Raw genomic sequence first — 56,511 nt, forward strand, 5'->3', positions numbered from 1 at the left:
TATTAGAGAAGAGAGAGTAACGGATGGGTAGGTTGTTGTGTCTGTTTGTTTTTTTTTTTTAAAAGAAAAAGACGACATACGTTTTTTGTCCTGTGGTCTCGGGGGCTGGGAGTGGTGAAAAAAAAAAAAATAATATTCGTAACCAGCCCCTGCCCCTTCCCTCCGCCTTGCCCCGCCACAACAACCCAACAAGCGCGCCGAGAGACAGCAAGATAAGCACCGCACCGTAGCCGTCCGTGGTCGCGATCAGCCCAAAGACGCGGCTCAGGTTACCCGCCAACAACGCCGGCACGCAGAACGCCAGGTAGCTCAATACATAGAACGCCGACATCAGGCCCGCCCGCTCATGGGGCAACGCCAGGCCCACGATGCTGCGCACACTGCCCATGAAGCCGCCGCCGAAGCCCAGGCCTGCGATCACACTGGCGACAAAGAACAGCCACAGGCTGGCGATGTTTACGGCAACCAGCAGCAACCCCACGCCCACGGCCAGCAGTGCAGCCGACACGCGCATGACCCTGTCAGCCGCGTGGTTGCGCAGGCTGTAGATCATCACCGCGCCGCTCAAGGTCACCACCGCCACCAGCCCGCCGCCGATCAAGTGCGAGGTCGACCCGGTGGCGACACCCACCAACGACGGTGCCAACGAGGAAAAGAACCCACCCAGCGCCCACACGGCCACATTCAATGGCATCGCCAGCCACAACGCGCGGCGCGCCTGCGGCGGCACATGCAGGGTTGGCGCCAGGGACTTCAAGGCGCCGGGTATGCGACTGACCGTTTCAGGCAGGCGCCACACATACAGAGCCTGCAACACCATCAAGCCCAGCAGGGTGTAGTAGATCAATTGGGTTGGCCACGGTGCGAACTCCACCAGCAGCCCGCTGCCCAGGCCGCCACTGGCCATGCCGAGCATCGGTGCAAGGCTGTTGAGCATCGGGCCGCGGACGCGGTCGGTATCGAGCAGCGTCGCACTCAATACCGCTGTGGCAGTGCCAGTCGCGAAGCCCTGCAGCGCGCGGGCGGCCAGCAGGCAGGCGGTGCTGTCCGCGTTGATAAACAGCAGCATCGCCACACTATTGAGCAGCAGCGCGACGAAGATCACCGGCTTGCGCCCCAGGTAATCCGAGAGCGACCCCACCGTCAGCAGGGCCGCCAGCAGGCTCACGGCATAGACACCGAAGATGGCGGTGAGCATGGCCGCCGAAAAATGCAGGTGGTCTTGATACACCTGGTACAACGGCGTCGGCGCGCTGGAGGCGGCGAGAAAGGTCAGCACCATGATCACTAGAAACGCCAGGCTGGACCGCTGAGAGATGACACTGGACATAGGCACGCTCCGCTAAAGCTAATATTTTGCTTTTATGCAGTGTGCTATTCGCTGGCGCTTAAAGCAAATTCTTTGTGTTAAGGTCTTGCCCATGGCGATCAAAGAAGGCCTCCGCCCGGGGGGCCGCAGTGCCCGGGTACAAGAATCCGTCCACAGGGCGGTGCGCGAATTGCTGGAGGCCCATGAGCGTTCCAGCGTCACCGTGCCGATGATTGCGGCATGTGCAGGCGTCACGCCGTCGACCATTTACCGGCGCTGGGGCGATCTGTCAGTACTGCTCGCCGACGTCGCCCTGGCCCGTATGCGCCCCGATACCGAACCGGCCAACACCGGCAGCCTGCGTGGCGACCTGCAAGCCTGGGCCGAGCAATACCTGGATGAGATGAGTTCGGACGTAGGCCGCAACATGATGCGCGACGTGCAAAGCAGCCCGACGCCAGGGTATTGCGTGAGCATCCTGAGTGGGCAGTTGCAGGTGATTGTTGACCGCTACCCGCAGGAACAGCCGCCGAGCGTTGACCATCTGATCAACCTGCTCGCCGCACCGACGGTGTTTCGTATTCTGTTTTCGGCAGAGCCTTTGGCGGTAGAAGAACTGCATGCCCTGATCGAGCTGGCACTAAAAAACTGAAGCGCGTGCGCCGACACAAAATGTGGGAGCTGGCTTGCCTGCGATGCAGACACCTCGGTACACCCGTCAAGCGAAGTCGATACCATCGCAGGCAAGCCAGCTCCCACATTTGTTCTGTGTGCATCCAATAAAAAACGGCCTCTGATGAGGCCGTTTTGTTATTTCCAATCCCACATCATGTACGCATCCCACGCCCACTCACCAGCAACCGCGCACAACCGATATACAGCACCACGGTCGCAACGATCATAAAGGTGATCGCCACACTGATCTTGATATCCGACACGCCCAGAATGCCGTAGCGGAAGGCGTTGACCATGTGCAGTACCGGGTTGGCCAGGGACACCGTCTGCCAGAACGGCGGCAGCAAGGTGATGGAGTAAAACACCCCGCCCAGGTAGGTCAGCGGCGTGAGCACGAAGGTCGGGATGATGGAAATATCATCGAAGTTGCGTGCGAACACGGCGTTGATAAAGCCTAGCAGCGAGAAGATCGTCGCCGTCAGCACGACCACCAGAATGGTGACCCCCAGGTGATGCACCTGCAGGTGGGTAAAGAACAGCGACAGCAGCGTCACGATCACCCCCACCATCAGGCCACGCAACACGCCGCCCAGGGTGTAGCCGATGAGGATGGTGTGCGGTGACACCGGCGAGACCATCAGCTCTTCGATGGAGCGCTGGAACTTGCTGCCAAAGAAACTCGACACCACGTTGCCGTAGGAGTTAGTGATCACCGACATCATGATCAGGCCCGGCACGATGTATTCCATGTAGGTGAAACCACCCATGTCGCCGATTTGCCGGCCGATCAGGTTACCGAAGATCACAAAGTACAGGACCATGGTGATCGCCGGCGGCAGCAGGGTCTGCGGCCAGATCCGGGTAAAGCGCTTCACTTCGCGATAGACAATGGTTTGCAGCGCGACAAGGTTGGGTTGCAGTTCGGAACTCATACCGCCACCTTCGCCAGATTTTTCTCCACCAGGGACACGAACAACTCCTCAAGGCGATTGGTTTTGTTACGCAGGCTCAACACTTCGATGTTCTGAGTCGCCAGCTGGGTGAACAGCGCGGTGATGCCCATGGCTTTGTCCACCTGCACCTCCAGGGTGTGGCTGTCCACCAGCCGGCTTGGGTAGCCGAGCAACTGCGGCGCCACCGACAGGTTGTTCTTCAGGTCGAGCAGGAAGGTTTCCACATGCAACTGGCCCAGCAGGTTGCGCATGCTGGTGTTCTCGACAATGGTGCCGTGGTCGATGATGCCGATGTTGCGGCACAACTGCTCAGCCTCTTCCAGGTAGTGGGTGGTGAGGATGATGGTGATGCCCTTCTCGTTCAGTTCGGTGAGGAAGGTCCACATCGAGCGGCGCAGCTCGATGTCCACGCCGGCGGTAGGTTCGTCGAGGATCAACAGGCGCGGCTCATGCACCAGCGCGCGGGCGATCATCAGGCGTCGCTTCATGCCACCGGACAGCGAGCGCGAAGGTACGTCACGCTTGTCCCACAGGCCCAGTTGAGTCAGGTACTGCTCGGCGCGTTCCTTGGCGACTTTCGCCGGAATGCCGTAGTAGCCGGCCTGGGTCACGACAATGTCGAAGGTCTTTTCGAACTGGTTGAAATTGAATTCCTGGGGCACCACGCCAATGGAGCGCTTGAGCGCTGCCGGGGATTTGTCCAGGTCGTGGCCGAAGATGTTCACCGTGCCGCTGGTCTTGTTGACCAGGGTGGAGAGAATGCCGATGGTGGTGGATTTGCCGGCACCGTTGGGGCCGAGCAAGGCGAAGAAGTCACCTTCGGCAACGTCCAGATCGATACCACTCAGGGCCTGGAAACCGTTGCCGTAGGTTTTGGTTAGCTGCCGGATGGACAGAGCGGAACTCATATGGAAGTACGCACCAAAGAAGGGAATAGAAAGAATAGATAAAGGCACACCGCAGGTAGTTCAACCTGCGATGCAGTGCGAGCATGGTGCGTGCCCATGCCGCACAAGTACAGTCACCCGTATTAATAGTGTGTATTAAGTCAACGCGGTCATCACCGCCTTGCGGTAGGCCGGGCGCTGTTGCAAGCGCTGGTACCAGGCCTCCAGATGGGGCATGGCAGGGCGTTCGATGGGCATCTCGAACCAGGCGTAGATGAAGCAGCCCAAGGGAATATCGCCCATGCCGAACGCCTGGCCGGACAGGTAGGGTTGCTCGGCGAGGGCTTGTTCGACGGTTTTGAGCGCGTCGATACAGGCTTGGCGCCCGGCATTGATGCTGTCCCAGTTTTGCTGGTCAGCCGGGGTGCGCACGATGCCCCAGAACACCGCTTTGAACGGATCGGCGAGCGTGGAAGTGGTCCAGTCCATCCACTTTTCGGCGTTGGCCCGGGCTTGCAGGTCGCTGGGGTAAAAGTCCGATGCCTGCTTGGCGCACAGGTAACGCACGATGGTGTTGGATTCCCATAGCACAAAGTCGCCATCTTCGATCACCGGCACCCGGCCATTGGGGTTCATGGCCCGGTATTGCGGGGTATCGACCACACCAAAAGCCCCGCCCGCATCAATTGCTTCATAGTCCAGGCCGAGTTCCTCGGCGCACCACAGTGCTTTCCTGACGTTTGATGAATTTTTACGACCCCAGATCTTCAGCATGACCGCGCCTTATCGTTGATGAACATGGCTTGATGAACGCAGCAGCATACGCCGGTTCAGCCGCGGCTTAAATCGCCCTGCATATCGCCGAGCAAGGTGGGCGCATCGTCGCCAAACAGGTGCGGGTAGCACTGGCGGATATGCCCGAAGAAAAATGCTTCGGGCACGTCAGCAAATTGCCCGTGGTCCACCACGTACTCCATAGAACGCTGGCCCTGGCGATTGAACGCGTGGAACACGCTGTCGTGCAGCCCATCGAATTCCAACGGCGGCACGTCGAACACTTCGCACAGTTGCTGGTTGAACGCCGGAGTGGCCTTGACCCAGCGGCCGTTCAGGTAAAGCTCGGTATAACCGTGCATGGCGAACACGTCACTTTTGAGCAGAGCGAGCAGTCGCGGTGTGGACAGGTGGTTGCGCACGTCCGCCAGGCCAATGCGTGCGGGAATGCCGCAGTGGCGCGCGCAAGCGGCGAGCAACGTAGCTTTGGGCACACAGTAGCTTTCGCCGGCCGCCAGGGCGAAGCTGGCGCTCAAGGTGTTGGGGTCACGGCTGAAGGTATAGGGGTTGTAGCGAATGGCCTCGCGCACGGCGTAGTAAAGACTGACTGCCTGGTCACTTAAATCCGGGCGGGTTCCGCGATGTTTCTCGGCGAACTCCACCACCACAGGGTGGTCACTATCGATGAAGCGGCTGGGACTCAAGTACGTATTCATGAGCTTGATCTCCGAGGGGAGCCTGGAGTTTAACCACCAGGCCTGCCAGAGAGATAACGACGATTCGGCCAAATGCCGGCGCCGGCTGATGGGTTGCCCAGTACACCTTGTTACACCCTGATCACCCGGCTTGTTCGGATGCCGACTAAGCTCCCTGGTGGTTTCGCCCCTGGTTCACGGAGGATTGAATATGCTGTTGTTGTGGATACTGGTGCTGGTGGTCGGCATTGCCTACCTGGCACACCGCCGTACTGCCCCCCTGCCCGCCCTGGGCGTGGTCGCCGTCTACCTGCTGGCGATGGGCGCCTGGAGCCACGCACCGGGTTGGCTGCTGCTGATCCTCTGGGTACTCCTGGCCGTGGTGGCCGCGCCTTTGTTGCTGCCTGACCTGCGCCGCCAATACTTCACCAAGCCGCTGTTGAGCTGGTTCCAGAAAGTGCTGCCGCCGATGTCCGAGACCGAGCGCGATGCGATTGATGCCGGTACCGTGTGGTGGGACGGCGAGCTGTTCAGTGGCCGCCCGGACTGGGACAAATTGCTGGCCTACCCCAAGGCGCAATTGACCGAGGAAGAGCAGGCGTTCATCGACGGCCCCACCGAAGAACTCTGCGCCATGGTCAGCGACTGGGAAATCGGCCAGGCCATGGACCTGCCGCCGCAAGCCTGGGAACACATCAAGACCCATGGCTTCTTCGCCCTGATCATTCCCAAGGAGTACGGTGGCAAGGGCTTCTCCGCCTATGCTCACTCCCAGGTCGCCATGAAGCTCGCGACCCGCAGTGGTGACCTGGCCTCCACCGTGATGGTCCCCAACTCACTCGGCCCCGCCGAACTGCTGCTGCACTACGGCACCGAGGAACAGCGCAATCATTACCTGCCGCGCCTGGCCCGTGGCGACGACATCCCGTGCTTCGCCCTCACCGGCCCGCTGGCCGGCTCCGATGCGGGCGCCATGCCCGACACCGGCGTGATCTGCAAAGGCGAATGGGAAGGCAAGGAAACCCTCGGCCTGCGCCTGAACTGGGAAAAGCGCTACATCACCCTCGGCCCCGTCGCGACCTTGCTCGGCCTGGCCTTCAAGGCTCATGACCCAGACCACCTGCTGGGTGAAGAAGAAGACCTGGGCATCAGCCTCGCGTTGATTCCTACCGACACCCCTGGCGTGGAAATCGGCCGTCGTCACCTGCCGCTTGGCGCCGCTTTCATGAACGGCCCCAACTCCGGCAAGGATGTGTTCATCCCCCTGGAATACCTGATTGGTGGCCAGGAAATGCTCGGCAAGGGCTGGATGATGCTGATGAACTGCCTGTCGGTCGGCCGTTCGATCTCGCTGCCCGCCGTCGGCACCGGCGCCGCCAAGTTCACCAGCCTGGTGACCGGGCAATACGCCCAGGTGCGCGAACAGTTCAACGTACCGCTGTCGGCCTTCGAAGGCATCCAGGAAGCCCTGGCACGCATCGGTGGCAACGCCTGGCTGATGGACAGCGCGCGCATGCTCACCGCCAACGCCGTGGACCTGGGCGAGAAGCCGTCGGTGTTGTCGGCGATCCTCAAGTATCACCTGACCGAACGCGGCCGTGAGTGCATCAGCCACGCCATGGACGTGCACGGCGGCAAGGGCATCATCATGGGCCCCAACAACTACCTGGGCCGCAACTGGCAGGGCGCACCGATCTTCATCACCGTGGAAGGCGCAAATATCCTTTCGCGTAACCTGATGATCTTCGGCCAGGGCGCGATTCGCTGCCACCCCTTCGTGCTCAAGGAAATGGCCCTGGCCGGCCGCGAAGACCATGACCAGGCGTTGAAGGAATTCGACGGCCTGCTGATGCAACACATCGGCTTCGCCGTCAGCAACGCCGCCAGCACCCTGGTGCTGAACCTGGGCTTCGGGCACTTCGAAAAAGCCCCGGGCAACCGTTTGAGCCAGGGCTACTTCCGTGCCCTGAACCGCCAGGCGGCTGCGTTTGCCCTGCTGGCCGACCTGAGCATGATGTTGCTGGGTGGCGAGCTCAAGCGCCGCGAACGCTTGTCCGCTCGCCTGGGTGATGTGCTCAGCCACATGTACCTGGCGTCGGCGGCGCTCAAGCGTTATCACGACCTGGACTCGCCGGACCATCTGGAGCCGCTGTTTGCCTGGGCCATGGAAGAAAGCCTGGGCGAATCGGAACGCGCATTGGATGAGCTGCTGAGCAACTTTCCGAACAAGGTGCTGGGCTGCCTGTTGCGGGTGATCGTGTTCCCGTTCGGGCGTCGTCATACCGGGCCGTCCGACGCTCTGGATGCCGAAGTGGCAGCCGTGATCGGCCGCGCCAAAGGCGACCCGACCCTGGAAGAATTGCTGGCCGGCTGTTATCGCCCGCAATCAGCAGAAGATCCCGTGGGCGCCCTGCAACATGCCTACGACCTGCTCGGTGCCAGTCACCCCTTGCAGAAAAAACTCCACAGCGCGCTCAAAAGCGGCCAGGTCAAGCCGGCTGCCGGCGAGCATGCCATCGACGCAGCCCTGCAGGCCGGCGTGCTGCAACCGGCCGAGGCACAAACCTTGCGCGATGCCGAGGCTGCGCGACGCAAGGTGATCGACGTGGATGATTTCAGCAAGGAAGAGCTGATGCAGGCAGAAGGTAAAGTCCGCTGAGTCGGGCGGTCATATAAAAACGGGCGCGAGAGGCTTATACTCCCGCGCCCGTTTTTGCTTTAGAGGCCTTATCTCGTGTCCAACGTCGTTGCCGATCATCTTGTCTTGCTCGACCACTTGCGCAGCATCCTGGTTGCCGTCGGCGAAGCCGAACAGGTACCCGAGGAAAGCCACTCGCTGTTCCTGGAGCGTTTCGACGAACTGCGCGCCCTGTTGCCAATCGACCCGATCGAAAGCCAGTACCTGGGCCAGGACCTGATGAGCCAGGTCATCCTGCGCTACCCGCAAATCGCCCACCTGGTGCCCCGTGACCTGCTGTGGTTCTTTGGTGGCGACTGCCTGCACTTCATGCCCGACGAAGAACTGGACCTGTACCAGGCCCTGGAAGAACGTCGCTATGAAGCCGAACAGAACGACGAACCGTTCGACTGGAACCAGGAAAAACAGCTGCTGGCGATGCCTCAGGACCAGAGCAAGCACTGACAACTATGCTCGTTCCTACGCTCTGCGTGGGAACCTATCCTGTGACGCTCTGCGTCACCCGTGCACAGGCATAAAGGCAGGACGCGGAGCGTCCAGGTGGCATTCCCACGCAGAGCGTGGGAACGAGCAACCGCGCTCCTACCGTCGGCGCAGCGTGGGCTCCCTGGCCATGCACTCCACCAGATAATCGATAAACACCCGCAACTTCGGCGGCAGGTAACGTGTGGGCGAATGCAGCAACCACGCCTCGCCATGGTACGACGCAATAAAATCCCACCCCGGCAACACCTGCACCAAATCTCCTGCTTCCAATGCGTGCCGCGCGGTGAAATACGGCAAGCTGGCAATCCCGACATGCTGCAACGCAGCCTCCAGTCGCACCCCGGTGTGGTTCGCCGCATACCGGCCGCGTACGCCGACCGTTACCGCCTTGCCAGCCTGGCGAAACTTCCAGCGTGAATCTCCCGCTGTCTCACCCAGATAGATGCAACTGTGCCCGAGCAGATCATGGGGATGGCTCGGTGTACCGTGCTCGGCCAGGTACTGCGGCGTCGCGCACAGCAAATGTTCGATGGGCAACAGTTGGCGCCCGACCAAACCTGGCGGTGGGCTGTCGGTGATGCGGATGCTCAAGTCGACGTTGTCGTCGATCAAATCCACATGCCTGTCTTCCAGGATCAATTGCACATCCACCTTGGGATAGCGCCGCAAAAATTCCGGCATATGCGGGTGCACCACGAATCGCCCCACCGCCTTGGGTACACTGACCCGCACCAGGCCCTCGGCTTCATGGGTAAATTGCCCACTGATTTCCATCACCGAGCGCGCCGCATTGACCATCTCCTGGCAACGCTTGAATACCTCCTCGCCGCCCTCGCTCAGGCGCAGCTTGCGCGTGGTGCGTTGCAGCAGGCGCGTGGCCAGGGCTTGTTCCAGGCGCGAGATGCTGCGGCTCACCGCCGAAGGTGAAACGCTGAGTTGCCGCGCCGCTTCGGAGAAGCTGCCGGTTTCCACGACCTTGACGAAAATCGCCATTTCACCCAATAGCGGCAAAGGAAGATTGATGCTCATGACGCACAGGTCCATTGATAATTGAGCGGATTATCACCCATCTGCGCACTATTTATACTGCCCACAGAACCCTGATGCGGATGTAGATGATGACCGAGCGCCTGTTTTTTACCCACGACCACCTGACGGCCGAGCTGGAAGTGCTCAGTTGCACCCCGTACGAAGAGCAATTCGCCGTGATTGTGCAGTCGACCATTTTCCATCCTCAAGGCGGAGGCCAGCCGTCCGACACCGGCTGGCTCGGCGACAGCCAGGTGCTGCGAGTCATGCAGGAAGCCGAACAGGTGGTGCACTACGTCGACCGACCTCTGGAGCCCGGCCTCGTCGTTGCACGAGTCGACGCACAGCGGCGCGCCTTGCATACGCGTCTGCATTCGGCGGGGCACTTGATCGGCAATGCCGGCGAACGCCTGGGCTGGATGCCGATCAAGGCCCACCATTGGCCCGGCGAAGGCAAGATCACTTTTATCCGTGGCGAGACCGCGCAAGACATGGATGCGCAGGCGCTCCAGCAGTGGGTCAACACATGGATCGCCGCCGACTATTCCCGCCATATGACGCTGGAAGACGGCACCCGCGAAGTCGGCTTCGGCGAATTACCGGCGTACGCCTGTGGCGGTACGCATGTTCAAGCGTTGAGCGAACTGGGCCAGGTAACGATCCTGGCGTTGTCGGAGAAAAAAGGCGCGCTCTCGGTGCGCTACAGCCTCGCTGATACCCTGACACTGTAGGAGCGAGCTTGCTCACGAAGACCGTTAACGATAACGCGGGGCACCTGATTCCCATCGGCGCCCTTTGGTTTTTCGCGAGCAAGCTCGCTCCTACAGGGCCACGCTCGGCTGGCCCGATTCATTGATGAACGACTTCAACGTCGACACCGTCGCCGCCGGGTCACGCGGGTCGCTGATCGCACGAAAATTCGTCAACATGGTGTTGGCCGCCAACTCCACCGACACATACCCACGCTGGCGACTGTCGAAAAACTTCACATGGGGGTTGAGCGGCATGATCTTCATGAACGCGTCGTAGGGAGGGCCATCTGAGGTGACCGACGAGCCGACGAACTCGGTGGCGACCACCGCCGAGTCTGGCCTGTCGGCGTCGAGATGCAGGTCGGTGGCCCAGAACGAATGTATATCCCCTCCCCAGAACACCGGGTTCTTCACGCGATTGCGCACGATCGACGCCAGCATCCGTGAGCGGTTCGCCATGTAGCCATCCCAGCCATCGGTCCAGCGGCCAAGCTTATGGTTGGTCAAGTCACGCTGCATCAGCGGCGCCACCAGCAAATCCTGGGCGATGACATTCCACTGCGCACTGGACTGGGCAAACCCCTGGTCCAGCCAAGACTCTTGTTGCCAGCCGAGCAACGTGCGGCCAGGGTCACGCAGGTCGCTGCAAGGGGTGGTGACAATATGCCCTTGGTGGCTGCCATTGGCCGCGATGCAGGGTTGCTCGGAACGGTACTGGCGACCGTCGAGCACATGAAAACGCGCGAGCCGCCCATAGTCCAGGCGCCGGTAGATGCGCATGTCCGGCCCCTTCGGCACGCTGCTGGCACGCAGGGGCATGTGTTCATAAAACGCCTGGTACGCCGCGGCCCGTTGCTTGAGAAACTGCGCCACCGCCACCTTCGGGTCCTGGGACCAGCGGTTGGCGTAGTCATTCTGTACTTCGTGGTCGTCCCAGGTTACGACGCCGGGAGCCGCGGCGTGCAGGGCCTGCAGGTCTGGATCAGTCTTGTACAGTGCGTAGCGGTTGCGGTAATCACTCAGGCTTTGCGCATTGCCGCTGCCGTGCGAACGAAACACCTTGCCCGACTCCGCAGCATAGGAACTGTCGTAGATGTAATCACCGAGGAAAAACACCAGGTCCGGCTGCTCGGCGGCAAGGTGTCGGTAGGCGCTGAAATAGCCACGTTCCCAGTGCGAGCAGGACACAAACCCCAGCCGGGCCGAGGCCATGGCCTGCAGCGGCGGCATCGTGCGCGACTGGCCCACCGGGCTCTGCGCACCGAGCCCTTCAAACTGGTACCAATACGGCCGATCCGCCGCCAGCCCCGCCACTTCGACATGCACTGCGTGAGCGAAACGCGGCGTCGCCAGTACTTCGCCCTGCTTCACAATGCGCGTCATCGCCGCATCGCTGGCCACCCGCCAACGCAGCGGCACCGAGCGACTCAGGCCGCCACGGCCATCCGCGGCGTTGAACAACGGCGCCAGGCGCGTCCAGATCACAAAGCCATCTGGCAACGGGTCACCGGAAGCCACGCCAAGGGTGAACGGATAATCCACCCCGGCACTGCGCGCAAACGGGCTGAGAATCGAAAACGCGGTAGCGACCGCCAGCCCGCCAAGGACCCGGCGCCGGCCGTGGTCCACTTCGCCGCTCACAGGCAGCGCTCCCAGTCGTCGCGCACGGTGGCAAACCCGAGCAAGTCCTCATACACGCCGTTCTTTAAAAACGCCTGGCGCATGCAGCCTTCATAACGCAGGCCGATCTTTTCCATGACCCGCGCCGATTCCTTGTTGCGCGCGAAACACTGGCTGCCCACGCGCTGCAACCCTAGCGCCTCGAACCCGAAGTCCATCACCGCGCTCGCCGCTTCAGCCGCATATCCCTGGTTACGGCAGTGCGCCGCCACCCAGCCACCCAAGTGCCCATAGTGATGGCGAGCGTTGATGCGCAGGCTGACCATGCCGACCAATTCGTCAGTGCTGCGCACATGCATCCCCAGGTTCAGCAGTTCACCGGTGCGGTACTTGTCGGCGGCCCCGGCAATAAAATCCTGGGCGGTTTCCAAGGTGTAGGGCGATGGAATGTTCGCCGTGTTGTCGGCAATTTTCGGCCCGTTGGCAAGCGTGAAAAGCACCTGCGCCTGATGCATTTGCAGGGCGCGCAACAGCAGTCGCGGGGTCGTCAATTGAGGCAGTGCAGTGGGCATGGGAGCCGGCTCTCAAGATAAATTTCTCAAGCATGGATGCCCCGAGTGTCAGTTTCATTACGCCCGAAAACTGACCGGTAAGTTTTCTGAAAGACGCGTCCTAGAGCCTCTAAACGGTCAATTAAAGTTAACCAATCGGTCATTTTTGGCTGTTAGCGTTTTGCCCCTAATTCAATGACGGGGTAACGGAATGAGAACCTGGGACGAACCCAAGAAACGCAAGGCGCACATCGAGCTGATCCCGATGATCGACGTGATGATGTTCCTGCTGGTGTTTTTCGTACTGGTGAGCCTGAACGTGATTCCCGCGCTCGGCATGAAGACCCAATTGCCCAGCGCCAGCAGTTCGCAGCAGCTCAAGCCGCAAAACAAATTCATCCTCACCCTGGGCCTGGAAGGCCAGTTGCAACTGGACGGCAAGGACCTGACGGTGGAGGCCCTGGTGCCGGCGCTGAAGGCGGCCGAAAAGCCCGATACCAAGTCGACGATCATCGTCAACAGCGACAAAGGCGTGGAGGTTTCGCGCCTGGTGGAAGTGATGGACACCCTGCGCCTGGGTGGCTTCACCTCCGTGTCCATCGCCACGCGTAAGTCCTGATCATGTACGTTCTGTTTCGTGCGCGTCAGCTGCTGGGCAGTGTTCCGGCCCTGATCGCCCTGGTGCTGATTGCACTGGGTATCCAGTCCCAGACGTTGAAGGTCGAGCCGGTGTATGACGAGTCGGCGGTCGAATTGGCCTTGGTTGAGCCGGAACCGGAAGTCATACCGGAACCGGTGGTGGAGCAAGAACCGCCACCGCCGGTGATTGAAGAGGAAGAGGCCGAGCCGGCGCCCCCGCCGCCACCGCCCAAGCCGCTGCCAAAACCCGAACCCAAGCCAAAGCCAAAACCTGTGCCCAAGCCTGCGCCCGTGGTCGCCAAGCCCGTGCCGACGCCGCCACCGGTGGCCGCCAAGCCAGCCCCGGCCGCCGTCACCCAAGCGGCACCGACGCCTGCCCCACCGGCGCCACCGAAGGTCGATGGCCAGGCCCTGGAAAGCGGTTATCTCAAAGGCTTGCGCAACGAACTGGACACCTACAAGCAGTACCCCACCGGGCGCCAGGCGTCCCTCGAACGCCCGAGCGGCGAGGTGGTGGTGTGGCTGTTGGTAGACCGTCAGGGCCGCGTCCTCGACTCAGGTTTACAAACCCAGGCCTCGAGCATGTTGCTCAACCGGGCAGCCACCAACAGCTTGCGTCGCATCAAGCAAGTCAAACCGTTCCCCGAGCAGGCCTTCGGGGGGCGAAATGAGCAGCGCTTCACCGCCACCTTCAACTACAGCGTGCAATAAGCACCCGACACCAGGACGACAGTGATGAAGTTCACCCGTATTCATCTGGCACTTGTGGCCGCGACAAGCATGAGCCAGGGACTGGTCATGGCAGAGACCAGCGACAGTGATGTCGGCACCATTGGGGTACAAGGCAAGGCGACCGCCGGGGGCGGTTACATGGTGCCGGAGGAAAGCATCAAGGGCCGCTCCACGGTGACCAAGGAAGCACTGGATAAACAGGCGGCCACCGGCAATGCCATCGACAAACTCAAGTACACCCCAGGCTTGAACATCTCCAGTGAAGACAACACCGGCCTGTCGGGCTTTCGCTTCACCATGCGCGGCATGAACTCCGACCAGGTGGGCATGTCGGTGGACGGCATGCCGATCAACGACTCCGGCAACTACGCGCTGTATTCCAACCTGCTGGGCGACCCGGAAAACATCGACCAGATCTTCGTCACCCAGGGCGCTTCGGAATCCGACGGCCCGCACATTGGTTCCAGCGGGGGCAACATTGGCATCGTGACCATTCGCCCGACCAAGGAAACCGGCGCCTTCGTCAAACAGGTCGTCGGCAGCAATGCCACGCGCAAGACTTTTGCCCGCCTCAATACCGGCGAAATCAACGGCCTGAGCAACTGGCTGTCGGTGTCCCATACCGAAGGTGAGATGTGGCGCGGTTCGGGCGCGGTACGCGCGGACAAGGTGGAGTGGAACAGCTTTTTCGACGCTGGCAATGGCAACACCGCCAACCTGATCCTCAAGTACCACGAGCAGGACAACAACAGTTACAGCCAGTTGACCAAGGCGCAGTTCCAGCAATATGGCCGCAAGTACGACCCTTATCCGGCAACACCCAGCGTGGGGAGCAACGGCAAGTACAACAGCTATTACGCCCTGGCGCAGAACCCGTTCCAGACGTTTACCGCCGTGCTCAACACCCAGTTCAAACTGGCCGATAACCTCGCACTGTCGGTGATCCCGTATTACTACTGGGGCAATGGCAGCGGCGTCGGTTCATCCAGCTATGCCCTCAACCGTGGCTCCAACCAGGGCGGTGTGTTCGACCTCGGCAACCTGCCCACGGCCGCCCAATACAACGCCGACGGAACACCCAACAGCGGCGTGTACTACCGCCCTTCACGCACGCAAACCTGGCGTCCGGGTATCACCACCAAGCTGACCTGGGACCTTGGCGACCACAGCCTGCAATTCGGTTACTGGTACGAGCGCGCACGCCAGAGCCAGACCCAGCCGTTCATTCCGCTCAAGAGCAACGGCAAGCCAGTGGATACCTGGCCAGATTCCAACAGCGCCATCGTCGATGCCAACGGCAACACCGTGCAGGGTCGCGACCGTTTCACCGTGACGCCAGCGCAAAAGGTCTGGGCCCAGGACACCTGGTACATCAACCCGGACTGGACCCTCATCGCAGGCCTGGCCTACATGAACGTCGAGCGTGAAGGCACCAACCACGGCAGCCTCAACGAACGCCCGGAAAAACGTAACCAGACCTACAACAAACTGCTGCCCAACGCCGGCCTGAAATACCAGCTGGACGAGCGTGACCAGTTGTTCTACAGCCTGTCGCGCAACATGCGGGTACCGCAGAACTACGTGCTCTACGACAAAGGCGCCGGCTCGATCGACGCCGAACCGGAAACCAGCTGGAACCATGAACTGGGCTGGCGCTACAGCGGCGACGACATGAACCTGGCCGCCACCCTGTTCTACATGGACTTCAAGAACCGCCAGGTTTCGTCCCGGGACATCAACGGTGACTTTGCCGACATCAACGCCGGCTCCGTGGTCAACAAAGGCCTGGAGCTGGAGTGGAGCGGCCAGTTGCCCCACCACTTCAATTACTACACCTCCTACACCTACACCAAGGCCGAGCAGCAGGATGACCTGACCGTCTACAACGCCGGCAAACCCATCGTGCTGCCCACCAGTGGCAAGCAGTTCGCCAACGTGCCCAAGAACATGCTGGCGGCCAACATCGGGTATGACGATGGGCGCTTCTACGGCACCTTCGGTGGCAAGTACACCAGCAAGCTCTACGGCGACCTGACCAACGACGAGGCGATTTCCGGTCGCACCGTGTTCAACCTCGGCGCCGGTATTTACCTGCCGGTGGACAAGAAAGTGGTCAAGGACGCGACCCTGCGCCTGAACGTCGACAACCTGTTCGACAAGAAATACCTGGACGGCGTGTACACCACCAAGACCAACGCGGCCAGCTACAGCGGTTTCCGCGATGGCGACCCCGCGTACATCGTCGGCCTGGACCGTACCGTCACGGTTTCGCTGGAAGCGAATTTCTAAGACTCACCCCAAGAGGAACACCATCATGGATATGAACCTGCTCCACGACGTCACTTTCTATGTGATGTACGCGGCGATGGCCATTGCGATCTTCATCGCCATCGAACGCGGTATCTACTTCGCCTACGTACGCCGCCAGGCACGCGCATTGATCGACGCCCTGGGCGCCAATGTGCACAGCGAGCGTGACCTGCCGGACAACCTGAGCCGTCGCGACAGCCTGCCGCTGAACATGATCTTGCCGGTGCTGGCCCAGAAGGCGACCCACGGTTCGCGCAAGGACCTGGACGACGAAATCGATACCCAATACCTGAAGACCCGCGCCCCACTGGCCCGCAGCCTGTGGATCATCGAGACCATCACCACCGCCGCCCCACTGCTGGGCCTGCTGGGCACCATTCTCGGCATCATCGACACCTTCAAGGCGCTGGCCACCGCGGGCGTATCGGACCCAGGGCAGATTTCCGGTGGTATCGGGACGGCCTTGTTTGCCACGGGATTAGGTATCGCCATCGCGCTTTTTTGCGTGGTGTTCCACAACTTCTTCCAGGACAGCCTGGAGCGCATCAACGACCAGTTGAAGATCCTGTTGATCCGCGCCGCCACCGGCGCCCGCGCACAGGATGAAGTGACTCATCGCGTGCCCACCCCGCTGCACAGCCGCACAGCCTGACCTGCAGGGCGGGCGCCTTGGGCGCTCGCCTTTACCTTTGGTGCGATGAGACGCTTATGTCCCTTTCGATAAAGTTGCGTATTGCCGGCCTGACCGGCTTGCTCCTCAGTCCGCTGGCCCAGGCGGACTTTTCCATTCCAGGTTTTGAATTGGTGCATACCGTGCCTGTGGACACCGCCCTGGGCACCGACGATTTGCGCCAGCCCGGCCCGGTATGGATCGAGCTGTTCGACGGCGCCAAAAGCCACATTGATATCGGCCAGTTCTACGCCGCGGACCACCCTGGCTCGGTGATGAACAGCGTGCTTGAACACCTGGAAGCCGCCGGCAAACGCGGCGTGAAGATTCGTTTCCTGCTCGAAGAAAAAGGCATCAAGCTGTCGGATGCCGCCACCCTGGAACGCTTGCGCGCCATTCCCAACCTGACCTTGCGCGTGCTGCCCTACGGGCAACTGAGCGGCGGCATCATCCACGCCAAGTACCTGCTGGTGGATGGCAAGCAGGCGTTTGTCGGCAGTCAGAATTTCGACTGGCGCGCCTTGGAACATATCCACGAAACCGGGCTGCGGATCACTGACGAAACGGTGGTGGGCCAGGTGCAGGCGATCTTCGAGCAAGACTGGCAAGCCCAGGCAGCGCTGGAGGGTAAACAACCGGTGCCGCTACCCGCCAGCGGCCCGGCACCCGCACGTACCGGCAACTACCTGGTGGCCAGCCCGCAACGCTACAACCCGCCCGGCGTGGGCGACTCACAGCTGGAACTGCCGCGCCTGCTGGGCGAAGCCCAAAAAGAGGTGCGCGTGCAATTGCTCGACTACGCGCCGCTGTCCTACGGACCGGATCGAACCCGGCCGTACTACGCGGTGATCGACAACGCCGTGCGCGCCGCCGCAGCCCGTGGCGTGTCGATCAAACTGATGGTGTCCAACTGGAATACCGACCCGCTGGAACTGCCCTATCTCAAGAGCCTGGTGGTGCTGCCCAATATTGAGATCAAGATCGTCACCCTGCCCGAAGCCAAGCAAGGCTTTATCCCTTATGCGCGGGTGATACACAGCAAAACCATGGAGATCGACGGGCAAGTGGCGTGGGTCGGCACCAGCAATTGGTTGGGCGGCTACCTGGATAATTCGCGCAATCTGGAGGTGGTGATGCGCAGTGAGGCGATGGCCAGGCGTGTAGGCCAGTTGCATGAACAACTGTGGGATGGGCCTTACGCTAGAGCCTTGAGCGTGACGCAAGAGTATCCCGCGCCCCACCCTGGCCAGCATTGACCTTGGGCACCTGAGTAATGGTAGTGTGTGGAAATGTTTCTGTCTCTTCCGTCAGAAATCTCCTACTCACTACCTGCAAAGGAATGCCTTCAACCATGCACTTTCCACTTAAGCAATTGGCGGTTGCCACCCTGTTCGCCGCCAGCCTTTCGGCCGTCGCCACGCCCGCATTCGCCAACATCAGCGCGGACCAGAGCACGGCAATCCTGAAGCAGTTCAACGAGACCTCGGTTACCGATTTCCGCGGTTTCCTCGGCACTCTGGCCCAGGGCGAGCTGGGCAAAGCGGCCGACACCGGCCCGGCTATCAGCGCGTTTGTGGGCAACAAACCCCTGAGCGCCGAGCAACAGAACGAGATCAATCGCCTGCTGGGCATTTACACCCGCGTTAAATATGGCAAAGCCGCGCTCGAAACCCTGCGTGAACTGGTGGAAGTCCCGACGTTCAACGTAGACGGTCTGCCACAGTACAAAAACCCGGAATTCCTCAAGATTGCCGCAAAGATCGAGGCCCTGGCCAAGTCCTTCAACCTGAACTTCCGTAACGTCGACAACCGCGTGTACGAAATTTCCCTGGAAGGCAGCGGTGATGAAGTCGTGGGTGTGCACGCCCATGCCGATGTGGTGCCCGTTACCCCGGAAAACTGGGTGCTGCAAGACGGTACCAAACTCGACCCGTTCAAGGTCACGCTGATTGGCGACCGCATGTATGGCCGCGGTACCGAGGATGACAAGAACGGCATCGTGGTGGCGATGTACGCCATGAAAGTGATCAAGGAAGAAAAACTGCCACTGGCGCGCACGTTCAAACTGCTGGTAGACACCACTGAAGAAACCGCCGGTGATGCCATTCCTTACTACTTCGAACGCAACCCCGTGCCGCAATACAACCTGGCGCTGGATGGCGGTTACCCGGTGGTGATAGCCGAAAAAGGCTCGGGTACCGTGATGGCCACCTTCCCGGTGCGCAAGGGCGAAGGCAAAGGCGCAGAAATCATCGCGATGACCGGCGGCAAGGCGAACAACCAGATTCCATCGGCCTCGGTGGCCACGCTGGTCAGCGACACCCCCGCCGAACTGGCCGCCAGCCTGCAACAGGCCGGTGCCGACTATGCCAAGCGCAACGGTGGCGACTTCCAAGTGACGGCCAAGGTCGATGGCAAGGATGTCAAACTCACGGTTACCGGCGTATCCGCTCACTCTTCCGAGCCTGAAACCGGGGTCAACCCGGTGGCGCGCATGCTGGACCTGATCCACAGCCTCGACGGCAAGGTCGCCCTCCAGCACAACCACATCACCGATGCCGCGCGCTATGCCGCCGACAACTGGGGCCTGGATTACCTGGGCGGCAAATTGGGTGTGGGCTACGCGGATGATTTCATGGGGCCGTTGACCACCTCGCTGACGTTTGTGGGGCAGGATGACAAAGCCTTCAAACTGGCCGTGAACCTGCGCGCACCGAAAGGTAAAACCCCGGAGGCGCTCAAGGCGCAAATCGAACAGAAGCTGAACGCCTGGGACAAGAACGCCAAGGTCAACGTGAGCTTCACTTACTCGTTGGACACGCCGATGTACCGCAACCCTGAAGGCGAATGGGTAAAAGCCTTGCTGGCAGTGGCCACTGAAAACCTGGGCATGGCGCACAAATTCGGCACCTCGGCCGGCGCAACCTCGGTGCACGACCTGCCCAACGGCGTGCAATTCGGCCTGGCCCGCCCGGAAGAGAAGTACACCGGGCACACCGACAGCGAATTCAAAACCGTCGACCAGTTCCTGCTGGACCTGCAGATCGTCACCGAAATGATGGGCCGCGTCGGGCAATTGCCGAAGCTCTGACCCATCTGGTACCCAAGCGAGGCTGCGAAGGCAGCGGCACAGGCACCCTCTTCAGCGCCTGAACCACCGCTTTCGCAGCCTCGCTGAAGCTCGACAGCTCCCACAGGGGATCGGCGGTGTGGGTGAGATCTCGCTTTGCAGGGCCATCGCGTCAAACACGACTCGGCAACAATGACAGCTCTTCAGCCTTGCAACATCAGCATGTCCTCAAAGAACCCCCCCACCGGCTCAGTGGGATGGCACAGCTGGATCTCCAATACCCAGGCCATTTCACTCGGTGGGATCTCCAGGTCAGCCAACTCCTTGCTTTCGAACAATGCATGGGGAAAATGCGCAAGGCGGTGCCCCGCCAGGTTGCGCGCCAGCCTCCAGCCCTTTGACGCAGCGCTCTGCTCGGCGAAGTCGTAGAGCTCACGCCCGGTCAGACCACGCAGCCACGCCTGGCGTGTTTCATCGAAGACTTCATGCAAGGCCGTCGTACAGGCCTGGTGCAACGGCCCATCGCCAAACACAAACGTATCGCCATAGTCGCCTTCGTAGCCATCCCACACCGGGCCAAGATCGACCACGGCAATGTCATTAGCGCGCAGCCTGCGCTGACGATCAATACCCTCGCGCGGTGGGCGCACAGTGTCGGCGCCAAAACGAATGTAGGTCGGATGCCAAGTGTGCGAAGCGCCCATGGCCTGCAGTTGCCTCGCGGCCATCTCAAGGGCCTCGCCGGTGGTCATGCCGACTTTCAACTGGCTGGCAATCACCGCCAGGGCACGTATGGATTTTTCCCGCGCCGCCAGCATGCCGTCCAAGGAATAACGCGGGCCGACTTTCTCCCACACCGGGTCAAACGATAGGGAGACTGCTCCAGCACTTGACCGACCACTGGCGACAAACGCCTCCGCGATAAACCGGTGGCTGGGCAACCCCGCTTCAAGGCAGTGGATGCGTACCTGGCCGAGCATTGCACCGTTGCCGCACGCATAGACCTGGGCCTGTTCCCACTGATGCCCATGACTCATTGCAACCTCCTGAACCCTGCCCTCGGAGGACCGCACGGGATGCCAGCGAAAACGGGGATGCTCAAGCATCAGGTGGTCGAGGAAAGCGCTGTCATAAAAGTCTGCCGATTGCGCGCCGCCCCAATACAACGTCACGTCGGCATCGCGCTTGAGCGCGGTCAGCAAGATAGGCTTGATGCCCGCGTAACCAGTACCCGTAGCGAATAGCACCACGGGCGCCGCCTCATCGTCCTGCCAGGTACAGGCACCAAACGGCCCTTCCACGTGCAGACGCTCACCCACGGCGAGACCCCCCAGGATACCCTCGGAAAAATACCCGCCACTCACCCGGCGAATCTGGAAGACCAAGCGCCCATCGTCCTCATCGGGCAGGTTGGCAATCGAGAAGCAGCGCGTGTCACCGTCCGCCAGGTGGAACTTGAGGTATTGGCCAGCCCGCACCGCCACTGGGGTTTCGGGCATCAATACCAACTCGATCACATCGGGGCCCAGCGCACGCTTGCTGTGAACCTGCGCCGCCACTACCAGCGCGGGGGTATCCAGCGACCAGCCGGGAATATGCAGGCGCATGTCGCCACAGGCGTGGCTCTGGCATAACAACATCTCATTGGCTGCCAAAGGATAAGAAGGCTGCGGCGCACCCGGCGCCAGGCGTTTGGCCCGGTACGCACCTTCGGCGACCACCACCTTGCACGAACCGCAGGCGCCACGGCGGCAGGAGAACGGCACGGCCAGGCCACTGGCGAGCATGGCCTCGAGCAAGAGTTCATCGCCCGCTTCAAAGCTTTTCCCCGAGGGCGACAGTTCGATGACATGACGTTTATTCATAAAGACCTCGGGATAAGTAAGGCTTGATTGTTGCGCTAGACTAGGCCCATTAAAACCTCCAGATTTGGATACTTCAGATGGTCCAGATGCGTAAATGGCGTCCACTGCTCCGGCTTGAAGAAGGTGCAAGCCAGGCGACTTACCGCAAGATCGCCGAAGGCTTGGTCAATGCCATCCTCGAAGGCCGCCTGCCGCCCGGGACGTTACTGCCGGGCACGCGGGAAATGGCACACTTGCTCGACGTCAACCGCAAGACGGTGATCCTGGCCTACGAAGAAGCCATGACCAAGGGCTGGCTGACCAGCGAGCCGCGCCGTGGCACCTTCGTCAATGTAAAGCTGACACTCAAACACCTGCCCAGCGTTACGCAACCGTCATTCGCGCCGCCGTTACTGGAGCAACCGCTGGTACCCTATTTCACCCATAACGCCCAAGTGGTCGCTCTACAGCATCGGCGCGATGCGCTGTTTTTCGACAACGGCACCAGCGACCACCGCCTGCTGCCCCAGGCAGTTCTGCACCGTTACTATCGCCATGCACTGCGCAACAGCTTTGCCTCCAATACCGTGCGCTACGGCAGCGAAGGCACCGGCTATCACTTGCGCTGCGCCCTGGCCGAAATGCTGCGCAACAACCGTGGGCTGACGGTCACTGCCGAAAATATCTGCCTGACCCAGGGCACCCAGATGTCCCTGTTCCTGAGCGCCAGCCTGCTGCTCAAGCCCGGCGACGTGGTCCTGGTGGAACGTCTGAGCTACCCACCGGCATGGGAAATTTTCCGCAAGCTCGGGGCGAAGTTGGTCACGGTCGACATTGATGATGAAGGTTGCCGCACAGACCAGATCGAGCGCTTATGCCGTGAGCACAAGGTGCGCATGATTTACCTCACGCCTCATCACCAATTCCCCACCACCGTGAGCTTGCACGCTGCACGCCGGCAGCACTTGCTGACGTTGGCCGCGCTGCATGACTTCTGCATTATCGAAGAGGACTACGACCACGAATACCATTTCAGTGGCCGCCCTTACCTGCCGCTGGCCAGTGACCGCGCCCAACGCCATGTGCTCTACATCGGCTCGTTGTCCAAGGTGCTGGGCTCGACGTTCCGCTGCAGCTATATCGTGGCGCCCACCTCTGTGATTGAAGCCCTGCAACGCAATGCCGCGCTGATGCTAGGCGATACCGACGCGGTCGCTCAAGCCATGCTGGCAGACCTGATCAATGACGGGGAGTTGAAGAAGCATTTGCGCCGCGTGTCGAAAGAATATCGGGCGCGCCGCACGGTATTGCAAGATTGCCTGGATCAGGCGTTTGGTGCTCGCATACACGTGCGCGAGCCCGAGGGTGGCTTGGCGCTATGGGTACGTTTCGAGGAAGAAATAGACGTCGATAAGTTGGCAAGCACCGCACTGGACCACGGCGTTGTGGCGCGCAGTGGTCGTCAGTTTTCCCCCAACGACCAACCGGTAAACGCGCTGCGCCTGGGCTTTGCCTCCCTCGACCGGGACGAAATCCAGCAAGCCACTCAGCGCCTGGCCCAGGCGATGAACGCCATGGGCAGGCGCTGAAAAACTTACCCTGCGGCCCCTAGAAATGGCAGCGCCAGGTACAACTTAATCACCACCGCGTTAGCGATATCGATGAAGAACGCGCCCACCATCGGCACCACCAGAAACGCGATCTGCGAAGGCCCGAAGCGCTGCGTCACCGCCTGCATATTGGCAATCGCCGTAGGCGTGGCGCCTAGCCCGAAGCCGCAATGGCCTGCCGCCAGCACCGCCGCATCGTAGTTGCGGCCCATCACCCGGAACGTCACGAAAATCGCGAACAGCGCCATCAGCAATGCCTGTGCGGCCAACAGAATGACAATCGGCAAAGCCAGTGCCGCCAAGTCCCAGAGCTTGAGTGACATCAGCGCCATCGCCAGGAACAACGACAAACTGACATTGCCCAGCACCGAGACTTCGCGTTCGAACACCTGATGCCAGCCGAGCATGGACAGCCCATTGCGCAGCACCACACCGACGAACAATACGCACACGAACGTCGGCAATTCAAAAGCGGTGCCTTGGATGGCGGCATTCAACAAGTTGCCGCCCTGCAGGCTGATCGCCACCAGCGCCAGGGTCTCGATAAACGAAAACGCGGTGATCAGGCGCTCTTCGTTCGGTTGCTCGAACCCCTTGGCCAGGCTCGATTGCGGTTGCCCAATACCTGGAACCTCGACCCGCTTGATCAGAAAACGCGCCACGGGCCCGCCGATCAGGCCACCGAGCACCAGGCCAAAGGTCGCCGAGGCAATCGCCAATTCAGACGCAGACGCCACGCCATACTGCTCACTGAACACCGCGCCCCAGGCCGCACCGGTGCCATGCCCACCGGACAAGGTCACCGAGCCCGCGAGCAGGCCCATCAATGGGTCAAGGCCGAGCGCCGAGGCCAGCGCGATACCCATGGCGTTTTGCACCACCAGCAAGCCCGTTACCACCAGCAGAAACACCGCCAGGATCCGCCCGCCCTTCTTCAGGCTGGCAAAATCGGCGTTCAAACCGATAGTGGCAAAGAACGCCAGCATCAACGGGGTTTGCAATGAAGGATCGAAGCGTACTTCGATATCGGCAAACGCGCGCAACGCCAGGAGCAGCATGGCGACCAACAGGCCACCGGCTACCGGTTCCGGAATATTGTAAGTACGCAGAAAGCCGATACGGGCTACAAGCCCGCGCCCCAGCAATAGCACCAATGAAGCGGCAACGAGGGTTGAATAGAAATCGAGCTGAAGCATCCGGTCAGTTCTCTGAAGTGGACAAGGAGAATGGGTGGCCAGAGTAGAGAGCACAGGGCGAAAAGGCATTCACCCTACAAAAAACACAGACTTTCCCTACAAGCCTCACGATAATAACCTACAACCGCCTGCACCTCGCCCCTCCAGAGATACGCAGAGTAGACTTATCGACGACGCCTTCGCAGCAGAGGCCAGTTGGAGGCGATCTCCCCCGGCTCAGCGTCACGCCCTGCGATTCGCACCAGGTCTGGAAACTCAAGCAACAGGGCACGATTGCCCCGGCCAATGTGCTCCATCACGGCCAGGGTAATGTTTTCACGCACCATGCCCGTCGAAACGTAATACATGGCCCAGGCTTGCTCTGGCGTACAGAGGCCGATCTGTTCTTCAATCTCTTTGTAGGCCTTGTAGTCGTCCGACTCTAAATAACGCTGATCACGACCCTGGCGCATGCTGTCTCCCTCCCCGACCCCGTCACGTACCGCTTTTGACCTTGGTCCAGACCCGTGTGCGAATGCGCTCCGCCTTCAGCGGCAAGGGCTCAAGCGGAACCAGTGTGGCCATGGTCTTTTTATCGGGATAAATCCAAGGGTTATCCCGCAACTTTTGCTCGACGAACTCAGTGGCATCTTTGTTGGCGTTGGGATAGAGCATGTAGTTGGACGTCTTGGCTATCACCTGCGGCTGCAGCATGTAGTTGATGAACGCCAGAGCGGCCTTTGGGTGGCGAGCATCCTTGAGCAACACCCAGTTTTCAGACCAGACCAAGGCGCCTTCGCGCGGCAGGCTGTAGGCAATCTTGCGGCCGCTGTTGGACTTTTCATTAATCGCCTGAGCGGCCAGCGCACCATTGGCCCAGCCGACGACTGCACAGATATTGCCGTCCGCCAGGTCGGCGTCGATTCTGGACGAGTCGAAATAGAGCACATAGGGACGGATTTTCAACAACAGCGCCTGGGCCTTCTGGTAATCCTCTGGATCGGTACTGTTACTGGGCAACCCCAGGTAGTGCAAGGCGATCGAAATGATTTCGCTGGGGGAGTCGAGCATGGCTACGCCACAAGACTTGAGCTTGCTGATGTTTTCTTCTTTGAAGATCAGGTCCCAACTGTCCACCGGGGCGTCATCGCCCAGCGCCGCCTTGACTTTATCCACGTCGTAGCCAATGCCAGTGGTACCCCAGACATAGGGCACGGCGTAGCGATTGCCTGGGTCATTGACCGCCAGCAGGGAGAGGATGTCAGGGTCGATGTGCGAAAGGTTACTCAACTGCGCGCGATCCAGCGGCTGCAGCACCCCAGCCTTGATCAAGCCGGGTAATACATTGGAGGTGGCCACGACCAGGTCATAGCCGGTGCGCCCAGCCATGACCTTGCTCTGCATGATTTCGGCGCTGTCGAAAGCATCCATATGCAGCTTGATGCCGGTCTCCTGCTGGAATTGCCTGGGCGTCTGCGGTTCAAGAAACCCGAACCAGTTATACAGATACACCGAAGATTCAGCGGCGGCTGCGGGCGTGCTGGTTGCAGCCCCCAGGAGCGAAGCTAAAAAAATAGCTCGCAAGTGTGCTCGACTCATATGACTATCCCTGTCCACACGACACGCCTTCATGGCTATCGTAAGCTCGGGGTGAATATACCGAGCATCAACGAATAGTAAATACCTACAAGTACTTAGCTCTGGCCTGCAAAGCCCTAACCCTAAAGGGGTAGAACATGTCGCTTGACCTTCATAGCCTGGCTTGGCACCGATCGGTTGGAAAACTGATCATGCAGCTCAATCGCCCGGAGTTCTGGAGTTCTTTGATTCGCGTATTGAATGAATATGTGCAGATAGACAATTGGGTGGTGCTGGTTTTTGGCGACCACGCGGTGCGCGTGATCAGCCTGCCCGAAGTAGCAGACAGCGAAGAAATCGACGCCTTTATTCACCGCTATGTGAAAGGCCTGTATCTGCTGGACCCGTTCTATATCGCTGATCGAGAAAACCCACAGAGCGGGTTCTTCCATCTGCTCGATATTGCGCCGGAACACTTCCGGGAAACCGAGTACTACCAACAATATTTCGCGCAATACATCTCGGTCGATGAGGCGCAATACAATGTACGGCTCGATGCCGGCACAACGCTGTGCATGTCGTTTGGCAGCAACCTGCGATTCACCCAGGCGCAGATAACAGTATTGGACCTGATCAAGCCGTGGGTGACGGCATTGATGCATCAACGCATGTTTTTTGAAACTGACCCGACGAAAAACCTCGCCGAGCCGGCCCCATGGGCCGAGGCACTTACTCAGTTGGAAACACAAGTAACGGCACGTGAAAAGGACGTGCTCAAGTTACTCCTCAGTGGGTTCTCCAACAAAGAGATCGCCGGCAAGCTGTCGCTGTCGACAGAAACCATCAAGGTCCACCGTCGCAACATCTACAGCAAGCTGAATATCAAATCTCAGTCCGAACTGTTTGCGCGTTTTTTCATGCCACGGCAAGAGATCCCTTCGACGCTTTGAACGGGGTGGTGGCGAAGTAAATTGCGCACAAACAAAAACGCCGATCATCACTGATCGGCGTTTTCGTTAAATATGGAGCGGGAAACGAGACGTGTACTAGGACAGTAAGTCGTTGTTTCCCAATCACTTTCTTCGTTGGGCTGGCCAGCGAAGACCTCAATTGTAGCCTTGTTTTTCGTCCTCGGCAACAAATTCGTCCAAAGAGTTCCACAGACGTCCAAAGAGCTGCACTCAGCACACCAGACCCACGATCGGTACATCGTCGTAGGCAACTCCCTCGAACTCATCATCCACGCCCGGTCGTCTGCCCCGCATCCATCACCGCGAAGACGATCAGGCAGATGGTTCTGGTGATGGCACAGCTCGGATGCCACCTAGGAACGCCTGCACCACAACTCACAGGCGACCTTCTGGTCAAGCTCCTTTGAAAGAACGCGCATGCTGGCCACCGCGTTTCCGCACACGATTCTTTGTCGATATATCAGGATGACGGGGCAAGCATGACAGGCGCCGGTTTGCTGCGTCCGACTGGACATTCGAGGACGATTGCGGCCCCCTCACGCTTCCTGAGACCGCTGGCATATCAGGTCATACCTAGACGGTTTTGCAGAAACCGTAACTTCTCACGACCCTGATAGCGTGAGCGTCGCTGTCGAGCCTACGTCCCGATGCTCGACCTTCTGATCGATGATTTTTGCACATCGAACACACGACGACTACCAGTTGCGCGAACTGGTGAGAAGTATTCAAACCACATGACGAAGCGGCCTTCGGGACCCACTTCCTACACAAGCGACAGGCCGACCATGAGGTCGGCGACAAAGGAGTCGGTCATGTAGTTCTTCTCCTGGAAGGAGACGGAGCATGCACGAGAACAAGAATGATGCACCAACATCAAAGGTGTTCTATCGCCCGATCGAAGCGTCCATCCGCTGGGCCGGGCTGCTGCGATACGAGCAGGTGATCCTGGCTTCGATTTCGTCGCCAAGGCGCCTGCCGCAGTCGTTGGACTGTCCACGTTGTGACGAGCTGCGGCTTTGCACCGAACGCATCTTCGACGGCATCCTCAATGGAGAACTGCCCTTCGGACGGAACGGCATCACGACGCGCGATTCCGCGCTGATCGACTCCCCTGATCTGACGGTGCGCCACGTCGATCTGAAGCGCTGGATGCGCCAGCACTATCCCGAGCAACGACCGTGCTTCCTTTTCTCCCGGAGCGAGCGCATCGCCCATCCCTTCATCTCGGTGGAAACTGGGCAGGCGATGCTAGTCGAGCGCCTGGCCCTGAAGTCCACCTTGGACCAGTACAAACGCCAACTGCATGAGCTGCAGGAAAAGCACGGAGCGCTTCTCAAGCAGATGGCGCCCTCTGCTGGCGCACAGTGCCTGATCAGTGATCGCGCCGAAGCCACCTACCTGAACATCATCGGCAGCATGCTGGACCTGATGCTCGGCCAGTCGCCTTCCGGCGTTCCGTACTCCAGCTTCAAGACGCAGGAGGCGGTGGTCAGCGCGTTGGTCGCCCATCACAGCGGCGCAATGGGGATCGCGGAGCGGACGCTAAACGGCAAGTTCGCCACGGCCAGACGCCGGCTGCGTAGCGCAACAGTCTGAGGTTTTCCATCTTGTATGTGCAATCGCGGAGATTGCATTTGCAATGTCTTTTCCCATCCATGTCTATTGAATGGAGGTCACGCCAACAAACGCCACTGAGCGTTCAGGAGTGACCGCCATGTCGCAAACACCTGCACTGCCCGCAAGCGAGCGCCGCATCCTGCGGCTTGATGAAGTCGAAACCAAGTCGGGTTTCAAACGCGCCCACATCTACAACCTGATGCGCAAAGGCCTGTTCCCGAAGGCGCTGCGCCTGGGCGTGCGCGCGGTCGGTTGGGACTCCATCGAGATCGATCAGTGGATCGCCGAGCGCGTCAACAACCGGGCCTGACCCGTTCTCCAGCGGACTTCCCATCCTCACACGGAGAACGCCATGCAGGTCGTATCCATCATTTCAACCAAAGGTGGCGTCGGCAAGACCACCACGGCCGCGAACCTCGGCGGGCTTGCCGCGGACGCGGGGCTGCGTGTACTGCTGCTCGACCTCGACGTGCAGCCCACCTTGTCCTCGTACTACGAGCTAGGCCACCGCGCACCTGGTGGCATCTACGAGTTGCTGGCCTTCAACGAGCGCGACCTCGGGCTGCTTGTGTCCCGCACGAACATCGAGGGCCTGGACTTGGTGCTCTCCAACGACCACCGAGGCGAGCTGAACACTTTGCTGCTGCACACGCCGGATGGGCGCCTACGGTTGCGCCATCTCTTGCCGGTCCTGGCGCCTCTCTATGACCTGGTGCTGATCGACACCCAAGGTGCGCGCTCGGTGCTGCTGGAGATGGCGGTGCTCGCCTCCAACCTCGCGCTGTCGCCCGTGACCCCGGAAATTCTCGCGGCGCGCGAGCTGCGGCGCGGCACCATGCAGTTGCTCGAAGACATTGCGCCCTACCGGCACCTGGGCATCGAGCCTCCACCTCTGCATCTGCTCATCAATCGCGTCCACCCTGTGTCAGCCAATGCACGGCTGATCCAGCAGGCCCTGCGCGATCTTTTCCAGGACCACGCCGGCATCCGCGTGCTGGCCACCGACGTGCCGGCCATCGAGGCGTATCCGCGTGCAGCTACGCGCGGATTGCCAGTGCATCGGGTCGAATACCGCCAGCCGCCGGGCAGAGTCGCCCTCGCCGCGCTCGACACCATGCGCGGCCTCGCAGACGAACTATTTCCGCAATGGCGGCACCGATTTGCCATGGTGTCCGGCCGTCCGCCACACCCTCTTGATGCCGGGAGGTCCCATGGCGAACGCACATGAGCTAGCCCGAGGCCACAAGCGGCTTCGCGCCCTGATCGAGTTCGCGGTTGGCGAAGGTTGGCACGTCAAACGCACGCCTGGCGGCCACCTCAAGTTCACCAAGCCTGGCTGCGCCGCGATCTACACCAGCTCGACGGCAAGCGACCACCGGGCGACCCTGAATGCCCGTGCGCAAATCCGCCGCGCCGAGCGCGAGGCCCGATACCAAGCGCAGGGAGGCGGCCATGGCTGAGATCACCTCCCAGCAGATGGCTGGCAAGCTGCTCGCGGCCGGGTTCGAGCGCAGCGGCCCGTCAGCCTCGACCTTGAGCGACCCGATCGCCGACACCCCCATGGTCGTGACCCTAGATCAGTTGCGCCCCTACGACCACGATCCCAGGAAAAAACGCAACCCGGCCTACGAGGAAATCAAGGCGTCCATCCGCGAGCGCGGTCTGGACGCAGCGCCGGCCATCACTCGCCGACCAGGTGAGTCCCACTACATCATCCGCAACGGTGGAAATACTCGGCTGGCGATCCTGCGCGAACTATGGTCAGAGACCAAGGACGAGCGGTTTTTCCGTGTATCGTGCCTGTTCCGGCCGTGGCCCAGCCGCGGCGAAGTCGTCATGTTGACCGGCCACTTGGCCGAGAACGAATTGCGCGGGGGCCTCACGTTCATCGAGCGCGCCCTCGGCGTCGAGAAGGCGCGCGAGTTCTACGAGCAAGAAAGCGGCACCACCTTGAGCCAGTCCGAGCTGGCCCGCCGCCTCGCCGCCGATGGCTTCCCGGTACAACAGTCGCACATCAGCCGCATGAACGACGCGGTGCAGTATCTCCTGCCCGCGATCCCCACCGTGCTCTATGGCGGTCTCGGTCGCCATCAGGTCGAACGCCTGTCGGTCATGCGCAAAGCCTGCATGCTCGCGTGGGAGCGCTACGCCAAGGGTCGCCCACTGGTTCAGGACTTCGACGAATTTTTCCAGGAAGTGCTGTCGCAATTCGACGTCCAGGCCGACGAGTTCTCCGCGCAGCGTGTACAGGACGAGCTGATCGGCCAGATGGCCGAGATGCTGGGTGTCGATTACGACGTGCTCGCCCTGGACATGACCGAATCCGAGAGCCGGCAGCGCGCCTTGGTCAGCGACCCAACGCCGCCATCGACGCCGCCTGCGTTGCCGGAGCCGGGAACCATCGCGCGCCCACCTGCCAACACTGCGCCACCCATCGCAGGGGCTGCATCCGCAGCGCCGCCTGCAGGCCGACCTGCGGCAACGCCTTCGACGCGCGAGAGCGACACGGATGCCAGCCAGGCAAGTCCGGCCAACCCTGCGGTGGGTGGCGATCTGCTTCGGGAGCACATCGTCTCGCCGGCACCGACGACCGAACGGCTCCAGTCCATTCAGCGCATGGTCGCCGACCAGTTGGGTGATGCGCTGCCGCTCGACTTCTCGGCGAGTGTCTTGCAGTCCATCCCTGTGCAGGCTGGCGGGCTCTATCCGATCTCCGATGTCTGGTACATCGATCCCGGCGTGGACACAGCCGAGCGCCTGCGCATCCACATCGCACAGTTCGCCCGCGAAATCGCGGGCGAGGCAGACCTGGACGAGTGCATTGATGACCGTGCAGAGGGTATCGGTTTCGTCTGCCGGGCCCGCACCCAAAGCTCGGCACCGCTGGGCCGTGCCGTCCTCGCGCTGTTAGCGTGCCTGGCCGGTCAGCGGCCCGCCGACGTCGGCCTGCACGACGGGCAAATCGTCATCGAACTGCCGGCGCTGCTGCACGGCCAGGGTGATGCGGCCCAGCGATTGAGCGATACCTCGCTGGTCAAGCTGTTCCGGCTGCTGCGGCTGGCCCGGCGCCTGCTCGACCTTGAAGCCGGCGCTGAAGGCGTTGGAATGTGAGCGAGGGAGGCCAGCATGTCCGCACCACACCCACTCAACCAGGCCGTCATCGCCCAGGCCCTCTATGACCTGCGCAATGGGCAACTGCGCCGGTGCAAACTGATGGGGTTTGGCGAGGAAGAACTGGACGCCCTCAAGCATCCCGCGCTGATCAGCGTGCTCGCCAACGCTAACGTCTCCTGGTGCTCGGTGACGGTCAACCGCGAAGTGCTCCGGCGACTGCTCAAGCAGGCGCAGGACGTGGAGAAGGAAATCGCCACGGTCGATCGCATGCTCAGGCTGGGCGCGAGCACCGAGATGGTCAGTCGGTTCTATGGCCTGACCCACCAGGAGGTGGCGCTTCGCCGCGAAATCCTCGGCCTGCCGAAGCGCAAGGGCCGCCACCCCGTGCTGGACGAGAAACAGGACACGGAGCTGTGGCGGCAATGGAAGGCCGTGACCGGCAGCAGGAATGTCGATCTCGAAGACGAAACCTCCATCCTCGACGCTACCATGGACTTGGCCGAAGGCATGTCGCTGCCTCTGTCGGTGGTCTGGGCCTCGATCAAGAGCTGGGTCGATCAGGGATTGGGTTGAGCCATGGCCGTGGACGACACCGCACCACGCCGTGGCCCCGTCGCACTCGCGGATCTGTTCGATGCTGCCCTGAAAGACCTCGCGCCCAAGCCCAGCCCCAGTGCGCCAGCACCCGTGCCTACGCCGACGCCCGCCACGTCAGGCGATGCCTTCCTCTTCAGCGGCAACCGGCACGAGACCGTGCCGCGGCGGCTGTTCCTCGACCGTCGCCTGACGCCGCTGGAGCGCAACGCCTGGCAGGTGTTCCGGCTGATGCTCAACGACGACGGCATGACAGCCTTCCCGACGTATGAGCAGCTTCGACCCTGGCTGGCGTCGATGCCCTGCGCCGGGCAGGCCTCGCATGAAACCGTGGCCCGAGCGTTGACGCTGTTGCGCCTCACCCGATGGTTGAGCCTGGTACGGCGACGGCGTGACCCCAAGACCGGCCGCATCCTCGGCAACCTCTACGTTCTGCACGATGAACCACTGACGCCCTTCGAGGCCATGCAGCTCGACGCCGACTACCTGGCACTGGTCAGCCAGTCCCTCGGCCATTCGGCCAAGGCTGTCCAGATGGTCGGTCTGAACACCCTCAAGGAGATCGCGGAAGATCCGATGCTCTCCGGACGCACACTGCCGTCGCGGCTACAGGTCCTGGCCGAACGCCTCGCCAGCCAAGGCATCACGGCCGCCGAAAGTTATCCACAGGAGGATGCCGCCCACGATTCCGAAGAAGGAGCATCGAGCCTTCTTCGGAATGCGGACGACCCGTCTTCGGAATCCGAAGCAGGGGCGAAACCCGCGCCAGACGCCTCTCTTCGGAATCCGAAGCAGGCCCGTACAGTACGTAGTAGTCGTATTAATGAAGTACGTACTACCGCGCAGGCGCGCGCGCTGGGCGATCTGCAATGGCCCAAGCGCTTCACGGAACTGAAGGCAGAGCAGCAGACAGGTGCCAGGGTGGCATTGCAGCAGGTCGATGCCGCGCTGAGACAGGCCGTGCTGGACGACTGGGCCGCACGATGCAGCAGTCATGGCATCCGCAATCCTGCGGGGTATCTGTTCGGCATCATCCAGCGCGCCATCCATGGCGAGTTCAATGCCTGGGCCAAGAAAGACGCGCCATCGGCACCCGTCCCGCCAAACGAGCGGCCACCAGCAGCACCGCCACCTCAGCCGCAGGGTAAGCCAGTGCCGCCGGAAGTCGCCAAGCAGCACATCGAGCGGCTACGCAATCTGCTCGCCAGCAAGTGAGCCGGCATGCAAGTCGGTGAAAGTAGATGCCCATGGCCGCCAATAGAGCTATCCCCTGGGGATAGTTCCGCTGCTGGGCACAACGCCAAGTTGTCGCAGGCCTGGGATCGACCATCTGCCGCAGCATCGGTGTTGCCTACCCTGATCCCGGCGTGCAGCGTTCGTTGACGCTCCATGGAGCTATCCCCTGGGGATAGCTCGCGCCGCATGCAACCGCCGCGCCCTAAACCGGGGCCCGCCGGGATTCGGATTCTTGACTGACTGCCTTCCGCTTCCTGCCGAAGCTGGCCGCTCCTTTTCCAACAACGAGCGGACACCATGGCAACCAATGAACCTCTGCAACTGAATCTCGGCTCCCTGCGCAGCGCGATGTCGCTGACCCTGCACACCCATCACGCTTCCCGCATCTGGCACGGCCGCGCCGCCGCCGAGGGGCGACCGGGCATCGTCGGCCTGAACGGCTACATCGCCCAGATGAACAAGATGCGGCGGGGCTCGGAGCAGGACGACCCGTACTCGGACTGGTGGATGCTGCGCATCGAGGACAAGCTCGACCAAACCAAGGTCACGCTGCAATCGCTGCGCGAGCAGGTGGACCAGGCGCTGGCGAGCGTGCCACCGGCGCTCAGCCTGGGCGAAAACCTCAACGTGCAGCCGGTCAAGCTCCCGCTCTTCGTCAACGCGCAGCTCGGCTTTGCCGCGGTCTATCTCCTGGCCGACTACGACGACATCGCCCGCAAGCTGATCCTCGCCCACCACACCGCGCTCATCGACCGCAGCACCTTGGAACGCTGGCTCAACGAGGGCGCGCACGCGCTGCGCAGCCTGTTCTCGCTGGCCCAGCAGTATCGCTACTCGGGCTGCACCCGCGACGATTTCGCGGCGAAGAACGCCGCTGCGCGAGTCGCGCTGGAGAAGTACGGCGAACTGCCGCAGGAGGTGCTGGAGGGGACACGCCGCTCGAAGTTTGCGCCACCCGTCGTGCGCCGTGGCCTGCAACAGCGCGGCGACGGTCCTGCCACAGCGCCTCCGCCCAGCGACGAAGCCGCCACCGCAGAGCCGCCCGAAGCGTCAGCCGGCGAGGACGAGCCCGCATGAACGATCTGAACCAACCGACCCGCTACTTCCGGGGCCTGCAACAGGGTGCCTTCATGCGGCTGGAACACGCGGCCTCTCTAAAAGGCCTTTTAAAGCCTTTTAAGGGTAAAGGGGACTTCGAGGCCTGGGCCAGCCAGTGCTTCGCCATGCGCGACGAGTTGATTGCCCTGGCACAGCGACAGGTGCTGGAGCAAGCATGCGGGCACCCCTTCCACCTTCTGCCCATCGAACTGGCCCAACAGACCACTGGCGCAGGAACCGTCTTCTTGCGCTGGCGCAGGCACGACAGGTCGGCCATGGGCGTGGCGCTGTGGCGGGAGCTGATCGCCAGCAGCAGCACACCCGTCAACCTGCTGGCCGACCTGCACGCGATCGAGCTGCAGCGCATCACGTTGAACATGCAGATCAGCCTGCTGCACACCTTGGGCAGGCAGGCGCAGGAATGCGCCAGCAAGGCCGCCGAGGCGGACGACGCCTACCTGCACCGGCTCACGTCCGTTCCTGCCGCAATGCGCGATCGGTGATTGCGCCGGGCATCCCAGCACGCGCCCGGCGCCGACGAGGCACGGGTATTTCAACCACCACGGAGATCACACCATGAGCACGCATTTTTCTGGCGAAGGCAACATCGGCTCGCCACCGGAGTACCGCGAATTCCCCAACGGCAATGACGAACCCAGCCGCTTGCTGCGCCTGAACGTCTATTTCGACAACCCCGTACCCAAGAAGGATGGCACCTTCGAGGACCGCGGCGGCTTCTGGGCGCCGGTGGAAATCTGGCACCGCGACGCCGAGCACTGGAAGGACCTGTACCAGAAAGGTATGCGCGTGCTGGTCATCGGCCGCATGGAGCGCGAGCCTTGGACGGACAACGAAGATCAGCCGCGCGAGACCTGGCAGATCAACGCGCGCAGCGTCGGCATCCTGCCGTACCGCATCGAGTCCGTGGCCCTCAGTCCGAAGCCGCAGGAGGCAGAACCGAAGCCACAGGCTGCCCAGGAATCGACCGCGCCGAAGGAGGCGAAGCGCAGGAAGTGAACCGGCATGGAGGGCGGCCGCCGTAGTGCTTCGCCGCCCTCCATGCACCCCGCAAGCTATCCCCTGGGGATAGCTCCATCAACGTCCATCGACTTCCACGCGCTCCCGCAAATCGCGGCTACTGGTCCGCACACCTGCGGCCACGCGCCATCCCCGCCCGAGCCATTCCATCGGCGTGAAAGCGGTCGCCGGCGCATGCGGCTTGTTTGCTGCTACCCCAGGTGGCGCTCGGCATCCTCGATTCCAGCAACTCCATGAACAACGGGAATCGGGATGGACGGACATGCGGCTGTTCTTGTGCGAGAAGCCCTCCCAGGGCAAAGACATTGGCCGAATTCTCGGTGCCACGCAGCGCGGTGAAGGCTGCCTCAACGGTTCCGGCGTCACCGTCACCTGGTGCATCGGCCATCTCGTCGAAGCGGCAGCCCCCGAGGTCTATGACGCGGCGCTCAAGCGCTGGTCGCTGGAGCAGTTGCCCATCATTCCTCAGCACTGGCGGGTCGAGGTCAAACCTAAAACCGCCACGCAGTTCAAAGTCGTCAAGGCGCTTCTGGCTAAGGCGACCCAGCTTGTCATCGCCACAGATGCCGACCGCGAGGGCGAGTTGATCGCCCGCGAGATCATCGACCTGTGCGGCTACCGCGGTCCCATCGAACGGCTGTGGTTGTCGGCGCTCAACGATGCGTCCATCCGCGCGGCACTCGGCAAGCTCCGGCCATCGGCCGAGACGCTGCCGATGTACTACTCGGCGCTGGCGCGCTCTCGGGCGGATTGGCTCGTCGGCATGAACCTCAGCCGCTTGTTCACGGTGCTGGGACGGCAGGCCGGCTACGACGGCGTGCTGTCGGTAGGCCGCGTCCAGACCCCCACGCTCAAACTGGTCGTGGACCGCGACCGCGAGATCACCGCCTTCGTGTCCGTGCCGTACTGGGCCATCGACGTGTCCCTGTCCGCCGGTGGCCAGACTTTCGCCGCGCAGTGGGTTCCCCCGAAAGCATGCACCGACGACGCCGGCCGCTGCCTGCAGCAGCCCATCGCGCAGCACGCCGCGCAGCAGATCCGCGCCGCGGACAGCGCCCAGGTGGTGGCGGTCGAAACCGAGCGCGTGCGGGAAGGCCCGCCGCTGCCGTTCGACCTGGGGACCTTGCAGGAGGTGTGTTCCAGGCAGCTTGGGCTCGATGTGCAGGAGACCTTAGACATTGCTCAGGCCCTATACGAGACGCACAAGGCCACGACGTACCCGCGCTCCGATTCGGGCTACCTGCCCGAAAGCATGTTCGCCGAGGTGCCAACGGTCCTCGACAGCCTGGTCAAGACCGATCCCTTGCTGCGACCGATCATGGACCAGCTCAACCGCACTCAACGCTCACGCGCCTGGAACGACGCGAAGGTGTCTGCTCACCACGGCATCATCCCGACGCTCGAACCGGCGAACCTCTCGACCATGAGTGAGAAGGAACTGGCAGTGTATCGGCTGATCCGGGCGCATTACCTGGCGCAATTCCTTCCTCACCACGAGTTCGACCGCAATGTGGCGAACCTCTCCTGCGGCCAGCAGACGCTGGCGGCCACCGGCAAGCAGGTCGTCGTCAAGGGGTGGCGCCTGGTGCTGGCCGAACCGCAATCCGAGGAGGATGGCGACCCTGCGGCGCGCAGCCAGGTACTGCCCGCGCTGCGCGAGGGCCTGGCATGTCAGGTGGCCGACGTCGATCTGAAGGCGCTCAAGACGCTGCCCCCTCGGCCCTATACGCAGGGCGAGTTGGTCAAGTCCATGAAGGGCGTCGCCAAACTGGTCTCGGACCCGCGCCTGAAACAGAAGCTCAAGGATACGGTCGGCATCGGCACCGAAGCGACGCGGGCCAACATCATCAGTGGCCTGCTGACGCGGGGCTACCTCGTGAAGAAGGGCCGCGCCATCCGTGCCTCGGATGCGGCCTTCACCCTGATCGACGCGGTGCCCACAGCGATTGCCGACCCAGGGACAACCGCCGTCTGGGAACAGGCGCTGGACATGATCGAAGCTGGACAGCTCACGCTGGACGTATTCATCGGCAAGCAGGCTGCATGGATCTCACAGTTGATCGCGCAGTACGGCAGCACGTCCCTGTCCATCAAGGTTCCCCACGGACCGCCTTGCCCACAGTGCGGCGCACCGACGCGCCAGCGCACCGGCAAGAGCGGCCCATTCTGGTCGTGCAGTCGCTACCCCGACTGCAAAGGCACGCTGCCGGTCGAATCCGGCACGTCCAAGCGTGGTGCCTCGCGCCCGCGCCGCAGCGGCCGCAAAGGCTCCTGACCGACCCCGTTCCCCGTGAACCGTGCCCGCCATCGGCGGCGCGGCCTGTGTTCCGCACGCCCTGCGGGACGCCCAGCGCGCAACGCCTTCTTGTCCGTGTGCGCGTCCCGCTTGGTCATCCCCGGCCGCGGGACCTGAAGGTAGCTTCTCCGCGAACCGCCTCCTGCGCGTTCTGCTGATCTGCATTTCTCCCGCCTCTGCGAAGGGTCCCCCGGTGGCTTGCCAAGCTGCGCGAGCCACCCGGAGACCCTTCGTGGTCAGCGGTATTCGGTGCCGGTGCCCGCCGGCGCAAAAACGGGCTCCCTTTGTGCGCGGATGTGCGCCAGACGATGCCGGCGCGAACCACGACATGCGCCGGGTGTGATTGCTGATGAGCAGACGGTTCTAGCGACGACCGGGCCTGCACCAGCCCACGGGTGGTTCTGTCCTCCCGAGCCGAAGGCCGCAGGGCCTTCGGCGCCTTTCTCCTGCCTATCAACGTCCCGGCCCGCCCCGGGCCACACGAACAGGAGACCCGACATGAACCCGCAACCTTGCACCCTTCGCGGTGCGCCCCAGGCCGCGCCACTGCTGTACGGCAGCGTGTGCAGCGGCATCGAGGCCGTGAGCCTCGCATGGCAACCCCTCGGCCTCAAAGCCGCGTGGTTCGCCGAGATCGAGCCGTTCCCGAGCGCCGTGCTCGCCCACCGTTACCCCCATGTGCCCAACCTGGGCGACATGACCGCGATCGCCCGTCAGGTGCGCGCCGGCACCGTGCCGGCGCCCGACATCCTGGTCGGCGGCACGCCGTGCCAGTCGTTCAGCGTTGCCGGCGCGCGCCAGGGGTTGAACGACCCGCGCGGCGCCTTGACCCTTGCCTATGTGGAGCTTGCAAATGCCATCGACCAAACCCGCCACCAAGACCGCCGCCCGCCGGCAACGCTCGTCTGGGAAAACGTCCCCGGCGTCCTCAACGACCGCAGCAATGCCTTCGGGCATTTCCTGGGCGCACTGGCCGGAGAAAGCCGTGCGCTCCAGCCGCCAGGGGAAAAATGGGCGCACGCTGGTTGTGTGTCTGGACCCCGCCGCCGCATCGCCTGGCGCGTGCTCGACGCTCAATATTTCGGTGTCGCCCAACGCCGCAAGCGCGTGTTTCTTGTGGCATGTGGTGGTGATGACCTCGATCCCTCCGAAGTACTTTTTGAGCGCACAGGCCTGCGCGGGGATTCTTCTGCGGGCCGCGCGCCGTGGCAAGAAGCTGCCCGCGCTGCTGGACCGGGTGCTGCAGCAGCAGGCGGATACGCAGGATTCGCTGGACTGAACCAGCCCTACGGCAAGGTCACGACGACGTTCGGATTCAGCGGCGGCATTGGCCCCGTCGATGTTGCGGCATGCCTGATGGCCGCGGGTCCCAAGCACGACATCCGCACCGAGACGTTCATGGTGCAGTCCATCGCCGGCAGCATCGCCCACACCCTCGACACCGCCAACAACGGCAAGGGCAGCAGCGAGGACGGTACGGGAAAGGGCGTGCCGATCATCGCCTTCACCGCCCAGGGCAGCGGCGCGGACGCCACGATCGACCTGACGCCGACGCTGCGTGCCGGCGGGCATCGCAACAGCCATGCGAACGCAGGCGTCGTGCCCGCCATCGCCTTCGCGCAGAACAACCGCGGCGAAGTGCGCTTCGAGTCGGGCCATGGACAGGTGTCTTGCACCGTCCTGTCCAACGGCAAGCCGGGCTACGGTGTGCCGATGGTGGCCTGCGTTGCCCTGCGGGGACGGACGCAGGGTCTTGCTGCCGAACTGGGCGGAAGCGTTGCGGCGGCGTTGCGTACCAGCGGCGGCGGCGCAGACAAGCCCCATGTCCTGGCCCCCGACTTCGAGGCACATTTCCGCTACGACTGGAATGAATCCGGTGCAGCGGACTGGTCGCAATGGCGGGTGCGGCGGCTGATGCCCATGGAGTGCGAGCGGCTGCAGGGCATGCCCGACGACTACACGCTGATCCCGTATCGCGGCAAGCCTGCCGCAGACGCTCCGCGCTACAAGGCGATTGGCAACTCCATGGCCGTCCCGTGCATGGCTTGGCTGGGCAACCGGCTGGTGCAGTGCCTGCACAAGACGGACTCGACCGCTTCGGATTGATCGACGACGCAGCCTGCCGGCCGCGCCATTCTCCCCCTGCATTGCCGATGTATCGGCAGCAGCCCGCAGCCAGGGTGTCAAGGCTGCCGTGGGTTCCGCCCACGCCACCCACCAGTTCGCTTCGGCATCTCACCGGCGAACGCTGCCCACCGGGGCATCGATGCCTCCTTTCTCCAACCCACGGGATGGTCGCCACGTCCCGTCAGGGGCATGTCGCCACCCGGTCGATTTCAGGACTTCCCATGGACACCATCACCAAGCAAGACCGCATCACGCTGAAGAACCTCAAGGTCGCCGACTTCGCCAGCGAGGAAACGCTGTGCTTCACCGCGACCATCGTGTTCGACGGCACTCCCATCGCCGAGGCCCGCAACGACGGGCATGGCGGCTCGACATTCCTCCGCGCGCTCAACGGCAAGACGACGCTGCTGGCTCAGGCCGAAGCCTTTGCCAAGGGCTTGCCGCCTGCGCCGCTCGATCTAGGCCAGGAGGGTGAAGACCCTCATTACATCGACATGACGCTCGACTTCCTGGTCGATGAACTGGCCGATGCCATGCACGCGGAGCGCAAGGTGCGAGCCGCCTTCAACCGCGACATCGGCAACAAGGTGCTGTTCATCAAGGACGGCAAACTGCTGTTCATCAAAGGCATCAAGCTCAAGGCTATCGCCGACCGCAAGGCGTACTTCGCTTCGCTGCGCACCAGGCAGGCCCAGCCCATCGTCATCCTCGCCGAGCTTCCGCCCGAGCGGGCATTCGACCTGTGGAAGCAGCATGTCCTGGGCGACAAGCCCGATTGACCCAGCGCCACCGCACCCTCCTGACAGCCCCGTACTCGATGCGGGGCTTTTCTTTTCCTGTGCTCATCAATCGGGGCTGGGCCGAATGCCGTTTTCCAACTGACGCGGCGCAGCCCTCGCACGAAGCTGCCTGCATGTTCGCTGATTCGTCAGCACATGCCAGCAGCCAGGGTTCCAGGCTGCCGCGGGTCTCTCCCGCGTCACCCACCAGTCCGCATCGCATCAATTCTGCGGATGAGCGTCCCCGTGACGCTGATGCTTTTTATCAACCGCGTGCGGGAGCTGCCATCCCGTGAGGGACAAGGCCCCGCTTTTCCAAGGAGCCCGTCCATGTCCCAGCAAGCCTCTTTCGGCCAGTTGGCCCTGACCTACTGCGGCAAGTTCCTGCCGCTCGAAGTCTTGCAAAGCGCCGCCGGCCACTACATCGGCACGCGCGATACCGAAGGTCCCGTTTCGCGGGAATCCCGCGAGTACTTCCGCAGCTATGCCGCGGCTCAACGCGCCCTCGAAAGAGGCGGCTGGTCCCAGCTCGCCATTCCCTGATCCAACTGGAGAAATCACGTCATGAACCAGCTACTGCCGCGGGAAGTCGTCGATCAGATCATGCGGGAAGAGCAGCATTTCGCTGCCGCGCCCCAAGCCTTCTTCGAGGCCTGGAAGCGCGGTGTCGAGATTGCTGGTCCCGAGTGGTTCGGCGACGGCACCCGTGAAGGCCTGAACCAGGCCAAGACCAAGTGGGATTTGCGTCCCGACATGCTGCGGCTCAACGATGCCCTCGGCGTCCTGAGCAGCGGCGAACGCATGTTCCTGTCCGCCATGGTCAGCTTCTACAACGCGCGCGAGGGCGGTGCCATGCTCAAGCGCTGCCGCTTCCACGGGCTGTCGGACTTCGACGGTCTCGATCTGGAACGCCGCAAGGTCATCGCCGACCTGCTGGTGAACTACAGCGGTTGGTGAGCCGGTCTCCGGCACGCCACTGTCCTCTCGATCCCCCCGTGAGGGACATGCGCCCATAAGGCCATGTCCCTCAATTTTTCTTCCCCATCGCCCGACGCCAACGGCCTTGGGCTATTCCCTGCGGACGCCATCGTCCGCATGGGCTGGCTCCGCTCTTCTCGAAAGGAGCCAGCATGGCAAACAACTACTACGAAGGCACGGGCGTTCTCGTGCTCAACCGCGTTACTCCCGTCATCAAGGCACTGTTCGGTGCTTTCGCGCTCGACGAAAACCATCCCGGCAATGGGCAGGCCTACATCGCCCAGATCGCCGAAACCAATGATCCACGCTGGACAGATGTGCTGGACGGTCTGGAAAACCTGGCCACACAACTCGGCATCCCCATGCCCGACGACGAAGAGTTGTCGATTCCGCCTCTGCTTGAACGGCTGGCCGCGCACTTCGGTGCTGACCAGGACGGGGAGCTGGAGAACCTGATCGAGCACCACCAATTCGAGGACGGCGCCGACCTGGAAGCCCTGCTTCTGATCGCTACCCGCTTCGATGACGGCCATAACCTGACCGCCATCCAGTTTGAGGGCTGCTGGTATTGCAGCAAGCCAAGGCTATTCGAGTTCGGCGGCAACGGCTGCTACCTGAGCCGTGAGGTCCAGGTCTTCAGAACGTCCTCGCAGGCGCTTCAACTCGGCGATCAACTGCGCAACACCATCCTGGCCGCCGACATCGAAGAGGCCTCAGCGTTGATCGCGCTGGAGGCCGCCAACCTGCTTGCCGGCATCACCGATGAGCAATTTCGCCTAAATGTGCGCCATCGCATCGCCGAACGGCTGGTTCAGACGCCAACGATCAGCGCCGACTGACGCATTTTCCACTTTCAACCAACCGGGTCCAATTCCCGGTGGCGGAGATTGGCCCCAATATTCAAATCTGGAGAGTTCCCATGTCCCAGAAACCCAATCCCTTTCTCCGCGGCTACTGGAATCTGAAAATCGTCCGCACGCTGTGCATCGGCTACGACGACGGAAGCCCGCATGTCTGGCGAATCATCCACGCGAGTCAAAAGCACTTTTCCGACGAGGAACTGATTTCATCCTCGTGCATCGTCACCAGCGATTTCGCCGTGGTCAGGAATGGTCCCGAACCCGTGAGTGCCGAGGTGCTGGCCGAATGCGATACCGCAGAAGGTGTCAGCGGCGAAGGTGTAATCGGTGCCGTGGTCTATGCCATCCATGGCGACGACTTCGACGGTCGCCCCATCCACGTCGGCGACGCCTATTCGGCAGAGGCAGCGCGGGAAGTCGTACAGCGCCTGAGTTTCGAGACCGGCTACTACAGCCGGTGCTGGGAAATCAGCAGCGCACACATCAGCCAAGAAACCGGCCAATACCTCGCCAACCTGGCAGACCTCGCTACGCCGGAGGCATTCCTGTTCATCGCGTTCCGGGTTCCGTACAGCCCGGCGATCGGCATCAAGCTGATCTCCACTCCCTGGACGGACAAGAACCTGGACCACGCCGAGGGCATCAGTGCGGAGCAGCTTCGCCAGGAGCACCGAAGCAAGGGTATGCCGGATGACCTGGCGAACGTCATTGAACTGGCTGGCCAGGCCGACGTGCGCATCCTGATTCTCGACGCCGACGCACCCGTGCTGTTGGGCCTGCCGTTGGCCGAATCCTAGCAGCCGCTCGACGCAACATCCTTCCTCTTTGTTCTCCCCCATACCGGCCCGTCTCCCTCCCGGAGCCGGGCTGGTCCATTTTCATAGGAGCAACCTCATGTTCCCCGACCTCATCTCGCGCACGCCAGACTTCGAGCACCAGCTCGGCGCCTGCGTCAATGCCATGGGCCAGGACGACGCCATCGGCCAGATCCTGGTATTCGAGCGCATGAGCGGCACGCTGCACATGCGCCATATCGCCAGCGCCGACCTGGTGGACACCGACATTGACGACTACGAAATGGTCGTCTTCGACGGTGGCAACACCAGCGGCGATACATGGAAGCATGTCTTCTTCCCACGTCAGCGCGAGCACTACTTCGTGTACGAAGCCTGACCCAACCAAGCCCCTTTTCGAGGGGCTTTTTCTTGTTTGACGATGACTCCAGCCCGGTAGTTCGCTGGACTGCGCAGCAGCTCGATACAGCAGGTTTATCAATAGCTTACGCGCGTCCATCATATGCCGGTGCTTTCTGAAATCTGACCCGGTTTGCCCTCGCGCCGCTCCTATCTGGCTCTTGGAATCCGGGTCGTTCCAAGGAGTCATCATGGCAAAAATCAAGCTCACCAAGACCGCCGTAGAGTCTGCGCAACCCCAGGCGAAGGACATCGAACTACGGGATACCGTTGTGCCCGGCTTCCTCTGCAAGATTACCCCGAAGGGCCGCCGGGTGTTCATGCTCCAGTACCGCACGAACTCCGGGCAGCCTCGCAAGCCCTCGCTGGGCCTGTTCGGGGAACTGACCGTGGAGCAGGCCCGCGTCATGGCGCAAGACTGGCTGGCCGAGGTTCGCCGGGGCGGCGATCCCGGCGGTGCCAAGGCCGAGGCGCGCAAGGCACCCACGGTCGAAGCGTTGTGCAAGAAGTTCATGGAGGACTACTCCAAAAAGCGCAACAAGCCCAGCACGCAGCGCGGCTATCAGGCGGTCATCGACCGCTGTATCGTCCCGCTGATCGGCCCTAAGAAGGTGCAGGACGTGAAGCGGCCCGACATTGCCGGGCTGATGGAGAAGCTGGCCTACAAGCCGGCCGAGGCGAACAATGCCTTTGGCGTGCTGCGCAAGATGTTCAACCTGGCCGAAGTGTGGGGCTTCCGCCCGGACGGCACGAACCCGTGCCGCCACGTCCCGATGTATCCGCCCGGCGAGGAAACCCGGCTCATCGTGGACGACGAGCTGGCGCTGATCTTCCGCCAACTGGAGAAGCTGGAGGCGGAAGGGCTGGAGAACTACGTCATCCCGCTGGCGATCCGCCTGCAATTCGAGTTTGCCGGTCGTCGCTCCGAAATCTGCACGCTCGAATGGAGCTGGATCGACCTGGAGAATCGGCGCGTGGTGTGGCCGGACAGCAAGACCGGCGGCCTTTCCAAGCCCATGAGCGCGGAAGCCTATCGGCTGTTCTCGACCGCACCGCGCCGGGACGGTTGCCCCTACGTCCTGCCGTCGCCCAACGACCCGACCAAGCACCTGACCTTTGGCGAGCACTATGGCGGCTGGTGCCGCGTGCTCAAGGCCGCCGGTGTTCCGCATGTCGGTACGCACGGCATCCGCCATCGCTCGACTACCGACATTGCCAATTCGGGCGTGCCGACCAAGGTAGGTATGAAGCTGACGGGCCACAAGACCGTGGCAATGTTCATGCACTACGTTCACACCGAGGACAAGCCGGTGCGTGATGCGGCCGAACTGGTGGCGAGCCGGCGGCAGGCCATCACGGGCGCGCGGCAGCCCCAGGAGGCCATCGCATGAACAGGCGCAAAGCATCTGTTCCTTCGCCCGCAGCGCCGACGGCGCTGCTGGGCGACATTCGGACATTGATCGAAGCGGCGCGCAAGCGCGCCGCTTCGGCGGTGAATAGCGAGCTGTCGATGCTCTACTGGCGCATCGGCCAGCGCATCCATACGCAGGTCTTGGAAGGTCGGCGGGCCGACTACGGCGAGGAAGTCGTGCTGACCTTGGCAGCGCAACTGGTGAAGGAGTACGGCAGCAGTTTTTCGGTCAAGAATCTGCGTCGGATGGTGCAGTTCGCCGTCGCTTACCCGGACGAGCGAATTGTCGTATCACTGATACGACAATTGAGCTGGACGCACTTCATCGCCCTGATCCCGCTGAAAGACCCGCTCCAGCGGGACTACTACGCGCAGATGGCGAGCGCCGAACGCTGGAGCGTGCGGACGTTGCGCGAGCGCATCGACTCGATGCTGTACGAGCGCACGGCGCTGTCCCAAAAGACGGAAGCAACCATCGCGCAGGAACTGGCGACCCTGCGCGATGCGCAGCGCATGACCCCGGCGCTGGTCATGCGCGATCCGTACATCCTCGACTTCTTGGGCCTGCGGGATAGCTGGCAGGAAGGCGACTTGGAAGCCGCGATCATCCGCGAAATGGAAGCCTTCCTGCTGGAGCTTGGCGCGGGCTTTTCCTTCGTTGCCCGGCAGAAGCGCATCCCGATTGACGACGAGGATTTTCACCTTGACCTGCTTTTTTACAACCGCAAGCTGCGGCGGCTGGTGGCCGTCGAATTGAAGATCGGCGAGTTCAAGGCAGCGTACAAGGGGCAGATGGAGCTTTATCTGCGCTGGCTGGACAAGCACGAGCGGGAGCCGGAAGAAGCCTCGCCGCTGGGAATCATCCTCTGCACGGGCAAGAAGCGCGAGCAAATCGAACTACTGGAATTGGACAAGTCGGGCATCCACGTCGCCGAGTACCTGACCACCTTGCCGCCGCGTGCGGTGTTGGGCGAACGATTGCAGCAGGCGACCGAGCGGGCGCGCTTACAGATCGAACAGCGCACGCAGGACACGGAGTAGGCCAAGCAGCATTTGTGCGTCCTGTCGTGCCGCCGTCGGGTTCGCGGGCTGCACCCCGCGTTTCGCTCCGAATCACACTCATCCCGTTTGCCTACCCGCATGCGCCTGATGCCCAGCACACCCAGGTGCATGACGTAGCGCCCTCCTGATTCTGCGCAGGATCAGGCAGACAGGATTTGCCCCGCTATGGCGGCCAGCACAACCACCAGCACCGGCGGCAAGCGTCCATAGACCAGCAGGCCGAAGGCGGCCAAGGCCAGAGCGAAATCGGTGCGTCCGTGGATGGCGCTTGTCCATACGGGGTCGTAGAGCGCGGACAGCAGGATGCCGACCACCCCTGCGTTAATGCCCGCCATTGCAGCCTGGATGCTCGGCCGGTGGCGCAACCGCTGCCAGAACGGTAGCGTGCCGATCAGCACGAGGAAGGCTGGCACGAAGATCACGATCAGCAGCACCAGCCCGCCAAGCCAGCCGTGCAAGGGCCAGTCGGCCACAGTGCCGAGATAGGCCGCGAAGGTGAACAGCGGCCCCGGTACGGCCTGCGCCGCACCGTAGCCGGCCAGGAAATCGGCATTGCCGACCGCGCCGGTCGAGCCGGTGACTGCTTGCAGCAGCGGCAACACGACATGGCCGCCACCGAACACCAGTGCGCCGGCGCGGAAGAAGCCGTCGATCAGCGCAGCCATCGTCGAGCCGCTGGCCGCCGCCCACAACGGCAGACCGAGCAGCAACGCGGCCAGCAAGCCCAACGCTATCGCGCCAGTACGGCGCGACACCGCATACGAGGCCAGATGCGCTGCCGGCAGCGGCGGCAGTTGCAGCCACCAGCGACCGATCAGGCCCGTCATGACGATGGCCGCGACTTGCACCCAGGCCGACGGCAGCAATAGTGTCAGCAACGCGGCCAGGATCGCTAGCGCGGCGCGGGGCCGGTCGGGGCACAGCGTTTTCGCCATGCCCCACACCGCTTGCGCCACCACGGCGACGGCAACCACTTTCAAGCCATGCACCCAACCGGCTTCAGCGAGCGGGTGGTATTCGGAAATGCCGTAGGCGAACAGGATCAGTACGAGCGCTGAGGGCAACGTGAATCCGACCCAAGCCGCCAGTGCGCCCCACCCACCAGCACGGCCCAAGCCAAGCGCCATGCCGACCTGGCTGCTGGCCGGCCCCGGCAGGAACTGGCACAGCGCGACCAGATCGGCGTAGCTGCGATCGTCCAGCCAGCGGCGACGCTCGACGAACTCCGTGCGGAAGTAGCCCAAGTGCGCGATTGGCCCGCCGAAGGAGGTCAGCCCCAGCCGCAGAAAGACCAGAAAAACGCGCCCGGCGTTGTCGCGCTCTGCGGTGGCTGGCTCTGGCATCAAATCGACTCCTGTTTCATGCGCTTGGACAACGCTTCGGCGCTTTCCTTGCGCTCGCTGTACCGATCCACCAGATACGGTGCCGCGTCGCGCGTGAGCAGCGTGAACTTCATCAGTTCTTCCATCACGTCCACAATGCGGTCGTAATAGGCCGAGGGCTTCATGCGCCCGGTTTCATCGAACTCCTGATATGCCTTGGCGACCGAAGACTGGTTCGGGATGGTCAGCATCCGCATCCAGCGACCCAGCACGCGCATCTGGTTGACCGCATTGAATGACTGCGAGCCGCCTGATACCTGCATCACCGCCAGCGTCTTGCCCTGGGTCGGGCGCACCGCTCCGGAGGACAGCGGAATCCAGTCGATCTGCGTCTTCATCAGGCCGGTCATCGCGCCGTGGCGCTCCGGCGAGCACCACACCATGCCTTCCATCCATTGCGCCAGTTCGCGCAGTTCCTTTACCTTCGAATGATCGTCGCCGGCATCGTCCACCAACGGCAGGCCCGACGGGTTGAAGAACCGTGTTTCGCCGCCGAGCGCACGCAGGATGCGCGCCGCTTCTTCGGCGGCAAGGCGGCTGTACGAGCGGTCGCGCAGCGAGCCGTAGAGCAGCAGGAAGCGCGGCGCGTGCGTGGCGCGTTCGGGTGTCAGGAGCCGTTCCTTGTCCGGCTGCTGGAACAGCGTGGCATCGAGGTTCGGCAGGCCGATACGGGTATCAGACACGCTGCCCCTTTGCATCCACTACCGCCTCGCCGTCTTCCTTGTTGAACGCGCCGCGCTGCGGATTCGGCAGAATGTCCAGCACGGTTTCCGAGGGGCGGCACAGCTTCGTGCCCAGCGGCGTGACCACGATGGGCCGGTTCATCAGGATCGGATGTTGCCCGATGGCATCGAGCAACTGATCATCCGTCCATTTTGGGTTGGCCAAGCCCAACTCCGCATAGGGCGTGCCTTTCTCGCGCAGCACCTCGCGCGCGCTCAGGCCCACGTCCGCCAGCAGCTTGACCAGCGTTTCCCGCGTCGGTGGCGTCTTCAGGTACTCAATGACCGTGGGTTCCTCGCCGCTGTTGCGGATCAGGGCCAGCACATTGCGCGAGGTGCCGCAGTTCGGGTTGTGATAGATCGTGATGTTGCTCATGGGTTTCTCTCAGTTCGTTGCGTGGCCGCGCTCGTACCAGCGGCGCGAGCGGTTGACCACGCGCACCACCAGCAGCATCACCGGCACCTCGATCAGCACACCCACCACGGTGGCCAGCGCCGCGCCGGAATGGAAACCGAACAGGCTGATGGCCGCGGCCACGGCCAACTCGAAGAAGTTGCTCGCGCCGATCAGGGCCGACGGGCCGGCGACGCAGTGTTGCTCGCCTGTCTTGCGGTTGAGCCAATAGGCCAAGCCGGAATTGAAGAACACCTGGATCAGGATCGGCACCGCCAGCATGGCAATGATCAGTGGTTGTTGCAGGATGGCTTGGCCCTGGAAGGCGAACAGCAGCACCAGCGTCAGCAGCAGCGCGGCGATGGACAGCGGGCCGATGCGTTCAAGGGCGCGGTCAAATGCGGCCTGGCCCCGGCGCAGCAGCGCCCGCCGCCAGAGCTGCGCGACGATGACCGGGATGACGATGTAAAGCGCCACCGAGATCAGTAGCGTGTCCCACGGTACGCTGATGGCCGACAGGCCGAGCAGCAGGCCAACGATGGGCGCGAAGGCGAACACCATGATGGTGTCGTTGAGTGCGACTTGCGAGAGCGTGAATACGGGGTCGCCGCCGGTCAGCCGGCTCCAGACGAACACCATCGCCGTGCAGGGCGCGGCGGCCAGCAGGATCAGGCCGGCCACGTAGCTGTCGAGTTGGTCGGCCGGCAGCCACTCGGCGAAGACGTGCCGAATGAAGATCCACGCCAGCAGTGCCATTGAGAACGGCTTGACTGCCCAGTTGACGAATAACGTCACACCGATGCCGCGCCAGTGCTGTTTGACCTGGCCGAGCGCACCGAAATCCACCTTGAGCAGCATTGGGATCACCATGACCCAGATCAGCACGCCGACCGGCAGATTGACTTGGGCGACTTCTATGCGGCCGATGGCCTGAAACATGCCGGGCGCGAACTGGCCGAGCGCGATGCCGGCGACGATGCACAGCAGCACCCACACGGTCAGGTATCGCTCGAACACGCTCATGGCGGAAACAGTCGGTGCGCGGCTGGCGGATGCACTGGCGGTCATGGTTGCCTCACTTGCGTCCAATGTCGTGCAGCTCACGCTGCAAGGACATGGCATCGAGGCGCTGGAGCGGCAGCGACAGGAACAGTTCTATGCGCCGGCGCAGCGTGATGGCCGCGTCCATGAACGCCTTGCGCTGTTGTTCCTCGGTGCCTTCGACGGCGGCCGGGTCGGGCACGCCCCAATGCGCCGAGACGGGCTGGCCCGGCCACAGCGGACACGCCTCGCCGGCGGCGTTGTCGCAGACGGTGAAGATGAAGTCGAACACCGGCGCACCGGGAACCACGAATTCGTCCCAGCTCTTGCTGCGGTAGCCCGTGGTCGGCAGGCGCAGGCGTTCCAGCGTGGCGAGTGCCAGCGGATTCACTTCGCCTTTCGGGTGGCTGCCGGCCGACCAGGCACGGAAGCGGCCTTGGCCCAGCTCATTGAGCAAGCCTTCGGCGAGGATGGAACGGGCCGAATTTCCCGTGCAGATGAACAGTGCGTTGTAGGTGGTGTCGGTCATGGCGTCAGCAGTTGCAGTTAGGGGATTCGGAAACCTCGCAGACGCCGCCCTGGCAGCAATGCTCGGTCAGGTAGCCGATCAGGCCGTTCATGTGACCGTACTCGGCGCGGTAGATCAGGTTGCGGCCCTGCTGCTCGATGGAAACGAGGCCAGCGTGGGCCAGTTCCTTCAAGTGGAAGGACAAGGTATTGCGGGCCACGTCGAGCTGATCGGCGAGGACGCTGGGCGTGCGTCCTTCCGGCCCGGCGACGACCAGGGCGCGGAATACACGCAGTCGTTGCGTGTGGGCCAGCGCACTCAGGGCGGAAACGGCTTGATCTTCATTCATTATTCGATGATACAACAATTATAGAATTAATAGAAAGAAGAAAGGAAAACACCGCTTGGTGGCGTCCCGGCGTACCGCCGTCGGGTTCGCGGGCTGCGCCCCGCGCTTCGTGCCGAATCGCGGCCATCCGGCTTTGACCCCTGACGCCTTCGGCCCTGGCGGGCCTGCGCGCTCCGCTTGCACAAAGGCGAGTGTGTGCATTGGGCGGGTGTGGGCGGTCTTGCTGTTCCCTTCACCGTATCACGGCGTTTTCGCCGTCAAGGGCTGCGCGTGCTTGCACGCTTGCGGCCTGGCAGCCGTCCTCGACCCCTGACTGCTTGCGCTGCGCCGTGCTCTCCACGGTTCCGGGCAATTCCGCCCGAGCAACCGGAGCACGATCATGTCGCAACTGTCCTTTTCCTCGTTCGATTCCTCGCTGATGGTGCGTGACGCACAGGGCCGCTACCTGCTGGCGACTGCCGAGCAGATTCTGGAGGCCGCGCGCCAGGCCATCGAGCGCAAGATGCAACGCGGTACGTCGTTCACGTCGCCGGCGGCGGTCAAGGAGTACCTGCGCGCCAAGCTGGCCGGCTTCGAGCATGAGGTGTTCGCGGTGCTGTTCATGGACACGCAACATCGGCTGATCGAATACGCCGAAATGTTCCGCGGCACCATCGACGGCGCATCGGTGTATCCGCGCGAGCTGGTCAAGGAGGCGCTGCGGCTCAATGCGGCGGCGGTCATCATTTCGCACAACCATCCGAGCGGCAATCCCGAGCCGAGCGGTGCCGACCGGGCGCTGACCCAGCGGCTCAAGGAGGCGCTGGGGCTGGTGGACGTGCGCGTGCTGGATCACGTCATCGTGGCGGGCACCGACACCACATCGTTTGCCGAATGCGGCTTGATCTGACCAAGGGGCTTCGGCCCCTTTTTGCTGCGCCCGGCGCGGGCCGGGCGAAAACGCTGCCTCGGATTTCCGAGACAGCGTTTCGGAAATTCATGGCCTGCATGGAGGTATGGGGCGGTCTTGCTGTCCCCTTCATCGTGCCACGGCGTTCTCGCCGTCAAGGGCTGCGCGCGATGGCGCTTGCGTCCTGGCGGCCGTCTGCGACCCCTGACTGCTTGCGCTGCGCCGTGCCCCGGAAGGGTCGGGCAATTCCGCCCGGCAACCTTTCAGGAGTTCACCATGAACAACGCACTCATCACTGCCGAGCAGCGCATCGTGCTGCAGGCCAACGGCCGCGCATCGCTGGAGAACCCGGACTTCGATCCGGCCCCGGTGGTCAAGCTGTTCACGCCGGACGGTGGCGCGACCTGGCTGCTGACCGAGATTGATCCCGACAACCATGACCACGCCTTTGGTCTTTTCGACCTGGGCCTGGGCGAGCCGGAAATCGGCTGGGTCAGCTTGAACGAGCTGGCGACCGTGCGCGGCGGGCTGGGCCTGCCGATCGAGCGTGACCTGTATTTCCGGGCCGAGAAGCGGTTGAGCGGCTATGCGCGCGATGCGCGGCTGGCTGGGCGGATCGTTCTCTGACCTCGCACCTGGAGCGCCGCAAGGCGCTCCTTGCGCTTTCTCGACCATCACAGGAGATCAATGCCATGAGCAGCCATCACGACTACATCATCGAAATCACCGCGCAGCACGATGCGCTCAAGCCGTTCGCGCCGGAAAACGGCCAGCCGCTGCGCTTCAAGATCGGCGACGCGGTGATCTTCACCAACGAGTACGGCGCACAGTTCCGGCTCCGCGTCACCGGGTTCTATCAGCCCACCGGGCTTTCAGGTATGTACGCCCGCGGTGCGCGCTACCTGCTGGACTCGGCATCGCCGTGGATGCCGGTTGCGGAATCCAGCCTGCGTCCTGATGGCTCGGCCTGATGCCTTCGCGCCCCTTCCGGGGCGCTGCGCGCTTCGCTTGCCTCTAGGGGAAAGCCCTGCGGGCTATCCCCACCGCGCGATGCTTGGCACCCCTAAAGACCGCCGAACCGGCTGCGTCGGCTCGGCCAGAAATCCGCAGCCACAGCAGAACCCGCTTCCCGATGCGTGGGGCGTAGTGCGCCTGGTGCTCATCGAACCTTGAAGGCTGGGCGTCCCCGGCCAAGAAACATGGCCGGTCGCGCTGTCGTGCGCGTAGCGCATCGAGCCGCCTGCGGCGTCTCGCCCCTGTCGGGCTTCCATCGTTCCCTCGCTCCGCTCGGCTGACGCCTTCGGCCCGGCTTCCAGATCCGGGCCTGCGCGCTTCGCTTGCCGTGCAGTCAGCGCAAGGGGAAGGCCGTTGCCATGTCCAGCCGTCTCCCCTGACTTCATCACCTTGTCCGCGACTGTAGCCCGCTCCCGCGTGCCATCAAGGCGCGCAGGGCCGTGTCCTCGGCTACGCCTGCGGGCCGCACCACCCCCTGCGCTTGTTTCCTTGACGGCCCCCGTCCGCGCGCTCCTGACCGTCGCGGGCGATGAACTCAGGAAGACGGTGGCAACAGGGCCAACCGGGTTCCTCTCGCCGACCGCACCAAACAGCCGAAAGGCTGGGCTCCGAATCTAGGAATCCGGTGTGCGGTGAACAGCAAACCCTTTTTTCTTTGTCAGGAGAAATGAAATGCAACTCGCATCCCGCTTCGCTTCCCGCTCCCCCTCGCTGCGCAGCGACTACCCGCTGTCCGATGACCAGATTCACCGCGTAGCGCCGTCCATCTTCGCGGACGCGCCGCATGAAAGCCGTTCGCAGCGGTACGCCTATATCCCCACCGCCGCCGTGCTGGCCGAGCTTCGCAAAGAAGGGTTCCAGCCCTTCTTGGTGACGCAAACCCGCGTGCGCGATGAAGGCAAGCGCGAGCATACGAAACACATGCTGCGCCTGCGCCACGCCAGCCAGATCAACGGCGCGGAGGCCAATGAAATCGTGTTGTTGAACTCGCACGATGGCACGAGCAGCTATCAGATGCTCGCGGGCATGTTCCGGTTCGTGTGCAGCAATGGGCTGGTGTGTGGCGACACCGTGGCCGATGTGCGCGTACCCCACAAGGGCGACGTTTCCGGGCATGTCATCGAAGGCGCTTACGAAGTCTTGCGCGGCTTCGACCGGGTGAAGGATTCCCGCGATGCCATGCGTGCGATCACGCTGGACGAAGGCGAGGCCGAAGTATTCGCCCGCGCCGCGCTGGCCCTCAAGTACGACCCCACCGACAACAAGCCCGCGCCCATCACCGAATCGCAAATCCTGATGCCGCGCCGGTTCGACGACCGCCGCCCGGACTTGTGGAGCGTGTTCAACCGCACGCAAGAAAACCTGACCAAAGGCGGATTGCATGGCCGCAGCGCCAACGGACGCCGCCAGCAGACCCGCCCCGTGCAGGGCATTGATTCCGATGTGCGCCTCAATCGCGCCCTCTGGATGCTGGCCGATGGCCTGCGCCAGTTGAAAGCCTGATTCCCCACGCGGCAGGGGCAGGCAGCAGCCCTTGCCGCTTCTTTCGCTGCTGCATCCCTGAACCGTTAGGAGTTATCACCATGAACGCAACCACCTACACCGAAGCCCGCGCCGTCAATGCCGCCGCCGCTATCCCGCTGGAAGCCGCCGACCCGACCAAGAACCTGATTCTGGTTCCGCTGTCGCGGCTGGTGCTGCGCCCCACGGGCCGCAACGTGCGCAAGACCCCGCGCATGTCCATCCCCGAACTGGCCGCGAGCATCCAGCGCGTGGGCCTGCTGCAAAACTTGATCGTGATTGCCGCCGCCGATGGCGAACATTACGAAGTCGTGGCCGGTGGCCGCAGGCTGGCCGCGTTGAAGCTGCTGGCGAAGAAGCACCGCATCAGCAAGGAATGGGAGGTGCCTTGCCTGCTGGTGGCCGATGGCACGGCGCGCACCGCCAGCCTGACCGAGAACGTGCAGCGCGAAGCCATGCACCCCGCAGACCAGTTCGAGGCATTCGCCGCGCTGGTGGCCGAAGGCCGACCCATCGAGGACATAGCCGCCGATTTCAGCGTGTCCCCGCTGGTGGTGCAGCGCCGCTTGAAGCTGGCGAACGTCTCGCCCCGGCTGCTGGCCGACTACCGCGCCGAAGCCGTAAGCCTTGACCAGTTGATGGCCCTTGCCATCACCGACGACCACGCCGCGCAGGAAGCCGCCTTCTACGATGCGCCGACGTGGCAGCGCCAGCCGTCCGCGCTGCGCGACCGCCTCACCGAGCGGGAAATCGACGCCTACCGGCATCCGCTGGTGCACTTCGTCGGGCTGGACACCTATGAAGCCGCAGGCGGTGGCGTGCGCCGTGATCTGTTCGCCGAAGGTGACGCGGGCGTGTATCTGACCGATGCCGCGCTGCTGGACAGGCTGGCGCAAGACCGGCTGGCGGGCATGGCCGCCCAGGTGAAGGCCGAAGGCTGGGCATGGGTGGATGCCACGCCGGGCGTGACCCATGCTGACCTGCACGCTTTCCAACGTGCGCCGAGGGAGCGGCGCGAGCCGACCAAGCGCGAAGCGCAGCGCATCGAGAAGCTGCAATCCAAGATGCAGGAACTGGCCGCAGCCGTGGATGACGCGCTGGACGCCGAGGACGAGGACAAGGCCGATGCACTGCAAGAGGAAGGCGAAGCCGTGGGCGAGCAGTTGCAGGCGCTGGAAGATGGCTTGCAGGACTACAGCCCGACCGCGAAGGCCGCAGCCGGTGCCATCGTCACCATCGACCGCAACGGGCAGGCCGTGATTCATCGCGGGCTGATGCGCGAGGCCGAGGCCAAGGCGCTGCGCACGCTGGAACGCCTGCGCCAAGGTTTCAGCGGCGAGGATGCCGGGAACGACGACGAAGGCGAGGACGGAGACGGCGACGGCGACGGGCAGCCAAAGACCGCCGCCATGTCCGACCGGCTGGCGCAACGGTTGAGCGCCCACCGCACCGCCGCGCTGCAAATCGAAGTCGCCCGGCATCCGCAAGTGGCGCTGGCCGCGCTGGTGCATGGCATGGTGCAGACCGTCTTGCAGGAAAGCCGCTACGGCCACGACTTGCCGCTGGGCGTGAGCCTGAAAATGCAAGACCGGCTGGAAGGCATGGCCCCGGACTGGCCGGAATCGCCCGCCGCCGTGGCGCTGCGCGAACTGCAACAAGTGGCCGGTGAAGGCTTGCCGCAGGACAGCGCCGAACTGTTCGCCGCGCTGCTGGCAAAGCCGCAAGACGAACTGGTGCGGCTGCTGGCCGTGTGCGTGGCTTCCACGGTGGACGTGGTGACGCCTCGCGCCATGCTGCGCCAGCCCGGCGAGGAACTGGCGCAGGCCGTGGGCCTCGACATGGCAGCATGGTGGCAGCCGAGCGCGGAAGGCTACTTCCAGCACGTTCCCAAGGCCGCCATCCTGCAAGCCGTGGGCGAGTACGCGCCAGAGCAGGTTTCCCGGCTGGCGAAGTTGAAGAAGGCCGACATTGCCAGCGAAGCCGAGCGGCTGGCGAACGGCACAGGCTGGATGCCTGCCATCTTCAAGGCCGAAGGCACGCAGGCAGCCACGCAGGCAGAACCGCAGGCAGAACCGCAGGAGCAGGACGACGCCCCGGAGGATTCCGAGGCAATGGCGGATGAACCCGCCGTGGCGCTGGCCGCTTGACCCGCGCCGACAGCAAGCGCCCCGGCCTCGACCGGGGCGCTTCGCTGGAAGGAAAACGCCCCATGACCCGCACTACCACCAGCCGCCCACGCATGGCGGCGATCTATGCCCCC

At 62.6% G+C, this 56,511-nt stretch carries 55 protein-coding genes and 1 pseudogene (1 of these 56 only partly in view); 38 read left to right on the top strand and 18 right to left on the bottom strand.

Features of this window, described 5'->3' with window-relative positions:
• Window positions 1–154: 154 nt before the first annotated feature.
• Window positions 155–1,330: pseudogene (locus GIW79_RS11005) on the bottom strand (MFS transporter); the annotation flags it as partial.
• Between the two features lie 91 nt (window positions 1,331–1,421).
• Between GIW79_RS11005 and GIW79_RS11010 the strand changes: the two are divergent.
• The gene (locus GIW79_RS11010; protein WP_014717782.1) at window positions 1,422–1,961 is read left to right on the top strand and encodes a TetR/AcrR family transcriptional regulator; all 540 of its coding nucleotides are present in this window, start codon (window positions 1,422–1,424) and stop codon (window positions 1,959–1,961) included.
• A gap of 175 nt (window positions 1,962–2,136) precedes the next feature.
• Here GIW79_RS11010 and GIW79_RS11015 read toward each other — a convergent pair whose 3' ends face one another.
• The 4 genes from GIW79_RS11015 to GIW79_RS11030 form a co-directional block, all read right to left on the bottom strand.
• Entirely contained in the window at window positions 2,137–2,916 is a 780-nt protein-coding gene (locus GIW79_RS11015; RefSeq protein ID WP_005786689.1) for an ABC transporter permease, read from the bottom strand.
• Window positions 2,913–3,845: an ABC transporter ATP-binding protein gene (locus GIW79_RS11020; RefSeq protein ID WP_014717781.1), complete on the bottom strand. Its 933-nt coding sequence runs from the start codon at window positions 3,843–3,845 to the stop codon at window positions 2,913–2,915. Before GIW79_RS11020 ends, GIW79_RS11015 begins: the two co-directional genes overlap by 4 nt.
• 135 nt (window positions 3,846–3,980) lie before the next feature.
• Window positions 3,981–4,598: a glutathione S-transferase family protein gene (locus GIW79_RS11025; RefSeq protein ID WP_032892575.1), complete on the bottom strand. Its 618-nt coding sequence runs from the start codon at window positions 4,596–4,598 to the stop codon at window positions 3,981–3,983.
• A gap of 56 nt (window positions 4,599–4,654) precedes the next feature.
• Entirely contained in the window at window positions 4,655–5,314 is a 660-nt protein-coding gene (locus GIW79_RS11030) for a transglutaminase-like domain-containing protein (protein WP_054897863.1), read from the bottom strand.
• Between the two features lie 190 nt (window positions 5,315–5,504).
• On the opposite strand from GIW79_RS11030, the gene GIW79_RS11035 reads away from it, so the two are divergent.
• Complete coding sequence (locus GIW79_RS11035) at window positions 5,505–7,952, top strand: acyl-CoA dehydrogenase (protein WP_236452526.1); 2,448 nt, start codon at window positions 5,505–5,507, stop codon at window positions 7,950–7,952.
• A 75-nt stretch (window positions 7,953–8,027) separates the two neighbouring features.
• Window positions 8,028–8,435: a PA2817 family protein gene (locus tag GIW79_RS11040; RefSeq protein WP_003190109.1), complete on the top strand. Its 408-nt coding sequence runs from the start codon at window positions 8,028–8,030 to the stop codon at window positions 8,433–8,435.
• Between the two features lie 138 nt (window positions 8,436–8,573).
• Here GIW79_RS11040 and GIW79_RS11045 read toward each other — a convergent pair whose 3' ends face one another.
• On the bottom strand, window positions 8,574–9,506 hold the full coding sequence (locus GIW79_RS11045; protein ID WP_236452520.1) for a LysR family transcriptional regulator: 933 nt from the start codon (window positions 9,504–9,506) through the stop codon (window positions 8,574–8,576).
• Between the two features lie 89 nt (window positions 9,507–9,595).
• Between GIW79_RS11045 and GIW79_RS11050 the strand changes: the two genes are divergently transcribed.
• Window positions 9,596–10,237, top strand: a complete 642-nt coding sequence (locus tag GIW79_RS11050; RefSeq protein WP_034127270.1) for a serine-tRNA(Ala) deacylase AlaX — start codon at window positions 9,596–9,598, stop codon at window positions 10,235–10,237.
• A gap of 90 nt (window positions 10,238–10,327) precedes the next feature.
• Here GIW79_RS11050 and GIW79_RS11055 read toward each other — a convergent pair whose 3' ends face one another.
• Both GIW79_RS11055 and GIW79_RS11060 read right to left on the bottom strand, forming a co-directional pair.
• The gene (locus tag GIW79_RS11055; protein WP_236452519.1) at window positions 10,328–11,899 is read right to left on the bottom strand and encodes an alkaline phosphatase D family protein; all 1,572 of its coding nucleotides are present in this window, start codon (window positions 11,897–11,899) and stop codon (window positions 10,328–10,330) included.
• Complete coding sequence (locus tag GIW79_RS11060) at window positions 11,896–12,450, bottom strand: GNAT family N-acetyltransferase (RefSeq protein WP_034127227.1); 555 nt, start codon at window positions 12,448–12,450, stop codon at window positions 11,896–11,898. The genes GIW79_RS11055 and GIW79_RS11060 overlap by 4 nt, the downstream gene beginning before the upstream one ends.
• 190 nt (window positions 12,451–12,640) lie before the next feature.
• On the opposite strand from GIW79_RS11060, the gene GIW79_RS11065 reads away from it, so the two are divergent.
• From GIW79_RS11065 to GIW79_RS11090, 6 genes are all read left to right on the top strand, one after another.
• Complete coding sequence (locus GIW79_RS11065; protein ID WP_014717774.1) at window positions 12,641–13,048, top strand: ExbD/TolR family protein; 408 nt, start codon at window positions 12,641–12,643, stop codon at window positions 13,046–13,048.
• A gap of 2 nt (window positions 13,049–13,050) precedes the next feature.
• On the top strand, window positions 13,051–13,779 hold the full coding sequence (locus GIW79_RS11070) for an energy transducer TonB family protein (protein ID WP_054921700.1): 729 nt from the start codon (window positions 13,051–13,053) through the stop codon (window positions 13,777–13,779).
• 24 nt (window positions 13,780–13,803) lie between these two features.
• On the top strand, window positions 13,804–16,089 hold the full coding sequence (locus GIW79_RS11075) for a TonB-dependent receptor (protein WP_034127226.1): 2,286 nt from the start codon (window positions 13,804–13,806) through the stop codon (window positions 16,087–16,089).
• 25 nt (window positions 16,090–16,114) lie between these two features.
• Window positions 16,115–16,762, top strand: coding sequence for a MotA/TolQ/ExbB proton channel family protein (locus GIW79_RS11080; RefSeq protein WP_034127225.1), 648 nt, complete (start codon window positions 16,115–16,117; stop codon window positions 16,760–16,762).
• A gap of 56 nt (window positions 16,763–16,818) precedes the next feature.
• Window positions 16,819–18,036 carry a phospholipase D-like domain-containing protein gene (locus tag GIW79_RS11085; RefSeq protein ID WP_054897854.1) on the top strand — a complete coding sequence of 406 codons (1,218 nt, stop codon included), beginning with the start codon at window positions 16,819–16,821 and terminating at the stop codon, window positions 18,034–18,036.
• A gap of 95 nt (window positions 18,037–18,131) precedes the next feature.
• Window positions 18,132–19,871 (top strand): dipeptidase, encoded by a 1,740-nt coding sequence (locus GIW79_RS11090; protein ID WP_127881408.1) that lies wholly within the window; start codon window positions 18,132–18,134, stop codon window positions 19,869–19,871.
• A 182-nt stretch (window positions 19,872–20,053) separates the two neighbouring features.
• Here GIW79_RS11090 and GIW79_RS11095 read toward each other — a convergent pair whose 3' ends face one another.
• Complete coding sequence (locus GIW79_RS11095) at window positions 20,054–21,715, bottom strand: M24 family metallopeptidase (RefSeq protein WP_236452518.1); 1,662 nt, start codon at window positions 21,713–21,715, stop codon at window positions 20,054–20,056.
• Window positions 21,716–21,792: 77 nt separating this feature from the next.
• On the opposite strand from GIW79_RS11095, the gene pdxR reads away from it, so the two are divergent.
• Window positions 21,793–23,283: a MocR-like pyridoxine biosynthesis transcription factor PdxR gene (pdxR, locus tag GIW79_RS11100; protein WP_236452517.1), complete on the top strand. Its 1,491-nt coding sequence runs from the start codon at window positions 21,793–21,795 to the stop codon at window positions 23,281–23,283.
• A gap of 5 nt (window positions 23,284–23,288) precedes the next feature.
• On the opposite strand, the gene gltS is transcribed toward pdxR, so the two are convergent.
• The 3 genes from gltS to GIW79_RS11115 all read right to left on the bottom strand — a co-directional run bounded on the left by gltS (window position 23,289) and on the right by GIW79_RS11115 (window position 26,078).
• Complete coding sequence (gene gltS, locus GIW79_RS11105) at window positions 23,289–24,500, bottom strand: sodium/glutamate symporter (protein ID WP_236452515.1); 1,212 nt, start codon at window positions 24,498–24,500, stop codon at window positions 23,289–23,291.
• Between the two features lie 164 nt (window positions 24,501–24,664).
• Window positions 24,665–24,952 carry a hypothetical protein gene (locus GIW79_RS11110; RefSeq protein WP_054898856.1) on the bottom strand — a complete coding sequence of 96 codons (288 nt, stop codon included), beginning with the start codon at window positions 24,950–24,952 and terminating at the stop codon, window positions 24,665–24,667.
• A 22-nt stretch (window positions 24,953–24,974) separates the two neighbouring features.
• A complete protein-coding gene (locus GIW79_RS11115) occupies window positions 24,975–26,078 on the bottom strand; it encodes a polyamine ABC transporter substrate-binding protein (protein WP_054920044.1) in 1,104 nt (367 codons plus the stop codon).
• A gap of 137 nt (window positions 26,079–26,215) precedes the next feature.
• Here GIW79_RS11115 and GIW79_RS11120 point away from each other — a divergent pair, with 137 nt between their 5' ends.
• The 21 genes from GIW79_RS11120 to GIW79_RS11220 all read left to right on the top strand — a co-directional run bounded on the left by GIW79_RS11120 (window position 26,216) and on the right by GIW79_RS11220 (window position 46,410).
• Entirely contained in the window at window positions 26,216–27,007 is a 792-nt protein-coding gene (locus GIW79_RS11120) for a helix-turn-helix transcriptional regulator (protein WP_054898854.1), read from the top strand.
• A gap of 864 nt (window positions 27,008–27,871) precedes the next feature.
• Window positions 27,872–28,624 (top strand): hypothetical protein, encoded by a 753-nt coding sequence (locus GIW79_RS11125; protein WP_028690967.1) that lies wholly within the window; start codon window positions 27,872–27,874, stop codon window positions 28,622–28,624.
• Between the two features lie 118 nt (window positions 28,625–28,742).
• Window positions 28,743–28,955 (top strand): AlpA family transcriptional regulator, encoded by a 213-nt coding sequence (locus GIW79_RS11130; RefSeq protein ID WP_009459729.1) that lies wholly within the window; start codon window positions 28,743–28,745, stop codon window positions 28,953–28,955.
• 42 nt (window positions 28,956–28,997) lie between these two features.
• Complete coding sequence (locus GIW79_RS11135) at window positions 28,998–29,873, top strand: ParA family protein (protein ID WP_028690966.1); 876 nt, start codon at window positions 28,998–29,000, stop codon at window positions 29,871–29,873.
• Complete coding sequence (locus GIW79_RS11140) at window positions 29,857–30,105, top strand: hypothetical protein (RefSeq protein ID WP_019726333.1); 249 nt, start codon at window positions 29,857–29,859, stop codon at window positions 30,103–30,105. Before GIW79_RS11135 ends, GIW79_RS11140 begins: the two co-directional genes overlap by 17 nt.
• Window positions 30,098–31,756, top strand: a complete 1,659-nt coding sequence (locus GIW79_RS11145; protein WP_028690965.1) for a ParB family protein — start codon at window positions 30,098–30,100, stop codon at window positions 31,754–31,756. Before GIW79_RS11140 ends, GIW79_RS11145 begins: the two co-directional genes overlap by 8 nt.
• Before the next feature lie 15 nt (window positions 31,757–31,771).
• Window positions 31,772–32,332: a DUF2857 domain-containing protein gene (locus GIW79_RS11150; protein WP_023093474.1), complete on the top strand. Its 561-nt coding sequence runs from the start codon at window positions 31,772–31,774 to the stop codon at window positions 32,330–32,332.
• 3 nt (window positions 32,333–32,335) lie between these two features.
• Entirely contained in the window at window positions 32,336–33,568 is a 1,233-nt protein-coding gene (locus GIW79_RS11155; RefSeq protein ID WP_028690964.1) for an STY4528 family pathogenicity island replication protein, read from the top strand.
• A gap of 318 nt (window positions 33,569–33,886) precedes the next feature.
• On the top strand, window positions 33,887–34,666 hold the full coding sequence (locus GIW79_RS11160; RefSeq protein ID WP_028690963.1) for a PFL_4669 family integrating conjugative element protein: 780 nt from the start codon (window positions 33,887–33,889) through the stop codon (window positions 34,664–34,666).
• The gene (locus tag GIW79_RS11165) at window positions 34,663–35,190 is read left to right on the top strand and encodes a DUF3158 family protein (RefSeq protein ID WP_028690962.1); all 528 of its coding nucleotides are present in this window, start codon (window positions 34,663–34,665) and stop codon (window positions 35,188–35,190) included. Before GIW79_RS11160 ends, GIW79_RS11165 begins: the two co-directional genes overlap by 4 nt.
• Before the next feature lie 73 nt (window positions 35,191–35,263).
• Window positions 35,264–35,704, top strand: a complete 441-nt coding sequence (locus GIW79_RS11170) for a single-stranded DNA-binding protein (protein ID WP_028690961.1) — start codon at window positions 35,264–35,266, stop codon at window positions 35,702–35,704.
• A 283-nt stretch (window positions 35,705–35,987) separates the two neighbouring features.
• A complete protein-coding gene (locus GIW79_RS11175; RefSeq protein ID WP_028690960.1) occupies window positions 35,988–38,000 on the top strand; it encodes a DNA topoisomerase III in 2,013 nt (670 codons plus the stop codon).
• A gap of 519 nt (window positions 38,001–38,519) precedes the next feature.
• Complete coding sequence (locus tag GIW79_RS11180) at window positions 38,520–40,127, top strand: DNA cytosine methyltransferase (RefSeq protein WP_023103930.1); 1,608 nt, start codon at window positions 38,520–38,522, stop codon at window positions 40,125–40,127.
• Window positions 40,128–40,369: 242 nt separating this feature from the next.
• Complete coding sequence (locus tag GIW79_RS11185) at window positions 40,370–40,927, top strand: hypothetical protein (protein WP_023103929.1); 558 nt, start codon at window positions 40,370–40,372, stop codon at window positions 40,925–40,927.
• Window positions 40,928–41,257: 330 nt separating this feature from the next.
• The gene (locus GIW79_RS11190; protein WP_003290186.1) at window positions 41,258–41,470 is read left to right on the top strand and encodes a hypothetical protein; all 213 of its coding nucleotides are present in this window, start codon (window positions 41,258–41,260) and stop codon (window positions 41,468–41,470) included.
• Window positions 41,471–41,491: 21 nt separating this feature from the next.
• On the top strand, window positions 41,492–41,884 hold the full coding sequence (locus GIW79_RS11195; RefSeq protein WP_017512401.1) for a hypothetical protein: 393 nt from the start codon (window positions 41,492–41,494) through the stop codon (window positions 41,882–41,884).
• A 173-nt stretch (window positions 41,885–42,057) separates the two neighbouring features.
• Window positions 42,058–42,744, top strand: coding sequence for a hypothetical protein (locus GIW79_RS11200; RefSeq protein WP_017512402.1), 687 nt, complete (start codon window positions 42,058–42,060; stop codon window positions 42,742–42,744).
• 80 nt (window positions 42,745–42,824) lie between these two features.
• Window positions 42,825–43,562: a DUF5983 family protein gene (locus GIW79_RS11205; RefSeq protein WP_017512403.1), complete on the top strand. Its 738-nt coding sequence runs from the start codon at window positions 42,825–42,827 to the stop codon at window positions 43,560–43,562.
• Window positions 43,563–43,659: 97 nt separating this feature from the next.
• Window positions 43,660–43,938, top strand: coding sequence for a hypothetical protein (locus tag GIW79_RS11210; protein ID WP_009459701.1), 279 nt, complete (start codon window positions 43,660–43,662; stop codon window positions 43,936–43,938).
• 211 nt (window positions 43,939–44,149) lie between these two features.
• Window positions 44,150–45,349 (top strand): tyrosine-type recombinase/integrase, encoded by a 1,200-nt coding sequence (locus GIW79_RS11215; protein ID WP_023121658.1) that lies wholly within the window; start codon window positions 44,150–44,152, stop codon window positions 45,347–45,349.
• Entirely contained in the window at window positions 45,346–46,410 is a 1,065-nt protein-coding gene (locus GIW79_RS11220; protein WP_023121657.1) for a PDDEXK nuclease domain-containing protein, read from the top strand. Before GIW79_RS11215 ends, GIW79_RS11220 begins: the two co-directional genes overlap by 4 nt.
• 161 nt (window positions 46,411–46,571) lie before the next feature.
• Here the strand turns inward: GIW79_RS11220 and chrA are convergent, their stop codons facing one another.
• Genes chrA through GIW79_RS11250 form a run of 6 tightly spaced genes read right to left on the bottom strand, consistent with a single transcriptional unit; the run spans window position 46,572 to window position 50,827 of the window.
• Window positions 46,572–47,774, bottom strand: coding sequence for a chromate efflux transporter (chrA, locus tag GIW79_RS11225; RefSeq protein ID WP_023121656.1), 1,203 nt, complete (start codon window positions 47,772–47,774; stop codon window positions 46,572–46,574).
• Window positions 47,774–48,511 (bottom strand): arsenical resistance protein ArsH, encoded by a 738-nt coding sequence (gene arsH / locus GIW79_RS11230; protein ID WP_023121655.1) that lies wholly within the window; start codon window positions 48,509–48,511, stop codon window positions 47,774–47,776. The genes chrA and arsH overlap by 1 nt, the downstream gene beginning before the upstream one ends.
• A complete protein-coding gene (arsC, locus tag GIW79_RS11235) occupies window positions 48,489–48,911 on the bottom strand; it encodes an arsenate reductase (glutaredoxin) (RefSeq protein WP_023121654.1) in 423 nt (140 codons plus the stop codon). Before arsC ends, arsH begins: the two co-directional genes overlap by 23 nt.
• A gap of 9 nt (window positions 48,912–48,920) precedes the next feature.
• A complete protein-coding gene (gene arsB / locus GIW79_RS11240) occupies window positions 48,921–49,952 on the bottom strand; it encodes an ACR3 family arsenite efflux transporter (protein ID WP_031655583.1) in 1,032 nt (343 codons plus the stop codon).
• Window positions 49,953–50,004: 52 nt separating this feature from the next.
• Window positions 50,005–50,499, bottom strand: a complete 495-nt coding sequence (locus GIW79_RS11245; protein ID WP_023121652.1) for an arsenate reductase ArsC — start codon at window positions 50,497–50,499, stop codon at window positions 50,005–50,007.
• A gap of 4 nt (window positions 50,500–50,503) precedes the next feature.
• On the bottom strand, window positions 50,504–50,827 hold the full coding sequence (locus tag GIW79_RS11250; protein WP_023121651.1) for an ArsR/SmtB family transcription factor: 324 nt from the start codon (window positions 50,825–50,827) through the stop codon (window positions 50,504–50,506).
• A gap of 379 nt (window positions 50,828–51,206) precedes the next feature.
• Here GIW79_RS11250 and radC point away from each other — a divergent pair, with 379 nt between their 5' ends.
• The 6 genes from radC to GIW79_RS11280 form a co-directional block, all read left to right on the top strand.
• Window positions 51,207–51,716, top strand: coding sequence for a RadC family protein (gene radC / locus GIW79_RS11255; RefSeq protein WP_023121650.1), 510 nt, complete (start codon window positions 51,207–51,209; stop codon window positions 51,714–51,716).
• Between the two features lie 276 nt (window positions 51,717–51,992).
• The gene (locus tag GIW79_RS11260; protein ID WP_023121649.1) at window positions 51,993–52,343 is read left to right on the top strand and encodes a DUF2958 domain-containing protein; all 351 of its coding nucleotides are present in this window, start codon (window positions 51,993–51,995) and stop codon (window positions 52,341–52,343) included.
• Between the two features lie 65 nt (window positions 52,344–52,408).
• A complete protein-coding gene (locus GIW79_RS11265; protein ID WP_023121648.1) occupies window positions 52,409–52,687 on the top strand; it encodes a hypothetical protein in 279 nt (92 codons plus the stop codon).
• A 715-nt stretch (window positions 52,688–53,402) separates the two neighbouring features.
• Complete coding sequence (locus tag GIW79_RS11270; RefSeq protein ID WP_023121647.1) at window positions 53,403–54,233, top strand: DUF932 domain-containing protein; 831 nt, start codon at window positions 53,403–53,405, stop codon at window positions 54,231–54,233.
• A gap of 80 nt (window positions 54,234–54,313) precedes the next feature.
• A complete protein-coding gene (locus tag GIW79_RS11275; RefSeq protein WP_023121646.1) occupies window positions 54,314–56,398 on the top strand; it encodes a ParB/RepB/Spo0J family partition protein in 2,085 nt (694 codons plus the stop codon).
• A gap of 62 nt (window positions 56,399–56,460) precedes the next feature.
• On the top strand, window positions 56,461–56,511 hold the start of the coding sequence (locus tag GIW79_RS11280; protein WP_023121645.1) for a hypothetical protein. Its footprint extends 159 nt past the window's final position; the window shows 51 of its 210 coding nt (coding positions 1–51); it begins with the start codon at window positions 56,461–56,463; the stop codon falls past the right edge of the window.

Origin of the sequence: Pseudomonas sp. PA-7-1E (assembly GCF_021605325.1) — a bacterium.
Lineage (GTDB): Bacteria > Pseudomonadota > Gammaproteobacteria > Pseudomonadales > Pseudomonadaceae > Aquipseudomonas > Aquipseudomonas fluorescens_BV.

Bases quoted from the DNA above. Each gene is read 5' to 3' on its own strand.
- GIW79_RS11195 (WP_017512401.1), top strand. From the start codon at position 41,492: ATGAACCAGCTACTGCCGCGGGAAGTCGTCGATCAGATCATGCGGGAA.
- GIW79_RS11205 (WP_017512403.1), top strand. From the start codon at position 42,825: ATGTCCCAGAAACCCAATCCCTTTCTCCGCGGCTACTGGAATCTGAAA.
- GIW79_RS11180 (WP_023103930.1), top strand. From the start codon at position 38,520: ATGAACCCGCAACCTTGCACCCTTCGCGGTGCGCCCCAGGCCGCGCCA.
- arsB (WP_031655583.1), bottom strand. From the start codon at position 49,952: ATGAGCGTGTTCGAGCGATACCTGACCGTGTGGGTGCTGCTGTGCATC.
- GIW79_RS11130 (WP_009459729.1), top strand. From the start codon at position 28,743: ATGTCGCAAACACCTGCACTGCCCGCAAGCGAGCGCCGCATCCTGCGG.
- GIW79_RS11060 (WP_034127227.1), bottom strand. From the start codon at position 12,450: ATGCCCACTGCACTGCCTCAATTGACGACCCCGCGACTGCTGTTGCGC.
- GIW79_RS11020 (WP_014717781.1), bottom strand. From the start codon at position 3,845: ATGAGTTCCGCTCTGTCCATCCGGCAGCTAACCAAAACCTACGGCAAC.
- GIW79_RS11265 (WP_023121648.1), top strand. From the start codon at position 52,409: ATGAGCAGCCATCACGACTACATCATCGAAATCACCGCGCAGCACGAT.
- GIW79_RS11075 (WP_034127226.1), top strand. From the start codon at position 13,804: ATGAAGTTCACCCGTATTCATCTGGCACTTGTGGCCGCGACAAGCATG.
- GIW79_RS11085 (WP_054897854.1), top strand. From the start codon at position 16,819: ATGTCCCTTTCGATAAAGTTGCGTATTGCCGGCCTGACCGGCTTGCTC.
- GIW79_RS11140 (WP_019726333.1), top strand. From the start codon at position 29,857: ATGGCGAACGCACATGAGCTAGCCCGAGGCCACAAGCGGCTTCGCGCC.
- GIW79_RS11050 (WP_034127270.1), top strand. From the start codon at position 9,596: ATGACCGAGCGCCTGTTTTTTACCCACGACCACCTGACGGCCGAGCTG.
- GIW79_RS11150 (WP_023093474.1), top strand. From the start codon at position 31,772: ATGTCCGCACCACACCCACTCAACCAGGCCGTCATCGCCCAGGCCCTC.
- GIW79_RS11210 (WP_009459701.1), top strand. From the start codon at position 43,660: ATGTTCCCCGACCTCATCTCGCGCACGCCAGACTTCGAGCACCAGCTC.
- GIW79_RS11260 (WP_023121649.1), top strand. From the start codon at position 51,993: ATGAACAACGCACTCATCACTGCCGAGCAGCGCATCGTGCTGCAGGCC.
- GIW79_RS11080 (WP_034127225.1), top strand. From the start codon at position 16,115: ATGGATATGAACCTGCTCCACGACGTCACTTTCTATGTGATGTACGCG.
- pdxR (WP_236452517.1), top strand. From the start codon at position 21,793: ATGGTCCAGATGCGTAAATGGCGTCCACTGCTCCGGCTTGAAGAAGGT.
- GIW79_RS11270 (WP_023121647.1), top strand. From the start codon at position 53,403: ATGCAACTCGCATCCCGCTTCGCTTCCCGCTCCCCCTCGCTGCGCAGC.
- GIW79_RS11125 (WP_028690967.1), top strand. From the start codon at position 27,872: ATGCACGAGAACAAGAATGATGCACCAACATCAAAGGTGTTCTATCGC.
- radC (WP_023121650.1), top strand. From the start codon at position 51,207: ATGTCGCAACTGTCCTTTTCCTCGTTCGATTCCTCGCTGATGGTGCGT.
- arsC (WP_023121654.1), bottom strand. From the start codon at position 48,911: ATGAGCAACATCACGATCTATCACAACCCGAACTGCGGCACCTCGCGC.
- GIW79_RS11245 (WP_023121652.1), bottom strand. From the start codon at position 50,499: ATGACCGACACCACCTACAACGCACTGTTCATCTGCACGGGAAATTCG.
- GIW79_RS11115 (WP_054920044.1), bottom strand. From the start codon at position 26,078: ATGAGTCGAGCACACTTGCGAGCTATTTTTTTAGCTTCGCTCCTGGGG.
- GIW79_RS11120 (WP_054898854.1), top strand. From the start codon at position 26,216: ATGTCGCTTGACCTTCATAGCCTGGCTTGGCACCGATCGGTTGGAAAA.
- GIW79_RS11030 (WP_054897863.1), bottom strand. From the start codon at position 5,314: ATGAATACGTACTTGAGTCCCAGCCGCTTCATCGATAGTGACCACCCT.
- arsH (WP_023121655.1), bottom strand. From the start codon at position 48,511: ATGCAAAGGGGCAGCGTGTCTGATACCCGTATCGGCCTGCCGAACCTC.
- chrA (WP_023121656.1), bottom strand. From the start codon at position 47,774: ATGCCAGAGCCAGCCACCGCAGAGCGCGACAACGCCGGGCGCGTTTTT.
- GIW79_RS11200 (WP_017512402.1), top strand. From the start codon at position 42,058: ATGGCAAACAACTACTACGAAGGCACGGGCGTTCTCGTGCTCAACCGC.
- GIW79_RS11170 (WP_028690961.1), top strand. From the start codon at position 35,264: ATGAGCACGCATTTTTCTGGCGAAGGCAACATCGGCTCGCCACCGGAG.
- GIW79_RS11045 (WP_236452520.1), bottom strand. From the start codon at position 9,506: ATGAGCATCAATCTTCCTTTGCCGCTATTGGGTGAAATGGCGATTTTC.
- GIW79_RS11185 (WP_023103929.1), top strand. From the start codon at position 40,370: ATGGACACCATCACCAAGCAAGACCGCATCACGCTGAAGAACCTCAAG.
- GIW79_RS11160 (WP_028690963.1), top strand. From the start codon at position 33,887: ATGGCAACCAATGAACCTCTGCAACTGAATCTCGGCTCCCTGCGCAGC.
- GIW79_RS11215 (WP_023121658.1), top strand. From the start codon at position 44,150: ATGGCAAAAATCAAGCTCACCAAGACCGCCGTAGAGTCTGCGCAACCC.
- gltS (WP_236452515.1), bottom strand. From the start codon at position 24,500: ATGCTTCAGCTCGATTTCTATTCAACCCTCGTTGCCGCTTCATTGGTG.
- GIW79_RS11090 (WP_127881408.1), top strand. From the start codon at position 18,132: ATGCACTTTCCACTTAAGCAATTGGCGGTTGCCACCCTGTTCGCCGCC.
- GIW79_RS11250 (WP_023121651.1), bottom strand. From the start codon at position 50,827: ATGAATGAAGATCAAGCCGTTTCCGCCCTGAGTGCGCTGGCCCACACG.
- GIW79_RS11165 (WP_028690962.1), top strand. From the start codon at position 34,663: ATGAACGATCTGAACCAACCGACCCGCTACTTCCGGGGCCTGCAACAG.
- GIW79_RS11220 (WP_023121657.1), top strand. From the start codon at position 45,346: ATGAACAGGCGCAAAGCATCTGTTCCTTCGCCCGCAGCGCCGACGGCG.
- GIW79_RS11015 (WP_005786689.1), bottom strand. From the start codon at position 2,916: ATGAGTTCCGAACTGCAACCCAACCTTGTCGCGCTGCAAACCATTGTC.
- GIW79_RS11035 (WP_236452526.1), top strand. From the start codon at position 5,505: ATGCTGTTGTTGTGGATACTGGTGCTGGTGGTCGGCATTGCCTACCTG.
- GIW79_RS11095 (WP_236452518.1), bottom strand. From the start codon at position 21,715: ATGAATAAACGTCATGTCATCGAACTGTCGCCCTCGGGGAAAAGCTTT.
- GIW79_RS11190 (WP_003290186.1), top strand. From the start codon at position 41,258: ATGTCCCAGCAAGCCTCTTTCGGCCAGTTGGCCCTGACCTACTGCGGC.
- GIW79_RS11070 (WP_054921700.1), top strand. From the start codon at position 13,051: ATGTACGTTCTGTTTCGTGCGCGTCAGCTGCTGGGCAGTGTTCCGGCC.
- GIW79_RS11175 (WP_028690960.1), top strand. From the start codon at position 35,988: ATGCGGCTGTTCTTGTGCGAGAAGCCCTCCCAGGGCAAAGACATTGGC.
- GIW79_RS11065 (WP_014717774.1), top strand. From the start codon at position 12,641: ATGAGAACCTGGGACGAACCCAAGAAACGCAAGGCGCACATCGAGCTG.
- GIW79_RS11145 (WP_028690965.1), top strand. From the start codon at position 30,098: ATGGCTGAGATCACCTCCCAGCAGATGGCTGGCAAGCTGCTCGCGGCC.
- GIW79_RS11025 (WP_032892575.1), bottom strand. From the start codon at position 4,598: ATGCTGAAGATCTGGGGTCGTAAAAATTCATCAAACGTCAGGAAAGCA.
- GIW79_RS11110 (WP_054898856.1), bottom strand. From the start codon at position 24,952: ATGCGCCAGGGTCGTGATCAGCGTTATTTAGAGTCGGACGACTACAAG.
- GIW79_RS11010 (WP_014717782.1), top strand. From the start codon at position 1,422: ATGGCGATCAAAGAAGGCCTCCGCCCGGGGGGCCGCAGTGCCCGGGTA.
- GIW79_RS11135 (WP_028690966.1), top strand. From the start codon at position 28,998: ATGCAGGTCGTATCCATCATTTCAACCAAAGGTGGCGTCGGCAAGACC.
- GIW79_RS11155 (WP_028690964.1), top strand. From the start codon at position 32,336: ATGGCCGTGGACGACACCGCACCACGCCGTGGCCCCGTCGCACTCGCG.
- GIW79_RS11275 (WP_023121646.1), top strand. From the start codon at position 54,314: ATGAACGCAACCACCTACACCGAAGCCCGCGCCGTCAATGCCGCCGCC.